Source organism: Bradyrhizobium sp. GW821-FHT13H05 (genome assembly GCF_058804065.1).
In genome coordinates this window covers 1-50,165 of the sequence record NZ_JBXAPO010000026.1, presented here as the reverse complement: position 1 = coordinate 50,165, position 50,165 = coordinate 1, and the positions used below count along the sequence as shown (strand labels likewise).

The 50,165-nt window shown below is 64.3% G+C and carries 51 protein-coding genes and 1 tRNA gene; 29 read left to right on the top strand and 23 right to left on the bottom strand.

Features of this window, described 5'->3' with window-relative positions:
* Positions 1–97 precede the first annotated feature (97 nt).
* Together AC1RR3_RS38260 and AC1RR3_RS38255 are read right to left on the bottom strand one after the other, a co-directional pair.
* Complete coding sequence (locus tag AC1RR3_RS38260) at positions 98–1,099, bottom strand: Bug family tripartite tricarboxylate transporter substrate binding protein (protein ID WP_492830445.1); 1,002 nt, start codon at positions 1,097–1,099, stop codon at positions 98–100.
* A 117-nt stretch (positions 1,100–1,216) separates the two neighbouring features.
* Positions 1,217–1,702 carry an outer membrane protein assembly factor BamE gene (locus tag AC1RR3_RS38255; protein WP_492830444.1) on the bottom strand — a complete coding sequence of 162 codons (486 nt, stop codon included), beginning with the start codon at positions 1,700–1,702 and terminating at the stop codon, positions 1,217–1,219.
* Between the two features lie 98 nt (positions 1,703–1,800).
* Between AC1RR3_RS38255 and AC1RR3_RS38250 the strand changes: the two genes are divergently transcribed.
* From AC1RR3_RS38250 to AC1RR3_RS38220, 7 genes are all read left to right on the top strand, one after another.
* A complete protein-coding gene (locus tag AC1RR3_RS38250) occupies positions 1,801–2,352 on the top strand; it encodes a ubiquinol-cytochrome C chaperone family protein (protein ID WP_492830443.1) in 552 nt (183 codons plus the stop codon).
* The gene (locus AC1RR3_RS38245) at positions 2,349–2,918 is read left to right on the top strand and encodes a YceD family protein (RefSeq protein ID WP_492830440.1); all 570 of its coding nucleotides are present in this window, start codon (positions 2,349–2,351) and stop codon (positions 2,916–2,918) included. The genes AC1RR3_RS38250 and AC1RR3_RS38245 overlap by 4 nt, the downstream gene beginning before the upstream one ends.
* 298 nt (positions 2,919–3,216) lie before the next feature.
* Positions 3,217–4,278, top strand: a complete 1,062-nt coding sequence (plsX, locus tag AC1RR3_RS38240) for a phosphate acyltransferase PlsX (RefSeq protein WP_492830439.1) — start codon at positions 3,217–3,219, stop codon at positions 4,276–4,278.
* Positions 4,275–5,255, top strand: a complete 981-nt coding sequence (locus AC1RR3_RS38235) for a beta-ketoacyl-ACP synthase III (protein ID WP_492830438.1) — start codon at positions 4,275–4,277, stop codon at positions 5,253–5,255. The genes plsX and AC1RR3_RS38235 overlap by 4 nt, the downstream gene beginning before the upstream one ends.
* Before the next feature lie 134 nt (positions 5,256–5,389).
* On the top strand, positions 5,390–5,731 hold the full coding sequence (locus tag AC1RR3_RS38230) for an integration host factor subunit alpha (protein ID WP_208866994.1): 342 nt from the start codon (positions 5,390–5,392) through the stop codon (positions 5,729–5,731).
* Between the two features lie 27 nt (positions 5,732–5,758).
* Complete coding sequence (locus AC1RR3_RS38225) at positions 5,759–6,337, top strand: MerR family transcriptional regulator (protein WP_492830435.1); 579 nt, start codon at positions 5,759–5,761, stop codon at positions 6,335–6,337.
* A 110-nt stretch (positions 6,338–6,447) separates the two neighbouring features.
* Positions 6,448–6,525 (top strand) — tRNA-Pro (locus AC1RR3_RS38220).
* Positions 6,526–6,859: 334 nt separating this feature from the next.
* On the opposite strand, the gene AC1RR3_RS38215 is transcribed toward AC1RR3_RS38220, so the two are convergent.
* The 3 genes from AC1RR3_RS38215 to AC1RR3_RS38205 are packed head-to-tail and all read right to left on the bottom strand — an operon-like array spanning position 6,860 to position 9,878.
* Positions 6,860–7,387: a hypothetical protein gene (locus AC1RR3_RS38215; RefSeq protein ID WP_492830433.1), complete on the bottom strand. Its 528-nt coding sequence runs from the start codon at positions 7,385–7,387 to the stop codon at positions 6,860–6,862.
* On the bottom strand, positions 7,384–8,493 hold the full coding sequence (locus tag AC1RR3_RS38210) for an FAD-dependent monooxygenase (RefSeq protein WP_492830431.1): 1,110 nt from the start codon (positions 8,491–8,493) through the stop codon (positions 7,384–7,386). Before AC1RR3_RS38210 ends, AC1RR3_RS38215 begins: the two co-directional genes overlap by 4 nt.
* Positions 8,490–9,878, bottom strand: coding sequence for an MFS transporter (locus tag AC1RR3_RS38205; protein ID WP_492830429.1), 1,389 nt, complete (start codon positions 9,876–9,878; stop codon positions 8,490–8,492). The genes AC1RR3_RS38210 and AC1RR3_RS38205 overlap by 4 nt, the downstream gene beginning before the upstream one ends.
* Before the next feature lie 124 nt (positions 9,879–10,002).
* Here AC1RR3_RS38205 and AC1RR3_RS38200 point away from each other — a divergent pair, with 124 nt between their 5' ends.
* Positions 10,003–10,755 carry a GntR family transcriptional regulator gene (locus AC1RR3_RS38200; RefSeq protein WP_492830427.1) on the top strand — a complete coding sequence of 251 codons (753 nt, stop codon included), beginning with the start codon at positions 10,003–10,005 and terminating at the stop codon, positions 10,753–10,755.
* Positions 10,756–11,201: 446 nt separating this feature from the next.
* Positions 11,202–12,278 carry a COG3904 family protein gene (locus AC1RR3_RS38195; RefSeq protein WP_492830426.1) on the top strand — a complete coding sequence of 359 codons (1,077 nt, stop codon included), beginning with the start codon at positions 11,202–11,204 and terminating at the stop codon, positions 12,276–12,278.
* A 25-nt stretch (positions 12,279–12,303) separates the two neighbouring features.
* Here AC1RR3_RS38195 and AC1RR3_RS38190 read toward each other — a convergent pair whose 3' ends face one another.
* Positions 12,304–12,927: a TetR/AcrR family transcriptional regulator gene (locus AC1RR3_RS38190; RefSeq protein WP_492830424.1), complete on the bottom strand. Its 624-nt coding sequence runs from the start codon at positions 12,925–12,927 to the stop codon at positions 12,304–12,306.
* A gap of 126 nt (positions 12,928–13,053) precedes the next feature.
* Between AC1RR3_RS38190 and AC1RR3_RS38185 the strand changes: the two genes are divergently transcribed.
* Positions 13,054–14,028, top strand: a complete 975-nt coding sequence (locus AC1RR3_RS38185) for an alpha/beta hydrolase fold domain-containing protein (protein ID WP_492830422.1) — start codon at positions 13,054–13,056, stop codon at positions 14,026–14,028.
* Positions 14,029–14,075: 47 nt separating this feature from the next.
* Here AC1RR3_RS38185 and AC1RR3_RS38180 read toward each other — a convergent pair whose 3' ends face one another.
* Both AC1RR3_RS38180 and AC1RR3_RS38175 read right to left on the bottom strand, forming a co-directional pair.
* Positions 14,076–14,846 (bottom strand): EAL domain-containing protein, encoded by a 771-nt coding sequence (locus AC1RR3_RS38180; RefSeq protein WP_492830420.1) that lies wholly within the window; start codon positions 14,844–14,846, stop codon positions 14,076–14,078.
* Positions 14,847–15,130: 284 nt separating this feature from the next.
* Entirely contained in the window at positions 15,131–15,370 is a 240-nt protein-coding gene (locus tag AC1RR3_RS38175) for a hypothetical protein (RefSeq protein WP_492830418.1), read from the bottom strand.
* A gap of 328 nt (positions 15,371–15,698) precedes the next feature.
* On the opposite strand from AC1RR3_RS38175, the gene AC1RR3_RS38170 reads away from it, so the two are divergent.
* The 3 genes from AC1RR3_RS38170 (at position 15,699) to AC1RR3_RS38160 (ending at position 19,148) form a co-directional block, all read left to right on the top strand.
* Positions 15,699–16,607, top strand: a complete 909-nt coding sequence (locus AC1RR3_RS38170) for a dihydrodipicolinate synthase family protein (protein WP_492830416.1) — start codon at positions 15,699–15,701, stop codon at positions 16,605–16,607.
* 142 nt (positions 16,608–16,749) lie between these two features.
* Positions 16,750–17,721: an SDR family NAD(P)-dependent oxidoreductase gene (locus AC1RR3_RS38165; RefSeq protein WP_492830414.1), complete on the top strand. Its 972-nt coding sequence runs from the start codon at positions 16,750–16,752 to the stop codon at positions 17,719–17,721.
* 311 nt (positions 17,722–18,032) lie between these two features.
* Positions 18,033–19,148: an alpha/beta hydrolase family protein gene (locus tag AC1RR3_RS38160; RefSeq protein WP_492830412.1), complete on the top strand. Its 1,116-nt coding sequence runs from the start codon at positions 18,033–18,035 to the stop codon at positions 19,146–19,148.
* A gap of 36 nt (positions 19,149–19,184) precedes the next feature.
* Here the strand turns inward: AC1RR3_RS38160 and AC1RR3_RS38155 are convergent, their stop codons facing one another.
* Positions 19,185–19,691, bottom strand: a complete 507-nt coding sequence (locus AC1RR3_RS38155; RefSeq protein ID WP_492830410.1) for a MarR family winged helix-turn-helix transcriptional regulator — start codon at positions 19,689–19,691, stop codon at positions 19,185–19,187.
* A 407-nt stretch (positions 19,692–20,098) separates the two neighbouring features.
* Between AC1RR3_RS38155 and AC1RR3_RS38150 the strand changes: the two genes are divergently transcribed.
* Complete coding sequence (locus tag AC1RR3_RS38150) at positions 20,099–21,655, top strand: porin (RefSeq protein ID WP_492830408.1); 1,557 nt, start codon at positions 20,099–20,101, stop codon at positions 21,653–21,655.
* A 329-nt stretch (positions 21,656–21,984) separates the two neighbouring features.
* Here the strand turns inward: AC1RR3_RS38150 and AC1RR3_RS38145 are convergent, their stop codons facing one another.
* The 3 genes from AC1RR3_RS38145 to AC1RR3_RS38135 all read right to left on the bottom strand — a co-directional run bounded on the left by AC1RR3_RS38145 (position 21,985) and on the right by AC1RR3_RS38135 (position 23,873).
* Positions 21,985–22,461, bottom strand: coding sequence for a GcrA family cell cycle regulator (locus AC1RR3_RS38145; protein WP_492830406.1), 477 nt, complete (start codon positions 22,459–22,461; stop codon positions 21,985–21,987).
* Positions 22,462–22,533: 72 nt separating this feature from the next.
* Positions 22,534–22,731 carry a hypothetical protein gene (locus AC1RR3_RS38140; RefSeq protein WP_007603456.1) on the bottom strand — a complete coding sequence of 66 codons (198 nt, stop codon included), beginning with the start codon at positions 22,729–22,731 and terminating at the stop codon, positions 22,534–22,536.
* A gap of 200 nt (positions 22,732–22,931) precedes the next feature.
* Positions 22,932–23,873: an acetamidase/formamidase family protein gene (locus AC1RR3_RS38135; RefSeq protein WP_492830403.1), complete on the bottom strand. Its 942-nt coding sequence runs from the start codon at positions 23,871–23,873 to the stop codon at positions 22,932–22,934.
* A gap of 154 nt (positions 23,874–24,027) precedes the next feature.
* Between AC1RR3_RS38135 and AC1RR3_RS38130 the strand changes: the two genes are divergently transcribed.
* From AC1RR3_RS38130 to AC1RR3_RS38115, 4 genes are read left to right on the top strand one after another with little or no spacing between them, the layout of a single operon-like run.
* The gene (locus tag AC1RR3_RS38130) at positions 24,028–24,822 is read left to right on the top strand and encodes a YdcF family protein (RefSeq protein ID WP_492830448.1); all 795 of its coding nucleotides are present in this window, start codon (positions 24,028–24,030) and stop codon (positions 24,820–24,822) included.
* A 53-nt stretch (positions 24,823–24,875) separates the two neighbouring features.
* A complete protein-coding gene (locus AC1RR3_RS38125) occupies positions 24,876–25,658 on the top strand; it encodes a DUF169 domain-containing protein (protein WP_492830401.1) in 783 nt (260 codons plus the stop codon).
* 9 nt (positions 25,659–25,667) lie between these two features.
* Positions 25,668–26,846 (top strand): saccharopine dehydrogenase family protein, encoded by a 1,179-nt coding sequence (locus tag AC1RR3_RS38120; protein ID WP_492830399.1) that lies wholly within the window; start codon positions 25,668–25,670, stop codon positions 26,844–26,846.
* A gap of 29 nt (positions 26,847–26,875) precedes the next feature.
* Positions 26,876–28,051: a saccharopine dehydrogenase family protein gene (locus tag AC1RR3_RS38115; RefSeq protein ID WP_492830397.1), complete on the top strand. Its 1,176-nt coding sequence runs from the start codon at positions 26,876–26,878 to the stop codon at positions 28,049–28,051.
* A 140-nt stretch (positions 28,052–28,191) separates the two neighbouring features.
* On the opposite strand, the gene AC1RR3_RS38110 is transcribed toward AC1RR3_RS38115, so the two are convergent.
* On the bottom strand, positions 28,192–29,388 hold the full coding sequence (locus AC1RR3_RS38110) for an FAD-dependent monooxygenase (RefSeq protein WP_492830396.1): 1,197 nt from the start codon (positions 29,386–29,388) through the stop codon (positions 28,192–28,194).
* 147 nt (positions 29,389–29,535) lie between these two features.
* Between AC1RR3_RS38110 and AC1RR3_RS38105 the strand changes: the two genes are divergently transcribed.
* On the top strand, positions 29,536–30,012 hold the full coding sequence (locus tag AC1RR3_RS38105; RefSeq protein WP_492830447.1) for a MarR family transcriptional regulator: 477 nt from the start codon (positions 29,536–29,538) through the stop codon (positions 30,010–30,012).
* Here the strand turns inward: AC1RR3_RS38105 and AC1RR3_RS38100 are convergent.
* From AC1RR3_RS38100 to AC1RR3_RS38090, 3 genes are all read right to left on the bottom strand, one after another.
* Complete coding sequence (locus tag AC1RR3_RS38100) at positions 29,981–31,237, bottom strand: O-antigen ligase family protein (RefSeq protein WP_492830395.1); 1,257 nt, start codon at positions 31,235–31,237, stop codon at positions 29,981–29,983. The two genes, AC1RR3_RS38105 and AC1RR3_RS38100, sit on opposite strands and share 32 nt — an antisense overlap.
* Before the next feature lie 147 nt (positions 31,238–31,384).
* Positions 31,385–32,932, bottom strand: a complete 1,548-nt coding sequence (locus AC1RR3_RS38095) for an undecaprenyl-phosphate glucose phosphotransferase (RefSeq protein WP_492830393.1) — start codon at positions 32,930–32,932, stop codon at positions 31,385–31,387.
* A gap of 121 nt (positions 32,933–33,053) precedes the next feature.
* Entirely contained in the window at positions 33,054–34,187 is a 1,134-nt protein-coding gene (locus AC1RR3_RS38090) for a glycosyltransferase family 4 protein (protein ID WP_492830391.1), read from the bottom strand.
* Between the two features lie 200 nt (positions 34,188–34,387).
* Between AC1RR3_RS38090 and AC1RR3_RS38085 the strand changes: the two genes are divergently transcribed.
* Positions 34,388–36,673, top strand: a complete 2,286-nt coding sequence (locus tag AC1RR3_RS38085; protein ID WP_492830389.1) for a GumC family protein — start codon at positions 34,388–34,390, stop codon at positions 36,671–36,673.
* A 184-nt stretch (positions 36,674–36,857) separates the two neighbouring features.
* On the opposite strand, the gene AC1RR3_RS38080 is transcribed toward AC1RR3_RS38085, so the two are convergent.
* On the bottom strand, positions 36,858–38,039 hold the full coding sequence (locus AC1RR3_RS38080) for a GNAT family N-acetyltransferase (RefSeq protein ID WP_492830387.1): 1,182 nt from the start codon (positions 38,037–38,039) through the stop codon (positions 36,858–36,860).
* Between the two features lie 129 nt (positions 38,040–38,168).
* On the opposite strand from AC1RR3_RS38080, the gene AC1RR3_RS38075 reads away from it, so the two are divergent.
* Positions 38,169–39,212, top strand: a complete 1,044-nt coding sequence (locus AC1RR3_RS38075) for a polysaccharide deacetylase family protein (protein WP_492830385.1) — start codon at positions 38,169–38,171, stop codon at positions 39,210–39,212.
* On the opposite strand, the gene AC1RR3_RS38070 is transcribed toward AC1RR3_RS38075, so the two are convergent.
* Entirely contained in the window at positions 39,202–39,423 is a 222-nt protein-coding gene (locus tag AC1RR3_RS38070; RefSeq protein ID WP_027559537.1) for a DUF2842 domain-containing protein, read from the bottom strand. The genes AC1RR3_RS38075 and AC1RR3_RS38070 overlap by 11 nt on opposite strands.
* Positions 39,424–39,532: 109 nt before the next feature.
* Here AC1RR3_RS38070 and AC1RR3_RS38065 point away from each other — a divergent pair, with 109 nt between their 5' ends.
* A complete protein-coding gene (locus AC1RR3_RS38065) occupies positions 39,533–40,615 on the top strand; it encodes a COX15/CtaA family protein (RefSeq protein ID WP_492830382.1) in 1,083 nt (360 codons plus the stop codon).
* A gap of 20 nt (positions 40,616–40,635) precedes the next feature.
* Here the strand turns inward: AC1RR3_RS38065 and AC1RR3_RS38060 are convergent, their stop codons facing one another.
* From AC1RR3_RS38060 to AC1RR3_RS38045, 4 genes are all read right to left on the bottom strand, one after another.
* Positions 40,636–40,980: a hypothetical protein gene (locus AC1RR3_RS38060; protein WP_492830380.1), complete on the bottom strand. Its 345-nt coding sequence runs from the start codon at positions 40,978–40,980 to the stop codon at positions 40,636–40,638.
* A gap of 121 nt (positions 40,981–41,101) precedes the next feature.
* A complete protein-coding gene (locus AC1RR3_RS38055) occupies positions 41,102–42,382 on the bottom strand; it encodes an O-acetylhomoserine aminocarboxypropyltransferase (RefSeq protein WP_492830378.1) in 1,281 nt (426 codons plus the stop codon).
* A gap of 138 nt (positions 42,383–42,520) precedes the next feature.
* Positions 42,521–43,105: a CoA-binding protein gene (locus AC1RR3_RS38050; protein ID WP_492830376.1), complete on the bottom strand. Its 585-nt coding sequence runs from the start codon at positions 43,103–43,105 to the stop codon at positions 42,521–42,523.
* 99 nt (positions 43,106–43,204) lie between these two features.
* Positions 43,205–44,029, bottom strand: coding sequence for an enoyl-CoA hydratase (locus tag AC1RR3_RS38045; protein ID WP_492830374.1), 825 nt, complete (start codon positions 44,027–44,029; stop codon positions 43,205–43,207).
* An 86-nt stretch (positions 44,030–44,115) separates the two neighbouring features.
* On the opposite strand from AC1RR3_RS38045, the gene AC1RR3_RS38040 reads away from it, so the two are divergent.
* The 6 genes from AC1RR3_RS38040 to AC1RR3_RS38015 all read left to right on the top strand — a co-directional run bounded on the left by AC1RR3_RS38040 (position 44,116) and on the right by AC1RR3_RS38015 (position 47,807).
* A complete protein-coding gene (locus AC1RR3_RS38040; RefSeq protein WP_492830373.1) occupies positions 44,116–44,544 on the top strand; it encodes a PaaI family thioesterase in 429 nt (142 codons plus the stop codon).
* A 158-nt stretch (positions 44,545–44,702) separates the two neighbouring features.
* A complete protein-coding gene (gene rplM / locus AC1RR3_RS38035) occupies positions 44,703–45,167 on the top strand; it encodes a 50S ribosomal protein L13 (protein WP_008137961.1) in 465 nt (154 codons plus the stop codon).
* Between the two features lies 1 nt (position 45,168).
* Positions 45,169–45,648 carry a 30S ribosomal protein S9 gene (rpsI, locus tag AC1RR3_RS38030; RefSeq protein WP_007611021.1) on the top strand — a complete coding sequence of 160 codons (480 nt, stop codon included), beginning with the start codon at positions 45,169–45,171 and terminating at the stop codon, positions 45,646–45,648.
* A 229-nt stretch (positions 45,649–45,877) separates the two neighbouring features.
* Positions 45,878–47,098, top strand: a complete 1,221-nt coding sequence (locus tag AC1RR3_RS38025) for a GGDEF domain-containing protein (protein ID WP_492830370.1) — start codon at positions 45,878–45,880, stop codon at positions 47,096–47,098.
* Positions 47,099–47,157: 59 nt separating this feature from the next.
* Positions 47,158–47,394, top strand: a complete 237-nt coding sequence (locus AC1RR3_RS38020) for a hypothetical protein (protein ID WP_492830368.1) — start codon at positions 47,158–47,160, stop codon at positions 47,392–47,394.
* A 116-nt stretch (positions 47,395–47,510) separates the two neighbouring features.
* Entirely contained in the window at positions 47,511–47,807 is a 297-nt protein-coding gene (locus tag AC1RR3_RS38015) for an antibiotic biosynthesis monooxygenase family protein (RefSeq protein WP_025036647.1), read from the top strand.
* 6 nt (positions 47,808–47,813) lie between these two features.
* Here the strand turns inward: AC1RR3_RS38015 and AC1RR3_RS38010 are convergent, their stop codons facing one another.
* Positions 47,814–48,962 carry an AI-2E family transporter gene (locus tag AC1RR3_RS38010; protein ID WP_492830367.1) on the bottom strand — a complete coding sequence of 383 codons (1,149 nt, stop codon included), beginning with the start codon at positions 48,960–48,962 and terminating at the stop codon, positions 47,814–47,816.
* A gap of 259 nt (positions 48,963–49,221) precedes the next feature.
* Here AC1RR3_RS38010 and AC1RR3_RS38005 point away from each other — a divergent pair, with 259 nt between their 5' ends.
* The gene (locus AC1RR3_RS38005) at positions 49,222–49,995 is read left to right on the top strand and encodes a gamma-glutamyl-gamma-aminobutyrate hydrolase family protein (protein WP_492830365.1); all 774 of its coding nucleotides are present in this window, start codon (positions 49,222–49,224) and stop codon (positions 49,993–49,995) included.
* The last annotated feature ends 170 nt before the right edge of the window (positions 49,996–50,165 follow it).

Below are 50,165 nucleotides of genomic sequence, written 5' to 3'. Positions count from 1 at the left end.
TTGTCTCGCATCGGAATCCTCCCTGAACAGGATGAATTCGATCAGCGAATTAGTGAACATGCACAATTGCGAGGAGCCCTTGCGTCCGCGCGACCGCCTACTGCACGTCCATCTGCAAGCCTTCCTTCTGGATGATGCCGGCGAACTTCTTCGTCTCGGCGTCCACGAAGGCGGAGAACTGCTCTGGCGTGCCGTAGTCGGCGCGGGCGCCCATGGCGGCGATGTTCTTCTTGATGTCGTCGCGCTCCAGCATCGCCTTGACCTGGAGATTGAGCGCTTCGAGCACGCCGGCGGGCACGCCCTTCGGCAGGAATACCGAGAACCAGGACGACACGTCGAAATTGGCCAGCTCCTGCGCGCTCTCGCGCATGGTCGGCAGGTCCTTCGCGAGGTCGCTGCGCTCGGGTGTGGTGACACAGAGGCCGGTGAGGGTGCCGTTCTGCACCTGCGGCAGGCTCGGATAGAGGTTGTCGAACAGGATCTGGATATCGCCGGCGAGCGCAGCCTGGAGCGCGGGGCCGGCGCCGCGGAACGGGATGTGCGTCATCTTCAGCCCGGTGAGCTGGAGAAACCAGGCGCCGGTGAGGTGAGGGCTCTGGCCGACGCCGGAGGAGGCGTAGCTGAGCTTGTCCGGATTGGCCTTCAGATAGGCGATCAGCTCGGCGACCGATTTGATGCCGGTCTTCGGATGCGCCGAGACGATGTTCGGGATCCGGATCATGTTGGTGACAGGCTGGAGCTGGTCCGGCTTGTAGGTGAGGTTCTTGAAGATGCTGTAGGCGATCGCGTTGGGGCCGGGATTGCCGATCAGGATGGTGTGGCCATCGGGCTTGGAGCGCACCACCTCTGCCGTTCCGATCGTGCCGCCGCCGCCGGAGCGATTTTCCACCACGGCTGACTGGCCCCAGGCGGTTTGCAGATGTGCAGCCAGCAGCCGGCCCATGACGTCGGTCGAGCCGCCAGCCGCAGCCGGCACGACGACGCGGACGTTTTCCGTGGGTTTCCAGTCGGCGAGGCTCGATCGCGGCAGGATGGCCGCGGCGGACAGGCCGGCAGCACCGGTGAGCACGCGGCGGCGGGACAACAAAGTTTTTGGCACGAATCCACTCCCTGCTTCTTGTTTTGCAGAGAGCGTATGGAACCCGGCGCGCAACGGCAAGTCGCACGCGCCGGCAAGTGCCGCGCGAAGAGCGGCACGACGCCGCAGGCTGAATGCTCAGTTAAAGCTGAGCAGCTTGAAGATCGGAGCGAGGTAGCTCATCTCCTGGCCCGACGTCGCCGTGGTGCGGCTGATGAAGTCGAAGATCTTGCCGTCCTGGAGACCGTAATTCGCCAGCCGGCGCACGCGCCGGTTCTTGTCGAAATAGACGGCGATGACGCGCTGGTCGACCACCTTCTGGTTCATGAAGGCGACCATGCGCTCCGAGCGCTGCGAGATGTAGTAAAATACCTCACCGTCGAGAGTCGCGACCGTGGAGGGCGTGCCCATCACGATCAGCACCTGGTCCTGGCTTGCGCCGATCGGAATCTGCTCCAGCGCGCCGGGCGGCAGGATGTAGCCCTTCTGGAACTGTTCGCCGGTGCAGCTCGCGAGCGCCACGCCGACCAGGGCCAAGGCCGCGGCAAGGCGCAGGCCGCGCCAGCGTGCATGAAGGCCGCGCTGCTTGTTGGCGCGCAGGCTGGTCTGGTTCGTTATCGTCATAGCGGAACTGATTCCGTCCCCTTGCGTCGCGCGAGGCGCTGAAGTACCGGGCGGAGGCTCTGAATGCAACACGCGCGCGCCCGCTTGCGGAAACCACAATGCTTTGGCCGTTCAATCACTTCAGGAAACCCCGGCTAGCCCCGGCCGGCACCATTGAGGCCATCTATGGCATGATCGTGACGCAGGCGCGAGAACCCATATTTTACCGGGACTTGGGGGTGCCGGATACGGTTAACGGGCGTTTCGACCTGTTGCTGCTGCATCTCTGGATGCTGCTACGCCGCCTGCGCACGGCCCAGAGCGCCACGGAGCTGTCGCAGGCGCTGTTCGACCGCTTCTGCGAGGATATGGACGACAATCTGCGCGAGATGGGCATCGGCGACCAGACCGTGCCGAAGCGGATGCGGGCCTTCGGCGAAGCCTTTTATGGCCGGGTGCAGGCCTACGACCAGGCGACGGACGTAGGCGGCGAGGCACTGGCGGCGGCGATCTGCAAGAATATCTTGAATGGGTCCGGCCTGGACCAGGCACAGCGGCTCGCGGCCTACGCCCGGGCCACCGAGGCCGAACTCGGCCGGACCGAGGAGGCCGCGCTGCTCCGCGCATCCTTCAAATTTCCTCCAGCGCTCACTGAGGACAGCACGCGATGAGCCGACCGAACGCCGAATCCAGCCCCGATCCCTGGCGGTCCCCCGTCATCGTTGCGCAGATTCCCGACACCGGCCTGCATCGCAAGCTCGAGGCATCGGCCGCCGAGCTGCAGGCCATGGCCGAAGTCGGAGGCCTGCGGGAGGTCCTCTCCGCCCAGGCCAGTTTCGACGTCGTGCCGAAAAGCGGTGGCCGATTCGAGGTCACGGGCCATGTACGCGCCCGAATCGGCCAGACCTGCGTGGTCACCCTCGATCCGATCGAGAGCGAGATCGCGGAGGACGTGGACCTTGTGTTCGCCCCCGAAGCCGAGGTTCGGAGGATGGCCGATCTGATCGAGGAGGGCGAGGACAACGCGGAGCCGCCGGAGGTGGTCGATCCGCCAGAGCCCATCACGGGCGGCATCATTGACCTTGGCCGGATCGCCACCGACGCGCTGTTCCTGGCGGTCGATCCCTATCCGCGCAAGGAGGGGGCTGTATTCGAGGCGGAGGTCGTCGCGCCAGATCCGGAGGACCATCCTTTCGCAGCGCTCAAGGCGCTTCAGGACAAGAAGAAGGGCCGCTAGCTCCCGATTCCCGGTAGCACCGCTTTGCCACGGGGCGCGAGGTGTCTGCGGGAGTGGTTTCAATGCCTGAGTTATCCGTTTGATTTCGATGCGTTTCTTGTGAATCAGCGGGCCCGCGGCCGGATCGCCCCGAATGCAAAAGGCTGGGGGCAAGAGGTTGTTTCGGGGTAACAAAACGCTATTGTCGCGCCCCGGTCGGGGTGCGGCGTGGCGCCTGACCGGTCGCCATGTCCATGGCGAAGCCATTCTGCGGCCCCGCTCGTTCAAGACCGCACCAGACCAGGTTTCCAGGACTTTTATGCCAAGCAAGGTTCGCATTGCGCTTGACGCCATGGGGGGCGACTCCGGCGCCGCCGTGGTTATTCCGGGCGCCGCCATCTCGCTCCAGAGGCATCGCGACACCGAGTTTCTGCTGGTCGGGGACCGCGCCAGGATCGAGCCCGAGCTTGATCGACATCCCCAGCTCAAGGCTGCGTCGAAGATCGTCCATACCGATGTTGCCGTCAGCGGCTCGGACAAGCCGAGCCAGGCGCTGCGGCGCGGCCGCAAGACCTCCTCGATGTGGCTTGCCATCGATGCGGTGAAGAAGGGCGAGGCGGATGTCGCGGTCTCCGCCGGCAACACCGGCGCGCTGATGGCAATGTCGCGCTTCCATCTGCGCACGCTGAAGGGGATCGATCGCCCGGCGATCACGGGGATATGGCCGACCAGGCGCGGCGAATCCGTCGTGCTCGATCTCGGCGCCACCATCGGCGGTGACGCGCACCATCTGGTGTCGCTCGCGCTCATGGGCGCGGCCACGGCGAGCGTGCTGTTCGACAAGAAGCGGCCCACGGTCGGGCTCCTCAATATCGGAACCGAGGAGATCAAGGGCCACGAGGAGATCCGCGAGGCCGGGGAAATCCTGCGTGCCAGAAACCTGCCGGAGCTCGACTATATCGGCTTCGTCGAGGGCGACGGCATCGGCAAGGGGCTGGCCGATGTCATCATCACCGAAGGTTTCAGCGGCAACATTGCCCTGAAGGCCGCCGAGGGAACCGCGCGGCAGATGGCGGAATTACTCCGTAACGAGATGCAGAAGAGCTGGCTGTCCAAGCTGGGCTATCTCTTTGCCCGCAGCGCCTTCCAGGCCCTGCGCAACAGGATGGACCCGAACAAGTCCAACGGCGGCGTGTTCCTGGGTTTGAACGGACTGGTGGTCAAGAGCCACGGCGGAACCAGCGCCGAAGGCTTTGCCTATGCGATCGATGTTGGCTATGAGATGGCTCACTACGATCTCCTGAACAAGATCAATCAGATGCTCAACCGTGAGGGTGGGGCACTCAATTCCGTGCAGCCCGCGCCGGAGGATGTTTCGTGACCAAAATTCGTTCGGTCGTGCTGGGCTGCGGCTCTTATTTGCCGGAGCAGGTGGTGACCAACGCCCAATTGGCGGCGCGCATCGACACGTCCGACGAGTGGATCGTGCAGCGCACCGGCATTCGCGAGCGGCACATCGCGGCCGAGGGCGAGTTCACCTCGCATCTGGCGATCAAGGCCGCGCAGGCCGCGCTCACTGATGCCGGCGTGGACGCGCAGTCGATCGAGCTGATCGTGCTGGCGACCTCGACGCCCGACAACACCTTTCCCGCAACCGCAGTTGCCGTGCAGCACGGGCTCGGCATCAACCACGGCGCGGCCTTCGACCTGCAAGCAGTGTGCTCCGGCTTCGTGTTTGCGCTCGCCACCGCCGACAATTTCCTGCGCACCGGCGCCTACAAGCGCGCGCTGGTGATCGGCGCCGAGACCTTCTCGCGCATCCTCGACTGGAACGACCGCGGCACCTGCGTGCTGTTCGGCGACGGCGCCGGCGCGGTCGTGCTGGAGGCGCAGGAGCAGCCGGGCAATGCTGCGACCGATCGCGGCATCGTCACCACGCACTTGCGCTCCGACGGCCGCCACAAGGCAAAGCTGTTCGTCGACGGCGGGCCGTCCTCGACCCAGACCGTCGGCCATCTGCGCATGGAGGGCCGCGAGGTCTTCAAGCACGCGGTCGGCATGATCACCGACGTCATAGTCGATGCCTTCGAGGCCACCGGGCTCAATGCCGACAGCATCAACTGGTTCGTGCCGCACCAGGCCAACAAGCGAATCATCGACGCCTCCGCGCACAAGCTGCATATCGCGCCGGAGAAGGTGGTGTTGACGGTGGACCGTCACGGCAACACCTCGGCCGCATCGATTCCGCTGGCGCTGGCGGTGGCGCGCAAGGACGGCCGCATCAAGCGCGGCGACCTCGTTCTGCTGGAGGCGATGGGCGGTGGCTTCACCTGGGGTTCGGCGCTCGTGCGCTGGTAAGGCCACAGTCGATAAAATTTTGCCGGAATCAGCTGGGATTATCGATGCGTCTGCATTGATGAGCGCTGTTGACCGTCGTATCGTAACCTCATAATTTCAGACAACAATTGTTCGCCGTGATGTGGGGCAGGGCGATGACCGATCAAAGTAAAACCGTAACGCGTGTTGATCTCTGCGAAGCCGTCTACCAGAAGGTGGGCCTGTCGCGGACGGAATCGTCTGCGTTCGTGGAACTCGTGCTGAAGGAGATCACCGACTGCCTCGAGCGGGGCGAGACGGTGAAATTGTCCTCTTTCGGCTCCTTCATGGTCCGCAAGAAGGGCCAGCGAATCGGACGCAATCCGAAGACCGGCACCGAGGTGCCGATCTCGCCGCGCCGGGTCATGGTGTTCAAGCCGTCGGCGATCCTGAAGCAGCGGATCAACACCCAGCACCGCGGCAATGGCGACGCCAGCAAGGCGCAACCCGAGGCGTAATCCGCCTTCCGGATAAGGATTTGGCATTTGGACAAGGCGCCGGATGCGTTCCGAACCATCAGCGAAGTAGCGCAGGAACTCGACATCCCGCAGCACGTGCTGCGGTTCTGGGAGACCCGGTTCTCCCAGATCAAGCCGATGAAGCGCAGCGGCGGCCGCCGCTATTACCGCCCCGACGACGTCGACCTGCTCAAGGGCATCCGCCGTCTCCTCTACGGGGAGGGCTACACCATCCGCGGGGTGCAGCGGATCCTGAAGGAGCACGGCGTCAAATCGGTGCAGGGCCTCGCCGACGGCGCAGCCGCGGTCTCGTTCGGCGCCATCGAGGACGCCATCGGGGCGAGCCTGATGGAGCCCGAGGAGGAGACCGGCGTCCGCGGCACCCGCGACACCGACGATGACGACTACCAGGGCGAGGAGGAGGAAGGCATCGACTTCCGCTTCTCCGAGACCGACGACGAGGAAATTCTCACCACCTTCCGCAAGGGCGGCGCCCCGGCCGCGCCCGCCGGCCCCAGCGCCCTGGACCGGGAGCGCCTCGGGCGAGCACTTGCTGACCTCGTCGCCATCAGGGAGATGCTGGATCTGGCGCTGAAGGACGCCTGAGGGGCTCTTTCGCCGGCTTTGCGGCCAGTTCCGGCGACTTTGGGCGGGACACCAAAATGGTGTGACCTCGCCTTGCGCATCGCGCCGATCCTAGCTAATGGAACGACGTTCGGAGCGTGGCGCAGCCCGGTTAGCGCACTAGTCTGGGAGACTAGGGGTCGGAGGTTCAAATCCTCTCGCTCCGACCATTTTTCTCAAAGCATCTGTCGGGTGGATGGACCGTTGGCGCGGAGCCCGCTGCCGGCGATGACGCATGCGCATCGATCGGTGGCGGGGCGCTGCTTCGGGGTCGGCAACCAAAACGTCGAAAACAACCCCATGCACAGTAGCGATGTCATTGGCGGATAACGTTTTTCCGAATCGGATTTGACGCGTCGGGCAAAACAGGGGCATAATGTCATCGTGCCAGCCTGTGGGATGGGCTGTGCATCGCTCTGCTCTGGACGTCGACTTCCCCAGAAGCACACGTGTCGTCTCCTTGCGGCAGCCATCGCGCACGGCGACGGCTGGCGGTATCCCCCGCTAGCCCAGCTCCGACCCCAGGGCCTGCTCCAGCAATTTCCGGCTCGGCTCGTAGCGATTGACGAATTGATCGATCAGCAGCGGCGTTCGCCCGGTACGGCAGGCTTCGATGGTATCGGTAATGTCAGCAAGTTTCATCTGGATCGCAGCACGGTTGCCGGAGGCGCAGAGCTTGCGGACATAATCGAGATAGATCTCGCATTCGGCGGGGCCGACATCCTGGAAACGACGATAATAGTCCGCATTCGGCGGCGGGGTCGTGATCTCGATGATCTCGCAGGCCTCCTCGCTGATGCCGAGCGAATCGAGCAACTCGCGGCCGCCGCCACGCTCCATCATCGCGTCGTGCAGAAGTGCAGATTCGATATGAGCGCGCGTCGCATCCGGCTTGCGGAAGATCAGGCGGAGCGCGACGCGCTCGAAATGCTGCGCCCAGGGACGACCGAGATGATCCTTGATGCCGGCCTGTTGCTGGTCCACGGCCGCGATGATGTCCGTGTACCAGGATGCGCTTGGAACGAGCGTCATGCGTTAGTCCCTTCCTGTCTGGCGTGTTTGCGATCCGAATCCTCGGAGGAGAGCTCGACGAGCCGCTGCTCGCTCGGGCGATCGGCGCGACTGAGGCTGCGCTGGCTTGCGACGTCCTCGACCCGGCGCTGCCAGCCCTCGACCATCGGGCGCATCGCTGCTTCCCAGTCACCAAGCGCGGCATCGATGTCGTCAGAGTGGGCAACGGCCTGCGCGAGCGCGACGGCGTTGACGATGCTGACGCCGGCACCTTGCCCCAGGCTCGAGGGCATCGCATGGGCGGCATCGCCGACGATCGCCGCGCGTCCGCTCGACCAGGTCGACAGCGTCGTTGTTGCGTAGCGATCGTGGCGGCCTGCGCTGCCGACCCGCCGCAATGTCGGCGCGAGATCGGGAAATCGCGCGGTCCAGAGCGCGCCGGCGATCGGAACGGACGTCGCTTCGAGATCGGTGATGGGCGCCATCAGGCAGAAATAGAAGGTATCCGCACCGCACGGCGTGTAGAGCACCCGCAACGGACGTCCGCGGTAATCATAGAAGTCGTGAATGCTGTTCCATGTGTCGTCGCGCAGTCCGTCGCGATCGAGGAGGATCCGCGTGATGCCGTCCTGGTGCGCAACGCGCGTGATCGGAATGTCCAAGGTTTGGGTGATGGTCGATCTCACGCCGTCGGCGGCAATGACCAGATCGGCTGCGAGCCGGGTGCCGTCCGCGAGGATCAGCGCGCCACGCGGATCCGCCGCAACGGCGCGCGATCCGCCGATGATGCTGACGCCGGCGCGCTTTGCCGCATCGATCAGCGCGACATGAAGCGCCGCCCGGGTCGTGGTGACGATGTTCCCGTCGGTGGATGCATTCGATTGCCGCGCGCCGTCGATATAGACGCAGTGCGCGGCAGGTTTGAATGCTCCACGCATGAAATCGTCGTAGGCACCAGTCTTGCGAAGGGCATCATTGACGAAACCGTGGACATAGAGGCCGGCGCCGACGCTTCTTGGCTGGGGATCGGCCTCATGCACGGAGACGCGCCATCCCGCGCGTGCCAGCACGGCCGCCGCGGCGAGGCCGGCATAGCCGGCCCCGGCAATCATCGCTGTCCGCATCATTCGGCCGGTGCCTCGACGGCGTTTGCCGGCGCTGCAACGTCACGCGCCGATGACGTTGCCTCGAGCGTCTTGCCCTTCGTATTGGGGCCAACCAGCGCCACCACGATGATGCTGGCGATCAGCAGGCCGTCGCTCACCAGGAAGAGCGCGAGCCGCCCGTGCAGCACGGCGAAGATGCCGAACGCCAGCAGCAGGAGGATGCCGCCGACGCGACCCCAGGCCGAGGCCATTCCCATCGCCGTCGTTCGGATCTCGGTCGGATAGAGTTCGGGCGTGTAGGTGTAGATGCAGGTCGACCCGTTGCCGAGGAAGAAGGCGGTGAACCAGGCACAGGCCATGATGGTCGCGGGCGTATTCGCGAGGCCAAACAGCGTGCTCGAGATCCCGATCCCTGCGAAGCAGATCATCAGCCAGTATTTCCGGCCGACCAGATCGAGGAAGTAGCCCGCGCCGATATAGCCGGGGATGAAGCCGGAAAAGATCACGACGGTGAACTCGGTCGATCGCACGATGGAGAAACCGTCCATCGCGAGCAAGGTCGGAAGCACGGACTGGAAGGTGTAGAGCACGCCGTATTCGGTGAACCAGACCATCCAGAGCATGATGGTGACGGGCAGGATCGCGGGGGCGACGATCTCGCGCCGGCTGACCGGACGGGTGACGGGCATCGGGATCGGAACGACAGGCGGAAGCGTGCCGCCGTTCGACCGCGCCACCTGCGCTTCGATCGACGCGACGATCCGCTCGGCTTCCTCGGTGCGGCCCTGGCTCAGCAGCCATCGCGGGCTTTCGGGGAGGAAGGTCCGCATCAGGCCGATCAGCAGCGCGAACGGAAAGGTGAGCGCAAGCGTCCAGCGCCAGCCGACGGTCGGGATCAGCAGAAGCGCCCAAACCGGGGACAGGGCGATGCCGATCGCGAAGAACGCCATCATCCAGCCGTTGAAGCGGCCGCGCAGCCGCGAGGGCCACAGCTCTGCGAGATAAGGCGGCACCACGCAGCTCTCCATGCCGACGAAGATCCATGTGAAGAAGTTCAGCAGGCAGAAGATTTCGATGCCGGGAGAAAGCGCGCGTGAGGCAGAGAACAGCGAGTAGAGGCCGAGGCTCCAGGTCATCACGGCCTTGCGCCCGAACCGGTCGGCGACGAAGCCGACCAGGACGGAGCCGAGCAGATAGCCGCTGAGGCCGATCGCCGAGGTGACGCCGAGCGCGAGCGGGCCGAGGTTCCATTCGGTTCGAAAAGCTGCGAAGGCAAAGCCGGTGACGGCCGTGTCCAGCGTATCGAAGAACAGTGAAAGCCCAGCAATGATAAGAACTTGAATGTGGAAGCGGGAGGGAGGTAGCCGGTCGATTCGGGCAACGAGCCCTTGGGCAGTGATGCTCATGGACGAGATCCTTTGCTTGCGCGAAAACGGCCCGGCAGTCGCCCTCGCTTGGCGCGGCACCTATGATAGGATAGCCGTGCATGCACAGTTTATGCACGGTGTATAAAGCAAGGCAAGATATTTCATGATGGCCAGCAGACCACCTCCGCCGCCGGGTAAAGGGAAGGGCGTCGAGTTCGCCTACGCGTCGCTCCGGCGCGAGATCGTTTCGCTCACCTTGCGACCCGGGACCCCGCTCGATGAGGCGGCCCTCGCCGCACGGCTGGGACTGTCGCGAACGCCCGTGCACGAAGCACTCGTCAGGCTGGCCTCGGAATCGCTGGTGGTGCTGCTGCCGAACCGCGGTGCCAGCGTCGCGAGCCTCAACTGGGATGACCTTCGCGAGATGTTCGAGGCGCTCGACATCACCCAGCGGCTCGTCACCAGATGGGCGGCGCTACGCCGAACCGATGCACAGCTTGCCGAGATCGACGCCGAGCGGGCCGCGTTCGAGCAGCATGAGGCCGCGGGCCGCGCGGAGGAGATGAACGACAGCAATTGGCGGTTTCACGCGCTGATCGCCGCCGCCTGTGGCAACAAGCTGATCGAGCGCAACTATCTCCACCTGCTTACGCTCGCGCTGCGCATCGCCTATCTCGCCTACAACGTGGAGCATTTCGCTTCGCGCGCCGCATATCAGAAGCACATGAATACGATCCTGACGGAGCACATCGCGATGGTCGCGGCGATCAGGGACCGGGATGCGGACAAGGCGGATGCCCTGGGGCGCACGCATGCGGATTTGGGGCGGCAACGGATACAGGATGTGATGACGAGAGGGGTGAGCAGTGAGCTTGATATTGCGCTGGATCATCCGATTGCGATGCTGAAGGGGTGACCGGCGCTCCGCAGAGGACGGGTATCGGCGTCTCTCGAAAGTCGCTACGCCCTCAAGCAGGGCTATCGCATATGACGCATAGCGCGGCGAGCAACTCGTTTGCGGCCATCCTTCGAGACGCCCGCCTTCGGCGGGCCCTCAGGATGAGGACGGAGTGCGTAGTTGCTATTGCAGCAAAGCGGCTGTGTGGCCTCATCCGCAGGAGACCGCGAAGCGGTCGTCTCGAAGGACGAGGCGCGCGCTCAGGTGTCGTCGAGAGCCATATGCGATAGCTCCCCCTCAAGGGAGCTGAGATTGGATCGCAAAAATTGAAATGGCTGTAGACTAATCGCGTCCGCAGGCGGCGGTATGTGTTCCCGCAATACAGCTGATTGCTTCTACCAAAGATATATAGATCGCTTCTTATCTCACGCTAAGTTGTGCCGTTTGATGCAGGAATATAATCGATGAAGAAGCTTGTGAAAGCCATGGTGCGGCGAAAGATTTGCGCGCTCGCCCTTGTACTGGCTTTTCAGTCAGGTTCAGCGGATGCGCAATCGAACATGACCGTTAAAGGAAGTCCGCCCGAGTTACCCAACGAGATAGCAGGCAATCAATGGTTCGTCTTTTTGGACGGAGACATCGATCCCGACGCACCCAGGCGGTTTGAGCAGTATGTCACGCAAAATCGTATTCCCGACCGGTCCGTTGTCTATCTGAACTCACGCGGTGGAAGCCTGGTTGCGGGAATAGAACTGGGCCGCCTGTTCCGAAAGTTTGGGTTTTCTACCGATGTAGGACGGAAATCACCATTCTCTCCAAAACGCTTCGATATTGATGAGGGAAGTTGTTACAGCGCGTGCGCGTACGCCTATTTGGGTGGTCAATTCAGGTATCTGAAGCAGGGGTCCCGATACGGCGTTCATCAATTCAAGTCGCTGCGAGCCGATGAGCACATTGAAGGAACAGCTCAAGTCGTCTCAGCCCTGACAGTGGAATACATACGCTCAATGGATGTCGATCCGGATTTATTCACGTTGAGCGCCGGCGCGAGCCCTGACGGGATGCATGAAATAGACAAGGCGACTTTGGAGCGGATGAATATCGTCAATAACGGGCGAACCCAACCTGTGTGGACAATTGAAAGTACGGACGGCCAACTTTATCTGAAAGGACAGCGAACAACCGAGGAATCTGGAATAAACAAGTTCATCCTGTATTGCGAAAAACGCCGAGCAGTTTTGCTCGCTATCTTCGATACTCTTCGCAGGGATACTGAACTCATGAATATGGCCGCCCATTCTCTTTTGATCGATGGGCAGGTGTATCCACTGAAGCCTGAGTCCAAGCGGATTCAGAACGGGCTGTTCAATGTCGCATTCCGTCTCTCACAAAAGGAAATAGGTGCCCTTCGAAAGGGAGAGAATGTTGGTGTGGCGATCCAGGCAGCGTATGAGGCACCCATATTTCTCGGATTCGAGGGAATGAGCATCGGCAGCGGCAAGCCGAAGCTTGTCGGCGTACTCAATCAGTGCGCTCCCTAGGGTTTTCCCTCAGGCATCGTTCGACCTACCTCAAATATCCAACCACCAACCTTGTCGTTTCTTCCACTAGCGTCCGCACCATCCTCTCAGGCAGCATCTCCGCATGATCCAGCACCGTGTTGTGCGCCACAGCCTCGATCGCGCTGACGCAGATGAAGGTCGCGACATCGACGTCCACCTTGCGCATCTCCTTGCGGCGGCTTTCGAGATAGGCGCGCACCAGTGCGTGGATTTCGCGGTTGAAGGCTTCGACGTCGGCGAGTTGGCCGGTGCGGGGGATCTGCTCGGCGAGCACGCGATGCAGTTTCGGGTTGATGCGGTGGGCGTCGATCGCGACGGTGACGAGTTTGCGCACGGCCTTGTCGACAGGTAAGTCGGCGACCTCGGTGAGGGCGGTGCGGACGAGGCTCATGATCTCCTCGTTGTGGCGGTCGATCACGGCGGCGACGAGGGCCTCCTTGCTCGGAAAATACTGGTAGAGCGAGCCGACGCTGACGCCGGCGATCTCGGCGATGCGGTTGGTGCTGGTCTTCTCGAAGCCGTCGCGGACCAGAATGCGAGCGGTTGCCTCGACCAGCGCGTCGACGGTGGCGCGCGAGCGCGCTTGTCGCGCGTTTTTCCGCGGCTTTGTCGGCGGCGTGCGCGCCATGGGCTTGCGATCCCGAATGCGAGTGGAAAAAGCGAGTGATCGCTCGCATTATAGTCGCAGGCGACGCCCTTCCGGCAAGCCTCTTTGTCGCCATATGGAATGCCGGGCCAGGCGGAGGACCGAGCAATGAGCGTTGCAAGACTGGTGTCGGCTTTGCAGTTTTGCCCCGGCGGCTGCGTGTTCGGTGCGCGGGCGCCGCGCGATCCCGCGCCGAGCCTGCAAAGCCGGGCCCTCAATCTGCTGCTCGGACTGCTCCCTTACAAGCAGCAGCTCGCATCCGCCGAGGCGGTGCATGCGCATGTGCAGAAGCTCGCACTGGCGCCTGTCTCGTTCGAGCCGACGGGACTCGGCCGCGGCGTCGAGGCGGTCCTGACCAAGATGGGGGGATGGCCGGTCTATTACACAGCGCCGTCGTCGGGCCATGAGGGCCGCAACCACGTCATGTTCCTGCATGGTGGCGGCTACATCAACGAGATCATGCCGGCGCATTGGCGTTTTATCGGGCAGATGACGCGCAAGGCTGGCGTCGTGTGCGTGGTGCCGATCTATCCGCTGGCGCCGCGCGCTACCGCGAAGGATGTCGTGCCCAGGACGGCGGAGCTGTTGCGGATGCTGCTCGAAGATGCGGGAGGCGCAAAGGTCACGGTAGCAGGCAATTCCGCCGGAGCTAGCCTCGCGCTCGCCGCCTGCCAATGGCTGCGCGATCGCGGGCATCGGCAGCCGGACCGGTTGATCCTGATCTCGCCCGCGGCCGATGCATCGGTCAGCCGTCCCGAGCAAAAGGAGATCGCGCGCCGCGATCCCATCCAGGACATTCCGGGGATCGTTGAGGCCGGGCACCTCTATGCCGGCGCGCTCGACATCGGCCATCCCTTCGTCAGCCCGCTCAACGGCGCCTTCCGCGCGCTCGCGCCGATGACGATCTTCTCGGGCACGCGCGATCTGCTCTACCCCGATAGCGTCGATCTCGCGGAACGGGCGCGGGCGGTGGGCGTGTCCGTCGAGCTGCATCTGCTGCGCGACCAGCCGCATAATTACGCGCTGATGCCGACGCCGGAGGGACGACAGGCGCGTGCGCTGATCATGCGCGCGATAGCTTAGGGGACGATGGCCGGGGGAGGGCGGCTCATCATCGAGGCAGCCGACCGTCAGCCTGCGCGGGCCGCCGCCGTTGCGGAAAACGGGTGTACATCCGGCAAGCTCATGAAGCCCGGCCTGGCAAAATAGTATCCCTGGAAAAGGTCGATCCCCGCGGCCCGGAGCACCGTCAGCTCGGCTTCGTTTTCCACGCCCTCGGCGAGGAGCTTGATATCGAGTTCGCGTGCCATCGACGCGATGCCGGCGACGATGACCTGCTTCGGGCGGCTGAGATGGATGTTGCGCAAAAGCTCCATGTCGATCTTGATGAGGTCCGGCTGGAGCCTCGCCAGCAGACTGAGCCCGGCATAGCCGGCCCCGAAGTCATCGAGCGCGGTCAGAAAACCGAGCGTCTTGTAGGTCCGCACAATGCGCTCGACATGCGCAGGATCGGCCATGCGCTCGTTTTCGGTGAACTCGAACATGAGGTTCGCGGGCGGGAAGTTCGAACGGCGCGCCGCCGCCAGGGATTGCTGGATGCAGGCCTGCGGCTCGTAGACTGCGTTGGGCATGAAGTTGATGGACAGTCGCGCTCGCGGATCGTCAAACAGCTTTCCCGCGGTCTCGATCGCCATGACTCTGGCGGCCTGGTCGAAGCGGTAAAGTTGGTCTTCGGTCAGTTGGCTCAGCACGCTCTGTGCACCTTCGCCCTGAGGCCCGCGCACCAATGCTTCGTAGCCCCAGACGCGCTGTTCGTTCACGGCGACGATCGGTTGAAACGCCATCCTGAATTCGAACGGCAGTCCATCGCCGCCACCGCATCCCTTGCAGGCCCCCGCCATCGATCTCTCCTCGTTGAGAGTTCACGATAGGGGCGAGGGATTAAGGATCGGTGCGATCTGGTCCGTGGCGTTCCAGCCAACAATTGTGAGTCTGCGAATCGCTGCGCTCACCGATGCCGATGGGCGCGACGCGCGTGCGATGATTTGGCGGGAGGTTGCTTAATCGGAAAGCGTGATCATTGTCACAAAGCGCTGCCGCGATGAGTCTGGCGCTGCTCGAGCCCGTGCGGAGGGGTAAGGCGGCCCCCGGGGCGTTTCCTCGCTATCCGTAATTCTGCGGGGCCTTAGGCGTGGCCCTTGATCTCGTAGTGACCCGGCACGCATTTGTAGCGGTCGAGGCGCCAGTTGGCGTGATAGATCGGATGCTCGCCCATCCATTTCGCAAGCGGTGCCTGTGCGCCGATCGCACACTGCATCATCGAAATCTCGGGCGTCATGTTGCTGTCGGTCACGATTTCCTCGACGCAACTGCCTGAGCTAGCTGCGCTAAGCCGGCAGAGCACGGCTACGACGGTCACGAACATTCCAGTCACCTCATCGGTAGTTTAAGACCACGAAGAGGATGCAAGCGGAGTGCCAGAGCCTGTGACACAAACAACACGCTGGCCTGGCCGACTCGACCCAGCGTCCACCTCCATTTGACGATTCGGATTGTAAAAAAATTGCCCTTAAACCGAAGCCGGGCAAATACGGGGAACCCGCGGGAGAGAAGGGCAGGAATGACCGATTGTGGGGGCTGCGCCGCGTAGGTTGCTCTTCACAGGCCGCCTGCAGCCGATACGCTCGGCTGCGTGCGGATACCCGTCAAAAGAGCGGGGCCGCCCAAGGGTTATGGAAACGCGAGGGCAGACCATGAAGGTGCGACCGACCGGCGTGATTCCGCCGATGACGACGCCGTTCCGGAAAGACGGCGAGATCGACTTTGGGCTGGTGGCGCCCCAGGTCGACTGGATGATCGGTGCCGGCGCCCACGGCGTCGCCGCCGGCGGCTCCACCGGCGAGGGGCACACGCTCGATCACGAGGAATATCGCGACCTGATGGCGGCAACGGTGGCGGCGGTGAAGGGCCGCATTCCTGTCATCGCCGGCATCATCGTGGACTCCACGCGCGATGCGATCCGGCGCGGCAGGCTGGTGCGCGACATGAATGTCGCGGCCGTCCAGGTCACGCCGGTGCATTATCTGTTCAAGCCTGATGACGAGGCGATGGTGGCGCATTTCCGCGCCATGGCCGATGAGACCGGCATGCCCATCATCATCTACAACGTCGTGCCGTGGTCGTATCTGTCGCCGGCGCTGCTGACGCGGATCATGACCGAGGTGCCGCTGGTGGTCGGCGTCAAGCAGAGCGCGGGCGATCTGAAACTGTTCGCGGACCTCATGATGATGGCGCCGGACAAGCTGATCTACAGCGCGGTCGATGCGCTGATGTATCCGTCCTACACGCTCGGCGCCCATGGCTCGATCGCCGCGATCCTGACCGCGGCGCCACATGCCTCCGTCGCGCTGTGGGACGCGGTGAAGGCGGGCGACCATCCGCGCGCGCTCGACCTGCACAAGAAGCTGCTGGCGCTGTGGAACGCTGTCATTGCCGACAATCTGCCGGCCTGCACGCGCTATGCGCAGACGCTCCAGGGCCTGCCGAAGACCTATCCGCGCGCGCCGATGCCGGAGGCCTCGCCTGCGCAGCAGGCTGCGACGCGAAAGGCGCTGGAGGCGCTCGGCGCGTTGAACGGACAGCACATTGAGGCGGCCGAATAATCCGCCGGCCGAAATAACGATGTCGAATGGCAGCGCCGATCCGCTTTTACCTGCGGATGCGGCGCTGCTACATTTTGCGGGCATCCGCGTGAGCGGCGCGGTGACGAAGAAACAGACCGATAAGGGGAGGGACCGAAGTCCCATGAAGGATTTTGCAGGAAAGATCGCTGTCGTCACCGGTGGCGGCACGGGAATGGGACGCGAGCTGGTGCGGCAGCTCGTTGCCGAGGGCTGCAATGTCGCGATGTGCGACGTCTCGGAAGCCGCGATGGCCGAGACCAGGCGGCTGTGCGAGGTCGAGAAGCTGCCGCAGGGCCTGCGCGTCACCACCCATGTCGCCGACGTCGCGATCGAGGATCATCTCAAGCGCTTTCGCGATGAGCTCGCCGAGCAGCAGAAGACGGACAGGATCCATCTGCTGTTCAACAATGCCGGCATCGGTGGCGGCGGCAGCCTGTTCACCAACACGCGCGAGCAGTGGGAGCGCACCTTCAACATCTGCTGGGGCGGGGTCTATCTCGGGGTGCGCACGTTCCTGCCGATGCTGGTCGCGGCGGACGAGGCCCACATCGTCAACACCGCGAGCGTCAACGGCTTCTGGGCCTCGATCGGCATGAACCAGGCGCACACCGCCTACAGCTCGGCCAAGTTCGCGGTGAAGGGATTTACCGAAGCGCTGATCAACGATCTGCGCCTGCACGCGCCGCACGTCAAATGCTCGGTGGTGATGCCCGGCCATATCGGCACCTCGATCGTCTCCAACTCGCGCAAGGTGCAGAGCACGGACGGCTCGGAGCGGCTCAACCCCGACGAGGTCGCGCTGACCCGCAAGCGCATGGTCGCCGCCGGCGTGCCGGATGCCGACAAGATGTCGGACGAGGACATCCAGGCGGTGTTCGCCGAGCGCGCCCGCAGCTTCCTCGAGGATGCGCCGACGACGGCTGCGCAAGCGGCCAAGATCATCCTCGACGGGGTCAAGGCGGAGCGCTGGCGCATTCTTGTGGGCGAAGACGCAAAGCGTCTTGACGAGCGCGTTCGTGCTACGCCGGAGCAGGCCTATGAACGTTCCTTCTACGAAAGCTTCACGCAGGAGGTCGGATGGCGACTCGGTTGAGTCCGACTGGCTGAGACTGTCAACGAACGCGCGCAGATGCAGGTATGATGATCATCATGGCAAGAGGTGCGGACGTCATATTACGTCGGTCATCTTGCATGTTACGCCGGTAGTTTTACGTGCCACCTCTTGCCAGTTTCCCGCCCCGTATGACGAATTGGAATGTCACGCATGCAGCATGGCCTGTCGTTCAAGCATCGTTCAAGCGATGGTGATCTCAAACGCCTGTAATGGCGCGCACGGCAGCTTGGTTAGAGAACCAAAATAGTTTAGTGAATCACGGGTAACGCGACGATAGAGCGTAGCTCCCGATGATTCCCGCATGCCTCTCCGACGACTGGATCCTTTGCCCGGAGCGCGAGGACATCTCCGCTGAATTCACGCGGCTCCTCACTGCGGCCCAGGAAGGCGGGGCCACCATCGCCGAATGCCTGATGATCGCGCGGCAGCTCAAGCAAGGCGGCGAGCAATCCTGGCATCGTGAGTGGAAGAAGCTCGCGCAAGTCAATCGCCATCGCGCCGAGGCGGCGTTCGCGGAGGGCCACATGGCGACCGCGCAGCGCAACTGGCTGCGGGCGCTGAATTACTACGGTGCCGCGGCGATGCCGCTCGACCAGGCCGACGAACGCCGCTGGGTCGCTGTGCTGGCGATGCAGGAATGCGCCCGCCGTTATCTGACGGCGCGCGCGCCGGCCGGCGAGGTCGTGACGATACCCTGGGTCGAGGATCATGCGTTGCAGGGCTACTTCCTGCCCGCATCGTCGGCGGCCGGTCGCGCGCCAACCGTGATCTGCATCGGCGAGCCCGGCCACCGCAAAGAGGAATTCCTGTTCAAGCTCGCGCCGCATGCGCGCGAGCGCGGATTGTCGATGCTCGCGCTGGACCTGCTCGGCGACCAGCGCGACGATTACACCGATACGCTTCTCCAGCGCCGCGATCTCGAGAGCTCGATTGCGAGCGTGATGGACTATCTGGAAACGCGCGGCGACGTCGATTTCGATCGCGTCGCGATCGTGGCCGACGGCTGGGGCTCTTCCTTCGTGGCACGCGCGGTGTTGCAGGAGCCGCGGCTGGCCGCGGCGGTCTGCGACGGCGGGCTGTGGGACCTGCACGAGCGATCCTTCTTCGCCAGCCGTTTTGCGATGAGCGACCTCAGCATCGTGCCGGTGCCGTCGGCGCCGCTGATGGCCTCCAGTGTCGACTGTCCGGTGCTGATCACGCTCGGCGAGGACGGCTGGCTCAAGGCCGACCGTGCGCGCCAGATCGTGCAGAAGTCACGGCTTGGCAGCTCCGATATCGTGCTGAAGGTGTTCACCTCGGCGGAGACCGGTGCGGCGCAGGCCCACGCGGACAATCCGAGCCTTGCCAACGAATACATCTTCGACTGGCTGGAATCGCGTTTGAGCGCCGTCGGCCGGCGGATCTGAGCGCGGCCTCTTACTTTCGGAGAAAGGACCCGCGACTCAGAAGTCGAGGGTGAGCCTGACGCAGGCCTTTTCGAGGCGGTTCTTCAGCGTCGCGAGCTTGGTCGTGAATTCCGTCAGTTCGTTCTCGTCGAACTCCTGGAAGACGAATTCGCGGATCGTCTTGTACTGCTCGTTGAGGCTCGCGATGTGCTTCTGGGTCTTGTCGACCAGCGACAGCCGCACCACGCGGGCATCGGTCGGCGAGGGCCGCCGGCGCAGCAGGCCTTTCTTCTCCAGGAGCTTGGACTGGGTGGTGACGAAGGACGGATCGACGTGGAGCAGCTTGGAGACCACGTTGACCGGCACGCCGTCGTCCTTGTCGAGGTCGGAGATCGCCATCAGGATCAGCCATTGCGGACCGCTGATGCCGAGCGTCCTCGCCCAGAACTGACGCAGCTCCTCCAGATACATGTTGATCGACGATATCTCCCAGGTGAAGCGCCTGATGATATCCAGATTGCCGATGGGGCGGAGGCGCGCCCCTTCTTTCCTCGTCGCTGACACAGCGTCACTCCCGTGAACTGATTCTTCAGGCCGGTGCTCGTGGAAGGCCATAGTCCACGCAAGCCTGCTCTGACGCAAGTGCAGAGCAGGGTAATTTTGTCACTAAAATTACAAACATGAGCGGATCAGCATTTTCGCCCTGCCGCGGTGTTGCCCTGGGAGCACAGGTTTAGCGAAACCAGAAAGCTTACCAAATAAACTATTTTGATTAGTGTAACGGCGCAGGCATATTGCTCCGTGACGGTGGGGGGTACTCGATCGTCCCGTTGCAGGTGGTTCGCTCACGTCCCTCGCGTCGAAAGCGGGTGCGTCCGAAAGCGCGAAGCGGCCGAGCGGATTTGAAGAGACGGGGATCTGGGGGGCCTCACGGTCCGGTCTCCGCAAAATGAGCAACTTGGAGGTTTTAAATGAGAGTGGTGAAGAGCCTTTTGCTCGGCACTGCGGCGGGTCTGATCGCCGTCGGTGGAGCCCAGGCGGCCGATCTTCCGGTCAAGGCCAAGGCGGTCGAGTACGTCAAGATCTGCACGCTGTACGGTGCCGGCTTCTACTACATCCCGGGCAGCGACACCTGCATCAAGCTCGGCGGCTACCTGCGTGCGGAAGTCGCGCTCAATGCCGGCGGCAACTACAGCGCCCAGTACAACGGCGTGTTCGCGGCCAATAATCGCCTGACCAACTACTACTCGGCGCGCGCTCGTGAAGACCTCAACATCGACACGCGCACCGCGACCGAGTACGGCGTGGTCCGCACCTATTTCGATGCGGTCTTCACCTGGACGACCGGCAACTACGGCGGCACCGGCTCCGGCACGGGCGCCACCCAGTACAGCGGCACGATCGGCCTCAACGCGGCCGGCACCGGCCTCACCGGATCGGGCAGCGGCAACGTCAACGGCACCGACGGCAACCTCTCGGGCGGCGCGCTCGGCGTCTACTACGCCTTCATCCAGTTCGCCGGCTTCACCATGGGTAAGGCCGTGTCGCAGTTCGACGCGCCCTGGATCAACTATCCCGGCAACAACTTCGACCAGCTGGTCGGCGGCAGCGGCACCACCAACGGCGTCAACCAGTTCACCTACACGGCCGATTTCGGCCAGGGCATCACGGCGATCTTCTCGGCGCAGGACCAGACGCAGGTCTTCCAGACCAACATCTGGAACACGGCCGGCATGAGCACCGCGGGCGTCCTCGGCGGCGCTTACGGCTCGAACGATCTCGGCGGCAGCCGGGCTCCCGACCTCGTCGGTACGGTTCGTGTCGACCAGGCCTGGGGCTTGTTCCAGGCGTCGGTTGCCGCGCACGACAACCACGTCGGCTATTACGGCGCGACTGAAACCACCGGTCACCCCGAAGACAAGTGGGGCTGGGCCGTTCAGCTCGCCTTGCAGATCAAGAACATCCCGACCGGTGCCGGCGACGTGATCAACCTCTCGGGCGTCTACACCGAGGGCGCGAGCCGCTACAACTTCCAGGAGCTGGCCGCGACCAGCTACTCGATGTTCGGCAGCTCCAGCGGCGCGTATCAGAGCATCGGCTTCGCCGGCGTGTCTGACGCGGTGTTCGGTCCGGGCGGCGGCCTCGAGCTGACCAAGACCTACGGCTTCCGTGGTGCCTACACCCACAACTGGAGCCCGTACTGGAACTCGGCGCTCTACGGCGCGTGGGCTGCGGTCAACTACAGCGGCACGGCGAAGAGCCTGATCTGCGGCAGCGCCGCGTTCGCCACTCTGACCGGCACCTGCAACCCGGACTTCAACATCGGCCAGGTCGGCGTCATCACCCGCTGGACGCCGGTCAAGAACCTGACCTTCTCGGCTGACTTCACCTACAGCCATCTCGACCAGAAGTACTCGGGCGTGATCACGACCGGTGCGCTGACGGGCGTTGCCAAGCCGGCCGCGACCTACGAGCTGAAGGACCAGGACACCTACAGCCTGCTGCTGCGCGCCCAGCGCAACTGGTAAGCTGAAGGGTCTTTCGGACTTGACGAAGCCCCGGCGGGACACCGCCGGGGCTTTTTCAATAGGGGCCTTCGGAAAATCCGGCGGCCCGTGCGGGCCACGAAGACGAGCCATGCGATTCGATCGGCTTCAAACTTATTTACTTACCTGAGTTGATCAGCTATATAGCTTTCAGCCGATTACGAAAGTCACGGCTCTTAGCTTCACGCTAAGCCTCCAGAAACCTCCGGTGATGCCCCGCCGGAGGTTTTTCGTTTTGGGATTGCCGTTTCAAAGCGTTCTCAAGCGAAGTGGATCCCGGTTCGCTTGAAGAAAACGCGCCACACAAGAATCTAGCCGCGCATCATGCGGGCGCGCGAGTTCGGCCGGTAGGCGAGGCGGCTGTGGCCGGCGCAATAGGACTGTCCGTCCGGCGCGCTATTGCCGCAGAAGCAGAAATCCTCAGCGCCCGGTGTCGAGATCGGCCAGCGGCAGCGGTTCTCCGAGAGCTCCAGCAGCGAGCAGCGATTGGCATCGTCGATCGGGCCGGCGACCACGGGCGCGTCGGTCTCGCCGTAGATCGTGGCGAGCATCTCGTATTGCAGCCGCGGCACGGCTCGCGTCCCTCGCGGCGGCGCAAGGCTGCGCTCGATCCTGCGGTCCTCGACCGCGCGGCTGCGCGTCAGATTGAGCCGGGACAGCTTGCCGATCACGGCATTGCGGCTGACGCCGATGTCGGCGGCGATCTCGCGGCAGGAGAGGCCGGCCTCGAAATGTTGCTTCAGAAGTTCAATTCGCTCGTCAGTCCAGGTTGGTGAGAGAACAGGCATTGTAACGGTCCCAGGTTGCAGATGTCGGCCATCCGCTTACCGAGATCCGTCCGCCTCACGTCCGGCGCGCGCTCACGTCCTGCCATTGTCGCGAATCGACAAAAGCCCGTCCTTGATGGCGAGACGGATGCCTTCCTCGATCAAGGTACGTGCGACGCCGGGAACGCTGGTGCCGTGGGTGCCCTGTCTCACCAGTTTCTCCAGATAGGTGATGGTCGAGAGCGCCAAGGTTACGGGAATGCGGTCAGTCTCGGCTTTTTCGGTGGCCATGGTCCGAACGCTAGCCTCATACTCAGGTACATAAAAGTAACGATTAAGACTCTATTTAGGTTCGATGGCAGAAGTCAAATGCAGCCTGATGTCGCGGCTCAGCCCTTTGGAATCGCTTGTGAAATTCGACATGGCGCAGCGCGCCGCGCGGAAGTCCGGGCGGCGGCGTGGCGTCGACAGGTCGGGGAAGGCGGGTCGGCTCAGCCGTGCACGATCGCCTTTTCGATCATGCAATGGATGCCCTTGGAGCCGTTGACGGTCTGCGTCACCCTGAGATCGGCGGCCAGGCTGCACAGCATGTAGGCGTCCTCGCGCGACAGGTTGCGCGTCTCGCCGAGCAGCACGATCATGTCGCGCAGCGCGCGGACCGCGCACTGGTCGAGATCGGGGTCCATCGCCATGGTGATGTAGTGCGTCGCCGTCTCGGCGCGGGGATAGTCGAACCTGAGGTCCTTGCGCAGCGTCAGGCGGAAGCGGCCCTGGAGCGCGGTCTCGATCGCGGTAACGCAGACCTCGCCGTCGCCCTGCACGCCGTGGCCGTCGCCGCAGGAGAACATCGCGCCGGGGACGAACACCGGCAGATACAATGTCGCACCGGCACCGAGCTCCTTGTTGTCGAGATTGCCGCCCATGGCGCGCGGGACCAGCGAGGAGATGCGGCCCCAGGCCGGCGGCGGCGACACGCCCATCACGCCGAAGAACGGTTTGAGCGGCAGATCCAGGCCCCAGGGCATGCGGCCGACCATCCGTGTCCGGTCCAGCGGGATGTTGAGGATGCGCATCTCGTGGAAATCGTCGGGCAGGGTGCCGGACAGCGGCCTGATCATGTTCCAGCCCCAATCCTGCCGAAGCTGGACGTCGAGGATCTCGACCGCGAGCACGTCGCCGGGCTCGGCGCCCTCGACCGCGATCGGTCCGGTGAGGATGTGGCCGGGCAGCATGCGCTCGCTTCTGGCGTGAACCTCGTGCATCTCCGGCGGAATGTGAAATTTGTCGGGGTCGGGCAGCATGTCGGGGCCGCCGCTGATGGTGTCGACCGTCACCTCGTCGCCGCTTTTGACGGTGAGGACAGGCTTGAGCGCGGCTTCGAAGAAGCCCCAGTGGCAGGTCTCGGGGCTTGAATGCAGGTGGTGATGGGTCATGTAGCTCGTCCGGTTAGCCTTGCAATTTGCCATCGAAACTTGCCATGGCCGGGCTTGACCCGGCAATCTATCTCCTCGAAACGTCTGTCGAAGGCGGATGGATCGGCGGGACCAGCCCGCCTGTCGGCAGTCTGCCGCTCCACGAGGCCTCCCCCTGTTCTTCGCTCTCTCCAAGACGATCGGCATCGCGCTTTTGCCGACCAATTTCATGATCGAGCTCGGTGTCGTCGGTGTCCTCCTGCTCGCGACGCGGTTCGCTGGGGTCGGTCGCAGGCTGGTCACGGCTGCGATCGTGCTGCTGGCGCTGTGCGGCTTCTCGCCGCTCGGCAATTTTCTGATGTATCCGCTGGAATCGCGCTTTCCGCCGTGGGACGCCGCGCGCGGCGCACCCGACGGCATCATCGTGCTGGGCGGACCGATCGATCCGGATATGTCGCAGCTTCACGGCGTGCCGGTGGTGCACAACGCCGCCGATCGCATCTTCGCCACCGTCGAGCTCGCGCGGCGCTATCCGAATGCGCGCGTCGTCTTCACCGGTGGGAGCGCCAATCTGATGTCCGGTGACGCGCGGGAAGGCGACTATGCCGCGACGCTGCTGCAAAATCTCGGTGTTCCCAAGGAGCGCCTGATCATCGAGCGCGACTCGCGCAACACGTTCGAGAACGCCGAGTTCACCAAGGCTCTGGTGATGCCCAAGCCCGGCGAACGCTGGCTGCTGGTGACGTCAGGCTATCACATGCCGCGCTCCTACGGCATCTTCCGCAAGGCCGGATTTGCGGTCGAACCTTATCCCGTTGATTGGCGGGTCGGCGGCCTCTTCGGGGTCGACACGTTGTCGTCGAGCGGGCTTTTCCGTACCGATCTTGCGATCCGGGAATGGATCGGTCTGATCGCCTATCGGCTTGCGGGCCGAACCGGCGAGTTGCTTCCGGGACCGGGCAAGGACTAGAACGAAGGCGAACAAGCAACAACGGCGCGCGATCGCCGGGCCGGGAGGACGTCATGCAGCAGCAGGCCGCTGAACCCATCGATCTTGCCGGCCTCGTCGCCGATCTCAACAGCCTGTTGCGGCTGAAGACGACGGTGATCGGCATGAAGCTGTTCGCGCAAGCTGCCCACATGGAAGCGATCCCGAAGATCCGCCGGCCGAACGCGGTCCACACCACCGACCAGATCGTCAGCATGGCCGCGCGTCTCGGATGGACGGTCGGCATCACCGGCGAGGATCTCGTCGGCGCCCAGTGCCGCGCGGTGATCGGCCTTGCGCCACAGGATGAAAAATGGCTCGCCGGCGAAAACTATGTCGGCGTCTGGCACGGCACTGCGGAAGACGCGCGCAAGCGTCAGGAGGCGCTCGATGTGGTTCCGTTCGGCCACTATCAGGCGCTGGCCGTCAGTCCGCTCGCCAGCGGCCGGCTCGATCCGCCCGACATCTGCCTCGTCTATGCGACGCCGGGGCAGATGATCATCCTGATCAACGGGCTGCAATATACCGGCTACAAGAAGTTCGAATGGGGCGTGGTCGGTGAGACCGCCTGTGCGGATTCCTGGGGGCGGGCACTCAAGAGCGGGGAGCCCAGCCTGTCCTTGCCATGCTATGCCGAACGGCGCTATGGCGGCGTGCCGGACGAGGAGATGCTGATGGCCTTGAAGCCGGAACATCTCGCCAAGGCGATCGAGGGCATGAAGGCGCTGGCCAGGAACGGGCTGCGCTATCCGATCCCGCCCTATGGTATCCAAAGCGACGTCCGTGCCGGCATGGGCGTGAGTTACGCGAAGAAGTAAGGGACGACCATGAGCTCTGCGAAATTCGACATCGTCGTCTACGGCGCGACCGGTTTCACCGGCCAGCTCGTCGCCGAATATCTGACTCAGCATTACAAGAGCGACAATTCGCTCAAATGGGCGATGGCCGGCCGCAGCCTCGGCAAGCTGAAATCGGTGCGTGATGCGGTCGGCGCGCCCGGGAATACGCCGCTGATTGTCGCGGATGCGTCGGACGCGGCCTCGCTGAAGGCGATGGCGGAGCAGACGATGTCGGTGATCACGACGGTCGGTCCGTATCAGCTCTACGGCGAGGAATTGCTAGCTGCCTGCGTCGCCACCGGCACGGATTATTTCGATCTCTGCGGCGAGCCGATCTGGATGCGGCAGATGATCGACAAGTACGAGGCGGCTGCCAAAGAGAGCGGCGCGCGCATCGTGTTCTCCTGCGGCTTTGATTCCGTGCCGTTCGAGCTCGGTGCCTTCTTCGTGCAGGAAGAGGCCAAACGCGTGTTCGGCGCACCTGCCGCACGCGTCAAGGGCCGCGTGCGCGACATGCGCGGTACGCTGTCGGGCGGCACCGCAGCGAGCGCGAAGGCGACCTTCGATGCGGTCGCCAAGGACATCAGCCTCATCACGATCCTGAATGATCCGTTCGCGCTGACGCCGGGATTTTCCGGGCCGAAGCAGCCGAGGGGCAACAAGCCGCTGCTCGAGGAGGATCTGCAATCCTGGGCCGCGCCGTTCATGATGGCGCTGATCAACACCCGCAACGTCCATCGTTCCAACATGCTGATGGGCTTTCCCTACGGTCAGGACTTCGTCTACGACGAGATGGTTCTGACGGGTCCCGGCGAGAAGGGCGAGGCCAACGCGAAGCGCGTGATGGCGGCGAACGCCGAGAAGACCGGCCCGAGCGCACCGAAGCCGGGCGAAGGACCCTCGAAGGAAGAGCGCGAGAACGGCCTCTTCGATCTGCTCTATGTCGCGATCGCACCCGACGGCCGCACGGTCCGCGCCGGCGTCACCGGCGACCGCGATCCCGGCTACGGCTCGACCTCGAAGATGATCTCGGAATGCGCGATCTGCATGCTGCGCGATGTGACGGACGTGCCGGCCGGCTTCTGGACGCCGGGTGCAGCGATGCAGCACAAGCTGATCAAGCGGCTGCAGGAGCATGCTGGGCTGACGTTCAAGGTGGAAGCGTAAGCTCCACAGACTTGCAGGAAGCGTGATCCGTGCCCGCGAAGTTCGACATCGTCGTCTATGGCGCAACCGGATATACCGGCCAGCTCGTCGCCGAGTATCTCGCGGCTCACTATGTCGGTGACGGCGCACCGACATGGGCGATGGCCGGGCGCAGCAGCGACAAACTCGCCTCCGTTCGCGACGCGATCGGCGCGCCCAAGGACACGCCGCTCATCGTTGCCGATGCGGCCGATCCCGCGTCGTTGCGGGCGATGGTCGATCAGGCGAAGCTGGTCATCACCACTGTCGGTCCATACCAACTCTATGGCTCCGATCTGCTCGCCGCCTGCGTCGCCTCCGGCACCGACTACATGGACCTCTGCGGCGAGCCGATCTGGCTGAAGCGGATGATCGACAAGCATGAGGCGGCAGCCAAGGCGAGCGGCGCGCGCATCATGTTCTCCTGTGGCTTCGATTCCATCCCGTTCGAGCTCGGTGCGTTCTTCGTGCAGGCGGAAGCCAGGCGCGTATTCGGGGCGCCAGCGCCGCGCGTAAAAGGGCGCGTCCGCGACATCAGCTGGAAGTTCTCCGGCGGCACCTCGGCGAGTGCAAGGATCACCTTCGAAGCGGTCGCACAGGATCTCAGCCTGGTGTCGATCCTCAAGAATCCGTTCGCCTTCACGCCGGGCTTCGAGGGCCCGAAACAGCCGCGCGGCAACAAGCCTGTGTTCGAGGATGATCTGCAATCCTGGTCGGCCCCGTTCGCGATGGCGATCCTCAATACGCGCAACGTTCACCGCTCCAACATGCTGATGGGATTTCCGTATGGCAGGGATTTCGTCTACGACGAGATGGTGCTGACGGGGGCTGGGGAGGAAGGGCAAGCCAACGCAAAGCTGGTCATGGCCGCCAACAGCGAAAAGACTGGCCCTGAAGCGCTCAAGCCCGGCGAGGGGCCCTCGAAGGAGGAGCGCGACAACGGTCACTACGACCTGCTCTATGTCGCGATCGCGCCCGATGGCCGTCAGGTTCGCGCGGCGGTAAAGGGCGACCTCGATCCCGGCTATGCGTCAACGGCCAAGATGATCTCCGAATGTGCGATCTGCCTGCTGCGCGACACCCCCGATGTGGCAGCCGGTCTCTGGACGCCGGGCGCGGCGATGCAGCACAAGCTGGTCAAGCGGCTGGTCGATCACGCCGGGCTCAGGTTTGAGGTGGAGGGGTAGGCGAGGTTGCGCGCCCGAATGACGGTGTCGTCGCCCGGCTTGACCGGGCGATCCAGTATTCCAGAGACAGTCGTTGTTGAATCGAGAGGCCGCGGCGTACTGGATGCCCCGGTCAAGCCGGGGCATGACAGCGTTAGCCGCTACACCGCCCGCGCGTCATACGCGTACATGAACTCCATGCTCTTCGAGCCCAGCGGCAGCAGCCATTTCAGCATCTGATTGCGCATCCACGCGCCGGTGGCGCTGAACTCGCGCTTGTTGTTGCCGTTGCGGCGGGCGATGGCGACGATCTTTTCCGCGCGCGGGCGGCGCTCGGCCTCGAAGGCGTGGAAGGTGGCGCTGAGCTCGTGGCCTTCCTGCATCAGGCGGGCGAGCCGCATCGCATCCTCGAGCGCGAGCGAGGCGCCCTGGCCGGCATGGGGGCTGGTCGCGTGCGCAGCGTCGCCGATCAGCAGCGAGCGCTTGCGCGACCAGATCGGCAGGGTCGCGACGTCGAGCGTGTCGGTGACCACGATGTTCTCGGCCGCGTCGATGATGTCGGGGATCGGATCGTGCCAGCCGCGATGGAAGCCGCGCAGATGCTGCTTCAGCGTCGCCTGGTCGAGCGCGCGAAACATCGCCGCGTCCATGCCACGCGCGGGCTGCGTGCTCCACCACATCACGCCGTCGTTCGGATCCGGGCTGCAATAGCCGTAGCCGAAGAAGCCGCTCTGCCCGAAAGTGGTCTCGACGTGCCGGCCGATTGATCTGCCCTCGAGCACGGCGCGCGGCACGAAGCCGCCGAAGCCGATCAGGCCGGTGTCGAAGGGCGTTGGTCCGTCCGGTACCACTTGGCGTCGCGTGATCGAATGGACGCCGTCGGCGCCGATCAGGAAGTCGCCTTCGGCGGTGGTGCCGTCGGAGAAGTAGGCGATGACCGGCTGGTCGCCGCGATCCTCGATCTTGATCAGGCGTTTCTCGAAATAGAGCGAGACGCAGGCGCACCAGGCCTTGTCGATCAGGATTTCGTTCAGCGTGGCGCGGCAGACATTGACAGCCGGCTGGCCGAAGCGCCGCGCCATGTCGCGGTTGATCGAGCCGAGCCGCTCGCCGTTTTGCGAAAAGAAGTCGAAGGCCTCTGCGACCGAGCCGCGGCTGATCAATTCGTTAGCAAGGCCGATCTCGTCCAGCACATGCATGCCGTTCGGCGCGATCTGCAGACCGCCGCCGATGCCTTTGGAATAGGGCCGGGCCTCGTAGATCGCGGATTCGATCCCGGCGCGGCGCAGCAGGATCGCGGTGACGGGCCCGGCGATGCCGGCGCCGATGATCAGGGCCTTGCGGGGACGGGTGGACATGGCTTGCTCCCGACGTTTCCGTGGTGCTAGGAGAAATTACGGTCGCTAAATCTCTTAGCGGCTAAGATATATATCGACTAAGATATGAGGCCGACCTTGTCAAGGACGAAGGCGCGCACAGCGCTGTTGGGCGAGCTCGAGGAGGCGATGCGACGGTCGTCCGCGCAGGGCGTGCTCTATGGCCAAACCGTTGCGAACGTTGCCGGAATTGCCAATTCCGACCTCGAATGCATGGACATCCTCTATCTGGAAGGACGCGTCACGGCGGGCCGGCTCGCCGAGGTGACGGGCCTCACGACGGGCGCCATCACGGGCGTGGTCGACCGGCTCGAGAAGGCCGGGCTCGTGCGCCGCGAGCGGGACGAGAAGGACCGCCGCAAGGTTTTCATCGCGGTCGTGCCGGAGCAGGCGATGAAGATCGGCCAGCTCTATGTGCCGATGCAGCAGGCGATGGAGAAGGTGTTTGGCAGCTATTCCGACGAGGAGCTGCGCCTGCTGCTGCGCTTCGCGACCGAGGGCTACAAGGGTGTGCTCGCGGCAACCGAAGCGCTGAAGAGCCTGCTCGACACGCCGCCGGAGAAGCGTCCTGATCTCAAGCTGAAGAAGCTTCGTCGCGAGATTTGATCGCGTAGATCTGCGCGGCCGCGATCATGCCCCACATCGCGCCCAGCATCATCCAGAAGTGCCGCCAGTGGTCGGTGTCGATCACGAAGCTCTCGCCGACAGTGCCGACGAAGGCTGCAAACACCGCGAGATAAGCGCGTTGCCAGGGCACGGGGACGAAGATGTGCCTGAAGCCCATGATGACCGTCGTGAACACCAGCGCGGGATAGCACACGCCGGAGAGCCAGCCGCCGGACATGAAGGCGTTGAGGTAGGAGTTGTGGGTGTCTTCCGGGAAGAAGCGGTGGAATTGCAGCGGGCCGATACCGAACGGCAGGTCAAGCGCCATCTCCGCACCGAGGATGTGCCGGCCGAACCGGCCGAAGCGGCCTTCGTCATAGCTCTGATCGAAGCTTGCGCGCTGCTTGAACATCTCCGCGGTGGAATCGAATGACAGCAGCACCGCGATCAGCGCGAGGCCCAGCACCGCGGCGACAATCGCCATGACGACGATGCGCGAGCGCTGCGCGTTGGTGCGGCTGGTCAGCACCATCAGCACCAGCATGAAGGCGGAGGTCAGCACCAGCCCGCCCCAGGCGGCGCGGGAGAAGGCAAGCAGGATCGCCAGCGACATGATGCCGAAGGCGATGACGTTGCGGAACGACTTGCCCAGCTTGTCGGAGACCACGCTCTGGAGCGCGAACAGCGCCGGCAGGATCAGGAAGGCGCCGAGAACGTTCGGGTCCTTGAACGTGCCGCGCGCGCGTCCGTAAAGCGTGAGCAGGTCGTCACCGCCGGGAACCAGGTGGAAGTAGCCCGCGACCGCCGACAGCGAGGCGACCATCGCGCCGACCACGAGCCCGCGGCGCAGCATGTCGAGCCGGGCCGCGGTGTCCTCGGACGTGATCAAGGCGAAGAACGCCACGGTTACCGCCATGTACCAGGAAGTCGCGATCCAGCTCACCACCTCGGGCTGGTCGAACAGCGGGATCGCGCTGATGGTGTAGCCGACATTGAGCAGCACCAGCATCAGGATCAGCGGCATCAGAACCAGCCGCAGGCGCAGGCCGGTCGCGAAGAAGGTGACGGTGGCCAGCAGGGTCACGATCTCGTAGGGGCTGGGCTCGATGAAGACGATCGCGCCGGAGGCGCCGACCAGCCACACCATCGCGCGCTGGAGCGCCAGCACGCCGGGCGCAGCGCGAACCGCTGCATTCATGTCCCCGGCTGTTGCCGCATACGCCATTATACGCTCACGCTATTCATACGCTACACACACCGCTGTCATCGCCCGGCTTGACCGGGCCAACCAGTACCCGCGGCGCGCGTTGGAGAAAACGGCTGGCGCTGCGGCGTACTGGATGCCTCGGTCAAGCCGGGGCATGACGGAAACTCAATACGCGTTCTCGTTCTTGGTCATCAGCGCGACCGGCGTCTTCAGGAGAATGACGAGGTCGAACAGCACCGACCAGTTCTCGATGTAATAGAGGTCGAACTCGACGCGCTTCTGGATCTTCTCTTCGTTGTCGATCTCGCCGCGCCAGCCGTTGATCTGGGCCCAGCCGGTGATGCCGGGCTTGACGCGGTGGCGGGCGAAATAGCCGTCGACGGCTTCGTCGAACAGGCGGCTCTGGAGCTTGCCTTGCACCGCATGCGGGCGCGGGCCGACCAGAGAGAGGTTGCCGGAGAACACCACATTGAACAGCTGCGGCAGCTCGTCGAGGCTGGTCTTGCGGATGAAGCGGCCGACGCGGGTGACGCGCGGATCGTTCTTGGTCACGACCTTCGACGCCGTCGGGTCGGCCTGGTGATGGTACATCGAGCGGAACTTGTAGACGTCGATGCGCTCATTGTTGAAGCCGAAGCGTTTCTGGCGGAATAGCACCGGTCCGGAACTGTCGAGCTTGATGGCCAGCGCGACCAGCCCCATGACCGGGAGCGCCGCGAGCAGCGCGAGGCTGCCGACGACGCGGTCGAACAGCCATTTCATCACCAGATCCCAGTCGGTGATCGGCGCCTCGAACACGTCGAGCGTCGGCACCTCGCCGAGATAGGAATAGGAGCGGGGACGGAAGCGCAGCTTGTTGGTGTGCGCGGAGAGGCGGATGTCGACCGGCAGCACCCAGAGCTTCTTGAGCATCTCCAGGATGCGCGTCTCCGCCGAGATCGGCAGCGCGAACAGCACGAGATCGACGCGGGTGCGGCGGGCGAACTCGACGATGTCGTCGACCTTGCCGAGCTTGCGGGCGCCGGCGCAGGTGTCGAGCGCGCGGCTGTCGTTGCGGTCGTCGAACACACCGAGCACGTGGATGTCGGAATCCTCCTGCGCTTTCAGCGCCTCGACCAGCTGCTCGCCGTTGCTGTCGGAGCCGACGATGATGGTGCGGCGGTCGAGCCGGCCCTCGCGCCCCCAGGCACGCACCAGCGAGCGCAGGATCAGGCGCTCGGCAATGAGCGCGGCGAGACCGAGGAAGTAGAAGGCGGCAAGCCACAGCCGCGACATTTCGCTGCCGAATTTGGCGAAGAAGGAAATGCCGATGAACAGCAGGAAGACGAACGACCAGGACGAGATCATCCGCGTCATCTGCCGGAGCTGTCCGCGGAACAGCTGCACCTGGTAGATGTCGGCAGCCTGGAAGCAGACCACGGCGGCGACCGCAACGGCGACGATCTCGGCCGGGTAGACCCAGCTGAAGCCGGCAAGCGGCATCACATAGCCGACATAGACCACAATGCCGACGAGGCTCAGCAGCGCGAAGTCGGTCAAACGGACGAAGCCGGTGATCACGATCGGCGAGTAGGCGCGGGCGACCTTCTGGTTGACGACGTCGAGCGCCGCGGGCGTGAGCCGGCGGCGGCGTTCCACAAAGGGCTGGTCAGCCGGATTCGCCGCGGCGCTGGTCGCGGCATCGAGCATCGAGCGTGCGTTGAGCGGTTCCACGGGCGTCCACGTCCATTCCAACAAGCCTGGGGCCACGACTTTGCCGCCCCGGGTGAGCATCCCCTGGCACATGGATTACCGAACAAATCGGAAGATTCTCTAAAGCGGGTCTTAAGAATGGTTAGTGATTGATAAACGCGTCGCGATATCCCGCGAGCACGCCGTCGACCATCGCCTGCTGGGAGAAATGCGCGGAGATCCGCTCGCGCAGGGACGACGCGCGCTGCGCGGTCGCCTGCGGATCATCGAGTGCGGCCGCAATCGCTTGCGCCATGGCCTCGGCATTGCTCGCCGCGAACAGGGCCGGGCTCTCGGGGCCAAAGATCTCGGGGATGCCGCCGACGCGGGCGGCGATCATGGGAATGCCGGCAGCTCCGGCTTCGATCACGACATAGGGCATGGAATCGCCGCGGGAGGGAACGACCAGCAGCCGCCCTTTGGAGAAGCCGTAGCGCGCCTTGACGTGGCCGATGAAGCGGATGGCGCTCGCGAGGCCGAGCTTCTCGACCTGTGCCTTCAGCGCCGCGGTTTCCTCGCCGTCGCCGCCGAGCGTCAGCGTGACCTTCTTGCCGCCCTCGTGCAGGCGCGCCACGGCATCGACCAGCAGGTCCGCGCCCTTGATGTGCCTGAACTCGCCGACATAGCAGAGGTCGGTGGCATCATCGGCGATGGTGACAGGCTCGAATTCCTCCGGTGTCACGCCGTTGAAGACGCAATGCACCACGCCCTTGGGCGTGCCGACGATGCGTTGATAGGTGTCGCGGGCAAAGGCGCTCTCGAACAGGAACAGGTCCGTCGCGTCCATCAGCGTGCGCTCGAGCCGCGCGTAAAACTCGCCCTTGAGGGTGTTGAGCGGGTAATGCAGCGAGCCGCCATGCGGGGTGTAGATGCGGATGGTGTCGTCCGAGCGCCGCCGCATCCGGACGAAAGCGCCGGCCTTGGCGCCATGGCCGTGCAGGACGTCGGGCTTGAGCGTGGCGATCAGGCGCCGCATCCGCAGCCACACCAGAAAATCATCCGGCGACGGTTCGCGGCGGATCGCGAGCCGGTGCACCCCGAGCGTCAGCCGCGGCGCGAGCTCGGCCAGCGCCTTGTCCGCGCGCTCACCGCCGGTGAGGCTGTCAGCGAGAATTCCGACGTGATGGCCGCGATCGACCTGGCCGTTGGCGAGATCCAGGATGTGGCGGAAGATGCCGCCGACCGGAGCGCGTACGGCGTGCAGGATGCGGAGCGGCTGGTCGGGAGAGGGGGGCATGATCAAAACCAGCGCTCGACGGCGAATGCCGAACAATTTTCGAAATATCGAGATGGATTAAGAGCCCTCGTGGTTAACAAACGGTGACGAGTGCGCGAGCGTGGAACGCGGCATGGCGCGATTAACCCAGCAGCAACCTTAATGGAGTGTAATCGCCTCGGTTGAGGTAGAGTCGCAGCGTTTCCCTGCGGGAGTGTTCGATGCGTTTAGCGTTCTGGCGTGCCGGCAAGGACAAGGCTGTGGTCGAACGGGCTGTTTCAAAGTCCAAAGCCGAACCCGCGCCCAAGATCGAAGCCAAGATCGAAGCCAAGATCGAAGCAAAGGCTCCGCCCGCTGTTGCGAAGCAGGGGCCAGTCGAATCCGGTGACATTGACCTGCACGCGCTCGGTGGCGCGCTCGCCCGCAAGCGCGGCTGGATCATCGTGCCGACGGTGCTCGCGCTGGTCGCGTCCGTCGCCATCGTCAATCTCGTCACGCCGCGCTACAAGTCTGAATCCCGCATCCTGATCGACGGCCGCGAGAATGTGTTCCTGCGTCCGAGCAGCGACCGCAGCACCGAGGAGCGGCAGGCGCTTGACCCCGAGGCTGTGACCAGCCAGGTGCAGCTCGTGCTGTCGCGCGATCTCGCGCGCGAGATCATCAAGAAGAACAAGCTCGCGGAACGCCCCGAATTCGATCCGGTGTTGCAGGGCATTTCGCCGCTGAAGTCGCTGGCGGCGCTGGTCGGCATCGGCCGCGATCCGTTCTCGATGACGCCGGAAGAGCGGGTGCTGGACGCCTATTACGATCGCCTCCAGGCCTATGCCGTCGACAAGTCGCGCGTGATCGTGATCGAATTCCAGTCGGCTGATCCCGATCTTGCGGTGCGCGTCGCCAATTCGATCGCCGACGGCTATCTCGTGCTGCAGCAGAATGCGCGCCAGGACCAGGCGCGCAATGCCAGCCAATGGCTCGCGGGCGAGATCGAGAATCTGCGCAAGAAGGTTTCCGACGCCGAAGCCAAGGTCGAGGACTTCCGCTCCAAATCGTCACTGTTCGTCGGCACCAACAATACGACGCTGTCGAACCAGCAGATGGGCGAGGTCAACACCCAGCTCAACAACGCGCGCTCGATGAGGGCGGATGCGGAATCCAAGGCTCGGTTGATCAAGGAGATGCTCCAGAGCGGCAAGCCGATCGAGGCGTCCGAGGTGGTGAACTCCGAGCTGATGCGGCGACTGTCCGAGCAGCGGGTCACGCTGCGGGCGCAGCTCGCCGAACAATCGTCCACGCTGCTCGGCAATCACCCGCGGATCAAGGAGCTGAAGGCGCAGCTCGGCGACCTCGACAATCAAATCCGCGACGAGGCGGCCAAGATCTCCCGTTCGCTCGAAAGCGACGCACGCATTGCCAGTGGCCGGGTCGACGGCCTGACAGCGAGCCTCGAGCAACTCAAGAAGCAGGCGACCTCGACCAACGGCCAGGATGTCCTGCTCCGCGCGCTCGAGCGTGAGGCCAAGGCGCAGCGCGACCTGCTGGAGACGTATCTTGGCAAGTACCGCGAGGCCAGCACCCGCGAGTCCATCGACACCGCCCCGGCGGAAGGTCGCATCATCTCGCGCGCCATCGTCTCGAACATGCCGGCCTATCCGAAGAAGCTGCCGATCGTGCTGATCGCGACGATCGCGACGCTGCTGCTCTCGTCCGGCGTCGTCGTCACCGGCGAGCTGTTGCGCCAGACCGCGCCGCGCGCCGTGGCCGTCTTTGCACCGGCGCAGGCTCAAACGCGGGCGGCGGCTCGCCAGGAATCATTTGTCGAGCCAGCCGTTGAACCGGCCGTCGAACCGTTCATGGACGAGCCCGCACCGCTTGCGCCGGAGATGACGGCCGATGCCGACGTCACCGAATTCGCCGAGATCGAGCATCTGGCCGACAGCCTGCGCGCCGCAGGCGCGGCAGCCAAGAAAGTCACGGTGCTCGGCACCGCATCGGGCGAGGCCATCACGCTGTCGGCGCTGACGCTGGCCCGGCATCTGGCGCGTGATGCGCGTGTCGTCGTGGTCGATCTTGCTGCGTCTTCGCCGACGATGGCCGCCGTGTCCGTCGATGCCGCGGCCCCCGGCCTTGCCGAGCTGATGCAGGGCGAAGCCTCGTTCGCGCAAGTGATCACAAGGGACAAGCTGTCGCGGCTGCACCTGGTCATGGCCGGCCGTCCCGGTTTTGACCGCAGCCTGCTGCAATCGCCCCGCGTGACGCTCGCCATCGACGCGCTGCTTCGCGCCTACGACCATGTGCTCCTCGATGCCGGCAGCGCCTCCGACCTTCCGGCCGAGCTGCTGACGGCAAATGCCCGCGCCGTCGTGGTGCCCGACGCCGCGATGGCCCAGGATGCGCGTATGGTGATGTGCGAGCAGCTCAGGGCTGTCGGCTTCAGCGAGGTGACGATGCTGAGCAAGCCGGTGCAGCCGTCGAATGCGATGGAGGCCCCGCGCGTGGTCGCGGCATAGGCTTCTTACCCTCTCCCCTTGTGGGAGAGGGTGGCTCGCCGCGCAGCGGCGAGACGGGTGAGGGGTATCTCTCCGCGAATCCCACTGACCCTTGCGCCCGCGGATAAATACCCCTCATCCGGCGCTTCGCGCCACCTTCTCCCACAAGAGGAGTAGGGAAAGGCAGCCGTGCAGGTGGAGGGATTTACCCGAACGCCTGCCGCAGGCGCCGGGCCAGATCGAACAGCATCTGGTTCTGCTTCACCAGGCGCTTGCCGTGGCTCAGCGAGGACATCGCCATTGCCGCGAGCCTGCCGCGTGAGGTCAGCGGCACGAAGCTGTCAAAGATATCCTCGTCGTTCTTGCAGAACATCCGCTTGTATTCGTCCGAGCCGATGCCGAGGTCGAGCGAGCGATAGCCGCGCTCGGCGTAGCGGTCGATGATGTAGCGCATCAGGATCAGGCCGGGGCTGTAGCGCGCGTGTTCCGACATCGTGTAGGTGTTGAACATCATCGAGAAGCGCTGGCCGTCGGCGACGCCGGCGAAGATAGCGATCACTTCCTCGTCGCATTCGAGTGCGTGGATGTCGATGACGCGGCCCTCGCCGCGCGGCGCCAGGCAGGCGCTGCGGATGAACTGCTCGACGCCGGGCTCGGCGAAGACGTTCGGCAGCTTCTGTTCGGCCATCCGCGCCGGCTTGACCCGGAAGAACCAGTCGAGCAGGCGGCTGATGTCCGCCTCGGTGGTGGCGAGATGATAGCGGTAGCCGGCAAGCGCCTGGAGCTTCTTCTCCTTGCTCTTGAGGCGGCGGCGGAAGGAATTGCTGATCCGCGATGCGGGCGGGCCGCCGGGCTCCATCACCAGCAGCGGGCAGCCGTTGATCGCGCTCTGCCGCGGCAGCAATGCAAACGGGTTCTGCTGGTCGTGCCAGCGTAACGGCTGCTGCGTCAGCGCGAGCACGTCGACATGCTCGCGCAGCGATGCAAGCAGCGCGTCGAGATCGGCGGCGCCGATTTGGGCTGCGAACTCGGCATTCCACAGGCCCATGTTGAAGGTCGTGTGTTTGCCGCCCATGAAGCAGGCTGTGCGGACCCCGTGGCTTTGGCGCAGCGAGAGCGGCAGCAGCATGAGCGGTTGGCGTTCGGCGTCGCGCGCAATGACGATGAAGGGGCGTGAGCCTTCGCAGCCGCCAACCAGCCGTTGCCAGGGGCTGAGCAGGTCGAAGCGCTGGTAGGGAGTGAAGAGGTGGCCGCCTTCCTCGAACGCGCGCCAGGCCGCCTCGGCTTCGGCGAGACCACTCAGGATATCGACAGACGCGATACGGCTCGCTTTCGACCGCGCTGGCGCTTCTGCCGTCCGGCTTTGCATCGCCGCAGCCATGGTCATTCGCGAAACCTGTCGAGAAAACGAAAAATACGTATTTCGGCCTGTGGCCGACCTTTGCAAAGAAATGTCAACAAAGGGTAATGACTATAGGAGAGGGAAGAGACCGCCGGCGAGCGTGAAGGTGGGATATTGGCATCCGACGACAGATGGCTGGAACGGCTGCGGCTCGAGCTGACCTGGTTCACCGGTCAGGCGGCGCTGCGCAGTCGTGGCGCCGGCGCCATCCTGAGCTTTGTGCATGTGCGGCCGCGGCAGCGCGGCGCGTTTCAGCCGCTGCGCGAGCACGAGGTCACGCCGCAATTCCTCGACCGCGCCATTCGCGCGCTGAAGCGCTGGAAGTACGACATCATCGGTATGGACGAGGTCTGCCGGCGTGCGGTGACGTTGTCGGAGACGCGGCGCTTCGTGGCGCTCACCTTCGACGGCGCCAACAAGGACCTTATCAACTTCGCCTATCCGGTGCTGGCCCGCCACGCCGTGCCCTTCACGATCTACGTGCCCACCGCGTTTCCTGATGGCGTCGGCGAAGCCTGGTGGCTCGGGCTCGCGCAGGTGATCGCACGCGAGAGCCGCATCAGCCTGATGATGGGCGAGAAGGAACAGCGCTTCACCGTCACTGACAATGCCGAGAAGCAGGCGCTGTTCTCGTTCATCGAGGGCTGGCTGCGCTCGCTGCCGCCGGCGGATCTGTCGGCTGCGATCGCCGATCTCTGCACGCGCTACCGCATCGATCTCGCGGCGCTCTCGCGCGAGGCGTCGCTGAATTGGGAGGATCTGGCGAGGCTTGCCGCCGATCCACTCGTCACGATCGGCAGTGCGACCGTGAACTATCCGGTTCTCGCCAACATGAAGGACACGGCCGCGCTGCGCGAGATGACGATGGGCAAGGCGGTCGCGGAATCCGCCTTCCACCGCGAGATCAGCCATCTCGCCTTTCCGTTCGGCGATCGCTCGTCCTTCCGCCGCAGCCACGTCGTGATGGCGGAGGAGGCCGGCTTTGCCAGCGCGGTGTCGACGATATCAGGCATCGTGGACGCGGAAGGGCGCACCAATCTGCGCGCGCTGCCGCGGATTTCCTGGGACGGGCGCGTGCGCTCGCTGCGCATGTTGCGCGTGCTGGTGTCGGGTACAGCCTTTGCGCCGGTGAAACCGACCGGCAGCGCTACGAGCTAGATTTGACGCGATCGGGCCGCTGCATCCAGCTCACGATCGGCATCGCCGGCAAAACCCAGCCCATGCCGACCACCACGTAATAGATCGCCTGCCGCCAGCCGGACTCGGCGATCCACGGCATCTGCGCCGCCGCCATTCCGAGCAGGGCCCAGACGGTGGCCAGCACCAGGAGCAGGATGGCGCCGAGGAACTTGCGGGTGCGGATCGTCATGACGGAATGCTGCGGCTTTCGCGTAACTTGCACTGCGGAAGCGGGGGACTATAAGGGCCATGCAGTCCGGTTCAAGCATCTTTAGTTCAAGGCTTGGGTTTCGCTCCTGATGACGCCGATTTCCGCCCCGTCCGAGCCGTACCGCGCTGTGCGCTGGTGGCTGATTTCCGTGGCCGCGCTGATCGCGCTGATGGTGCTGGTGGGCGGTGCGACACGGCTGACGGAATCCGGCCTGTCCATTGTCGAATGGAAGCCGGTCACGGGCAGCCTGCCGCCGCTCTCGGAGGCGCAGTGGACCGACGCGTTTGAGGCCTACAAGAAGATCCCGCAATATCGCGAGCTCAACGCGGGCATGAGCCTGTCCGAGTTCAAGGAGATCTTTTGGTGGGAGTGGAGTCACCGGCTGCTCGGCCGCTTCATCGGCGTCGCCTACTTGCTGCCGTTCCTGTTCTTCCTGTGGCGCGGCGGCCTGCCCGGTGAGTTGAAGCGGCGGCTGTGGCTGCTGTTCGCGCTTGGCGGGCTCCAGGGCGCCGTCGGCTGGTGGATGGTGGCCTCGGGCCTGACCGAACGCGTCGAGGTGTCGCAATATCGGCTGGCGACGCATCTGGTGCTCGCGCTGCTGATCTTCGCCGGCATCGTCTGGACGGTGCGGCGGCTCAAGGAGCGGCCGCAGATCGCGGCGCCTGCGCGGCTGCGCTGCACCAGCGCGCTGCTGCTCGTCGTGACCTTCGTGCAGATCTATTTCGGTGCGCTGGTCGCGGGCCTGCGCGCCGGGCGTGCCTACAACACCTGGCCGCAGATCGACGGCGCGTTCATTCCGTCTGCGGACCGGCTGTGGTTCGAGGCGCCTTGGTGGCGCAACATGTTCGACAATGTGCTGACGGTGCAGTTCGAGCACCGCATGACGGCCTATGCGCTGTTCGCGCTGGCGGCCTTGCATGCGATCGACGCGGTGCGCTCACGTGCAGGAGCCGCTGCGAGCGGTGCGCTCTGGCTGTTTGCCGCGGTGAGCCTGCAGGCGCTGCTCGGCATCCTCACGCTGCTCAACCAGGTACCGATTGATCTTGCGCTCTCGCACCAAGCCGTTGCGATCGCAGTGCTCACGCTTGCGGTGATGCAGGTGGAGCGGCTCGCGTCACGGCAGACGGCCGAAGCGCAACCGCGCGCGGTTCCTGTCGGTCAGCCCGGCTGATCACCATCAGCCCGGGCTGATCAGCAATAGCCGTAGATGCCGCACGAGTAGGGCAGGCGCCAGAAATAGTCGACCTGCTTCCCGCCGTAGTAGGAGCCCTGATAATCGTAGTCCCAGGGACGGCCGTAATAGCCCGGCAGCGTGTGCGAGCCGGGCAGCAGCGGCGTGCCGGGCAGGTTGCGAATGTAGCTGCCGACGCCATAGGCCGGCGAGATCAGCGCATCCGGATCGGTCTCGACATAAACCTTGGGTAGCTCCTGCGGCGGCGCAGCGGCCCGCCGCCTCGGCGTCGCCGGAAGATCGGCAGCGATCGCGCTCGAGACCGTCAGCATCGCCGCAAGGGCAGGCACCATCCAGCGCAGCATCGTCGGCTCCGAATCAAAAAGGGCGATCCAAAGACGATGTATGCGGCAGACATGGTTAATGATTGTTAACCGGAGGGCATTTCGGGGCGCGCTTGCGCACGCCCCGGAACGATTTCGAACACTACGCGCTCAGCGCCTGCTCCAGGTCCGCGATCAAATCTTCCTTGTCCTCGATGCCGATCGAGAGCCGGACCACGTCGGGGCCGGCACCGGACTTCACCTTGGCGGCGTCGTCGAGCTGGCTGTGTGTGGTCGAGGCCGGGTGGATCACCAGCGAGCGGGTGTCGCCGACATTGGCGAGGTGCGAGAACAGCTGCAGTTTCGACACCAGGTTGACGCCGGCGTCATAGCCGCCCTTGAGGCTGAAGGTGAACACGGCGCCTGCGCCCTTCGGCGCATATTTGCGCGCGAGCTGGTTGTACTTGTCGCTTGCCAGGCCCGCATAGCTCACCGAGGCCACGGCCGGATGTCCCGCGAGGAATTCGGCGACCGCCTTGGCGTTGTCGCAGTGCTTCTGCATGCGCAGCGGCAGCGTCTCGATGCCGGTGAGGATCATGAAGGCGTTGAACGGCGACAGGGCAGGGCCGAGGTCGCGCAAGCCGAGCACCCGGCAGGCGATCGCGAAGGCGAAATTGCCAAAGGTCTCCTGGAGCTTGATGCCGTGATATTCCGGCCGCGGCTCCGACAGCATCGGATATTTGCCGCCCGTTGACCAGTCGAACGTGCCGGCATCGACGATGATGCCGCCGAGCGAATTGCCGTGGCCGCCCAGAAATTTCGTCAGCGAGTGCACGACGATGTCGGCGCCGTGGTCGATCGGGCGGATCAGGTAGGGCGAGGCCAGCGTGTTGTCGACGATCAGCGGAACGCCCGCCTTGCGCGCCACCGTCGAGATCGCCTCGATGTCGGTGATGCTGCCGCCGGGATTGGCGATGGACTCGATGAAGATCGCCTTGGTGCGCGGCGTGACCGCGCGCTCGAAGCTGGCGATGTCATCAGAATCGGCCCACACCACGTTCCAGCCGAAACTCTTGAACGCGTGCGTGAACTGGTTGATCGAGCCGCCATAAAGCTTTCGCGCGGCGATGAACTCGTCGCCGGGCTGGAGCAATTGCTGCAGCACCACGACCTGCGCGGCGTGGCCCGAGGCGACCGCAAGTGCGGCCGTGCCGCCTTCGAGCGCGGCGACGCGCTCTTCCAGCACCGCGTTGGTGGGGTTGCCGATGCGGGTATAGATGTTGCCGAATGCCTGCAAGCCAAACAGCGAGGCGGCGTGGTCGGCATCGTTGAAGACGAAAGAGGTCGTTTGATAAATCGGAGTCGCGCGCGCACCGGTCGTGGGGTCGGGCTGTGCACCGGCATGCACGGCGAGGGTTGAAAATCCCGGAAGGCGATCGCTCATTGAGGGCGTCCTGTTCTTGTGGTCTGAAATCGCGCGGCATGCTGATCGGCGCCGCGGCTGCCGTCAAGGCGCGGCTTCACATCGAAACGATCGTGCTGCGTATTGTCGCGTTCGCGAAAGGAATCCTTCGCAATTGCGTCAGCTTTGCTCGCTCTTGTTCTTGGCGGCCCGATCGGATGCCGCGGTATCGCCACCGCCGACGCTCATCCGATTGAGGGATAGACGCATGCCCTGCGTCGGCGCGGGTGCGCGCTTGGAACTCAGCGTGCGCGAATTGACGCCCATCCAGGAGATCTCGGATGACAAACGGCCATATTCGATCTTGGGACAGCGGTTCATCACGACCTTGACACCAACCGCTTCCGCCTTCGCCGCCGCCACATCATCACGTGCGCCAAGCTGCATCCAGATCACCTTCGGCAGCGGATCGAGCGTGAGCGCCTCTTCGACGACCGGCATGATGTGGCTGGAGTTGCGAAAAATGTCGATCATGTCGACGGGACGGCCGATGTCGGACAGCGAGGCGACGAAGGGCTTTCCGAGCAGCTCCTTGCCGACATGGCCGGGATTGACCGGGATCATGTCATAGCCGCGCTGCGCCAGATATTTGAACGCGAAATAGCTGGGACGCACATTGACCGGCGAGGCGCCCACCATCGCGATCGACTTCACGCTGTTGAGGATGGCGCGGATGTAATTGTCGGGATAGGCGTCGTGGTTCATTGGCTCTTCTTTTTGCTGTCATTGCGAGGAGCGAAGCAATCCAGTCTGTTTCCGCGGTGGGATTTCTGGATTGCTTCGCTTCGCTCGCAATGACGAGGGTCACTCATCCCGCCATGTCGGCGTGCGCTTCTCGATGAAGGCGCCGATGCCTTCCTCGGCGTCGCGCGCCATCATGTTCTCGGTCATCACCTCTGCCGCATAGCGATAGGCGTCGGCAAGGCTCATCTCGGCCTGGCGGTAAAATGCCTCCTTGCCGAGCTTGACGGTATAGGCGGATTTCAGCGCGACCTGTTCGGCCAGCGCGATCGCGGCGTCGCGCTCGGAGCCGGCGGCGACCACGCGATTGATCAGCCCGATCTCGCGGGCGCGCGCGGCCGTGACAGGTTCGCCCGTGAGCAGCATCTCCATCGCCTGCTTGCGCGGCACGTTGCGTGACAGCGCGACCATCGGCGTCGAGCAGAACAGGCCGATGTCGACGCCGGGCGTGGCGAAGTGTGCGGCTTCGGAGGCGATCGCAAGATCGCAGCTCGCGACGAGCTGGCAGCCGGCCGCGGTCGCGATGCCCTGGACGGACGCGACCACGGGCTTCGGCAGATGCACGATCGCCTGCATCATCGCGCTACAGGCGTTCATCATGTCCGCGAAGAAGGCGCGGCCGCGATCCGGGTCCGAGCGGCGTGCGGTCAGCTCCTTCATGTCGTGACCGGCGGAGAAGGCGGGACCATTGGCTGCGATCACGACGCCGCGGACGGCCTTGTCGTCCCGAATAGCATTAAGCTCTGCATGCAGGCCGGCGATCATCGCTTCAGACAGGCTGTTGCGCGCGGCCGGGCGGTTGAGCGTCAGGACCGCGATGCTGCCGATGGTTTCGCGGAGCAAAATCGGCGGTTGCGGGGAGGGGGCACGGGCGGCCTGGACGGACATTGACGCGATTTCCGCTGGATCATTGCAATTGGATGACGCAGATAACCTAATGTAACAGGCGAAGTGAAGCGAGGGCGGGGAACAGCATGGCGTCAGCGAAAATGAGCGTGGCGGAAGTCGAGCAGTTTCTCCGCAACGAGTTTCCCCAGGCCTTCAGTGGCGACGACATCATGATCGAGAGCGCGGACGGCCAGACCTGCCTTTTGCGCCAGCGCTACAGCGAAAAGATGCTACGGCCGGGCGGAACCGTGTCGGGACCGACGCTGATGGCACTGGCCGATTTCGCGATGTACGTGGTGCTCCTCTCGGCGATCGGGCCGATCGGGCTCGCCGTGACCACCAATCTCAACATTAATTTCCTGCGCAAGGGCCAGCCCGGGCAGGACGTGCTCGCGGAGGCGCGGCTGCTCAAGCTCGGCAAGCGCCTGGCGGTCGGGGAGGTGAACCTGCTGTCCGGCACCTCGCCCGATCCCATCGCCCACGTCACATCGACCTATTCCATTCCAAATGTTTGATCTTTTTGCAGGTATTATCGCACCATATTTTTAAGCTATTGATTTTACTTACCGAATTTACTGCTTCGGGCATTGACCGTTGCGCGTCTCTTCTCTAGAAAACCGCGCAGTCCGGTGCGGTGTTCGCGCCGATATCTCCCGTCCACGGAAACTCCGATATGAAAACCTTTTCGGCAAAGCCGGCTGAGGTGACGAAGAAGTGGGTGCTGATCGACGCCAAGGGTCTGGTCGTCGGCCGCCTCGCCACCATCGTCGCCATGCGCCTGCGCGGCAAGCACCTCCCGACCTACACCCCGCACGTTGATTGCGGCGACAACGTCATCATCATCAATGCGCAGCATGCGGTCCTCACCGGTCGCAAGCGCGAGCAGAAGACCTATTACAAGCACACCGGCTATGTCGGCCACGTCAAGGAGCGCACCGCGCGCCAGATCCTCGAGGGCAAGCATCCCGAGCGCGTGCTCGAGAAGGCCGTCGAGCGCATGATCCCGCGTGGTCCGCTCGGTCGCGTCCAGATGGGCAACCTCCGTGTCTACGGCGGCGCCGATCATCCGCACGAGGCCCAGACGCCCGAGAAGATCGACATCGCCAAGTTGAACCGCAAGAACACGAGGGCCGCATAACATGGCCGAATCCATTCAGTCGCTCGACCAGCTCTCGCAGCTCAAGACGGCGGCCGCGCCCGACGCGCCCAAGCACGAGAAGAAGGTCGACAAGTTCAACCGCGCCTACGCCACCGGCAAGCGCAAGGACGCGGTCGCCCGCGTCTGGATCAAGCCGGGTGCCGGCAAGGTCACCGTCAATTCGCGCGAGGTCGAGGTGTATTTCGCCCGTCCCGTGCTGCGCATGATGATCGAGCAGCCGTTCTCGGTGGCTGCGCGTTCCGGCCAGTACGACGTGATCTGCACCGTCGCCGGCGGCGGTCTGTCCGGCCAGGCCGGTGCCGTCCGTCACGGCATCTCCAAGGCGCTCACCTATTTCGAGCCGGAGCTGCGCACGGTCCTCAAGAAGGGCGGCTTCCTCACCCGCGACTCGCGCGTGGTCGAGCGCAAGAAGTACGGCAAGGCCAAGGCACGCCGGTCCTTCCAGTTCTCGAAGCGTTAATCGCTTCGATCACATTCGCCGCGAAAGCGGCTTCAATGAGATGCAAAAGGGCGCTGATTTCAGCGCCCTTTTTGCTGTTCGTTTGTGTGCAAATTGAAGACGAGTTTCCCGAAAACTTGGTCGTCCGTGAAAACCTGAATGGAACTCGCGGGACATAGCGTCGCATCTGGAAGGGCGCGCAAGTCGGCTGGGCCGATCGCGTAACTGCTATGTCTAAGAGGGGGCCGACATGATGTCGCTCGATAGCATCACGCTCTATTTGGTCGCCACCATGGTTGCCGCACTGCTCGGCGCCATGATGGTGTTTTTTGGCAGGCAGGAGAACAGTCCTGCGCTGAAATGGTGGGGCACCGCCTATCTGCTCGGTGCCGCCTCCGTCGCGCTATGGACTGCGGCCGGCGACAAGCTCGGCCCGCATCTCTATCTGGCGTTAAATGCCGTCGGCTTTGTTGCCTGCGGCATGGTGTGGAATGCGGCGCGCGTCTTCCACGGCCGCAAGCCGAACTGGCCCGGCCTCGTGCTCGGTGCGCTCGCCTGGGTCGCCGCCGTGACGCTGCTCGATCCCGCTGCATCCGTGCTGCGCATGATCGCCGGCGCCGGCATCGTCTCGGTCTATGCGGCACTGACCGCAAGCGAGCTCTGGGTCGAGCGGCGCAAGAGCCTGCAACGGCGCTGGCCGGCCTTCGTGGTGCCGGTGATGCACGGCTGCGTGCTGATGCTGCCGATCCTGCTGGGCAGCTTCCTGGGTCCCGACGATGCCGGCTTCTCCCGCAGCATCTGGGTCACGGTATTCGCGGTCGAGCTGATCCTCTATGCCGTCGGCACCGTGTTCGTGATCTTTATGCTGGTGTCCGAGCGCACGGTGACGGCACACCGGACCGCCGCGTCCACCGATCCCCTGACCGGCATGCTCAACCGCCGCGGCTTCTCGGAAGCCTGCGGACGCGTGATCGAGCGCGAGGCCAAGGCCGGACGCCCCGTGACCGTGATGATCTTCGACATCGACCACTTCAAGTCGATCAACGATCGCTTCGGCCATCCCGCCGGTGACGAGATGCTGAAACTGTTCTCGACCGTCGTCGTCAGCAATCTGCGTATGACCGATATGTCTGGTCGCATCGGCGGCGAGGAGTTCGCGGCGTTGCTGCCGTGTTCGCTGGAGGAGGGCGTGCTGGTTGCCGAGCGCGTGCGCGAAGCGTTCGAGACCTCCGGCGTCGTGGTCGATGAAGGCCCGGTCGACACCACCGTCAGCATCGGCGTCGCCGGTGGCCCAGCCGGTACCGAGCTCGAGGTGCTGCTGGCCTCGGCCGACACCGCGCTCTACCAGGCCAAGCGCGGCGGCCGTAACCGCGTCGAGGCGGCAGAGGAGCTGCCGTTGTCGCTGGAGAACTGGCGCCGCCAGAGCGCGGCGCGGGTCAGTGCGCCGCGGCCCCAGCCCGCCACGGCATGAGGCAAAGGGCGGCCTCGCGGTAATCCCCTGTTTACCATTCGATCCCTACCATTCCGATCATGGAATCGATCCGTCGACAGAATCCGCAGGCCGCCCTGATGTCGCTTGAAGCCCACGCCGCTTCGGCGCGCGGCGGCTTCGCCTGTCTGTTCTCGACCGCCGAGGAGTACGAGACGGCGCTGATCACCGAGCGCCGCGCGCAGGGACGCTACACGCAAAGCCGCAGCTACTGGCCATACGCGCTGTTCGCCGGTTGTGCGTTGATGGTGGCCGGAGCAGTGCTGCTGTTCGCCTGAGAGACCTGCATTTTAGCGGCCTGCATTTTTGGGCCAGCCAGGGCGCCGTTTCGGCGCCTTTTTCTTTGCCTCCGCCTGCGGTAGACACGCCGATCAAACAACAAGGGTGGAAGCCGATGATCACCGAGATCGCGCAAATCGACGTCAAGCCGGGTAGCGAGAAGGATTTCGAGGCCGCCGTCGCCAAGGCCAAGGCCGCCTTCGGCCGCTCCAAGGGCTTTCATGGCTTCGAGCTGCACAAGTCGATCGAGAAGCCGCAGCGCTACCGGCTGATGGTGAAGTGGGCGACGCTGGAGAACCACACCGTCGATTTTCGTGGCTCGGAGAACTTCACCGAATGGCGCGGCCTGGTTGGCCAGTATTTTGCTGCGCCGCCCGAGGTCGAGCACACCGAGACCGTGCTGACGACCTGAGCCGTCTCACGCCGCCTCAGCCAGGGGCGGCGCCTCATACGTCTTGAAATGGTCGATCATGACCTTGGCGATGGCGACCAATGGGAGCGCCAGCGCCAGGCCCCAGATTCCGAACACGACGCCGAGCAGGATCTGGAACGCGAACAGCGTGGCCGGCGGAATGTCCAGCGCCTGGCGCTGGAGGATCGGCGTCAGCACGTAGCTTTCCATGGCGTGGACGCCCATGAAGAGCAGAAACGCCGACAGTGCCGGAATCCAGCCCGAGGCGAGGCTCGCCAGCACCACGACGACGCCTGCGATGATGGCGCCGACGGTCGGAATGAAGGCGAGCAGGCCGGCCTGAATCCCCAGGATGAACGAGCCGGGGATGCCGATGAGGGCGAGCCCGATCCAGGTCACGACGCCGACCGCGATCATCACGACGATCTGCGCGACCAGCCAACGCTCCAGTGTCTCGCTGATGCGGTCGATGATGAGGGCTACGCGGGTGCGATGCCTCGCTGGTGCCAGGAACAGCAGGCCATCGTGATAGACACTTGGCTGGGCGGCGAAGGCGAGCCCGAGAAACAGCACGATGAAGATGTTGCCGACGGCGCTGATTGCGCCGAACAGCAGCTTGAAGGTCTGGCTCACGATCGCCCCGCCGCTCGATGCGAGTGCGCCTGCGCCGCCCGGTAATCCGCCGTGCGAGGCCGGGCTCGGGGCGGGCGTCGAGCCAGCGTCGGCGGAGGCCGCGGGCGCGGCGTTGCCGAGATCGAACACGCTGGTGTCGATGCCGTGGTTCTCGAGGAAGGAGCGGACGTTGGTGATCTGCGACTTGATGGTCTTGCTGAGCAGCGAAGCCTGTTCGGCAATGGTGGCGCCGCCGAGATAGGCGACGCCCGCGAGCATCAGGGCGAGCGCGATGCAGACGATCGCGAGCCGGACCGGATGGGGCAGGTGCACGCGGCGGCCGAGCGCGTTGGTCATGGCGTTGAGGCCGACGCCGAGCAGCATGCCGGTGAAGATCAGGAGCAGGGTGGTGGCAAAATACCAGGTGAAGGCGAGGAACGCCGTGAACAGCACGACGCTGATGCCGCCGACGGAAATCGCCCAGGCCTGATCCCGAGCGAGATCGGTGCGGGTCCGGGGCCGTTCATTTGCGGGAATGGTCACGTCGGATCCTTTCGGAGGCGGCAGGGCGGGCCACTCTTTCGCGAAATCCCACGCGGGATCAAGCGGCCCCCAAGCGCCGATGTGACGCGTCCGTGGCCTCGAAGGCCAACGCTGCCGGGGCGAAAGGGTGCCAGACCCGCCCCCCGGGCCGGGCATTTGCGCGAAAATAGCATTGCCGTCCCGCGATCCCTTCTGTTGAAATTGTTCCATCCCAGGGGCATGTTTGGAGAATCTTCTTGCGGGGAGGTCGGAACGACAGATGAGAAAGCCGGTCGTCGGCGTGATCGGGAACGCCCATCGCGTTGAAAATCGATTTCAGGTCCAGATGGTCGGTGAGCGCAACCTGCGCGCCGTGGCCGAGGTCTCCGGCGGCCTGCCGGTGATGTTCGCGGGAGCGCCAGATATCACCGACATCGGCGCGCTGCTCGACACCGTCGACGGTATCGTGCTGACCGGCGCCCGCGCCAACGTCCACCCGACCCGTTTCAACGTCGATCCGTGTGAGGCGCACGAGCCCTACGACATCCACCGCGACGAGGTCGCGCTGACGCTCTCGGTTGCCTGCGTCGCCCGCGGGATTCCGCTGTTCGGCATCTGCCGGGGCCTCCAGGAGATGAACGTCGCTTTCGGCGGCTCGCTGCATCCCGAGATCCGCGAAATCCCTGGCCGCATGAACCATCGCATGCCCCGGCTCGAGAACGGCGAGATTCATCCCGATCCGACCGTGGTGTTTGCCGACCGCCACGATGTCGACCTCACGCCGGGCGGTGCGTTCGCGACGCTGCTCGGCTGCGAGAAGATCAGGGTCAATTCTCTGCACGGCCAGGGCATCCTCGATCCCGGCAAGCGGGTGCTGATCGAGGGCGTTGCCGAAGACGGCACCATCGAAGCGATCCGCATCGCGGAAGCTCCGACCTTCGCACTCGGTGTGCAATGGCACGCCGAATACGACCCGCAGCGAAACCCAATCAACCGGAAGCTGTTTGAAGCGTTCGGTGAGGCGATGGTGGCGAAGCAGCGCGCGGCGGCGTAGGGCGGTTGGCGCCGACAGGCGTTTCAGGCACGCTCTTGCCCCATCGTCAATGCGAGCGCAGCGAAGCAATCCAGAGTCTCTCCGCGGCGGCAGTCTGGATTGCTTCGCTGCGCTCGCAATTGTGCATGTTCACTAATTCGCTGATCGAATTCATCCTGTTCAGGGAGGAT

Coding starts and splice junctions, on each gene's coding strand:
- AC1RR3_RS38255 (WP_492830444.1), bottom strand. CDS start 1,702: ATGACGATAACGAACCAGACCAGCCTGCGCGCCAACAAGCAGCGCGGC.
- AC1RR3_RS38250 (WP_492830443.1), top strand. CDS start 1,801: ATGCTTTGGCCGTTCAATCACTTCAGGAAACCCCGGCTAGCCCCGGCC.
- AC1RR3_RS38245 (WP_492830440.1), top strand. CDS start 2,349: ATGAGCCGACCGAACGCCGAATCCAGCCCCGATCCCTGGCGGTCCCCC.
- plsX (WP_492830439.1), top strand. CDS start 3,217: ATGCCAAGCAAGGTTCGCATTGCGCTTGACGCCATGGGGGGCGACTCC.
- AC1RR3_RS38230 (WP_208866994.1), top strand. CDS start 5,390: ATGACCGATCAAAGTAAAACCGTAACGCGTGTTGATCTCTGCGAAGCC.
- AC1RR3_RS38215 (WP_492830433.1), bottom strand. CDS start 7,387: ATGACGCTCGTTCCAAGCGCATCCTGGTACACGGACATCATCGCGGCC.
- AC1RR3_RS38210 (WP_492830431.1), bottom strand. CDS start 8,493: ATGATGCGGACAGCGATGATTGCCGGGGCCGGCTATGCCGGCCTCGCC.
- AC1RR3_RS38205 (WP_492830429.1), bottom strand. CDS start 9,878: ATGAGCATCACTGCCCAAGGGCTCGTTGCCCGAATCGACCGGCTACCT.
- AC1RR3_RS38200 (WP_492830427.1), top strand. CDS start 10,003: ATGATGGCCAGCAGACCACCTCCGCCGCCGGGTAAAGGGAAGGGCGTC.
- AC1RR3_RS38195 (WP_492830426.1), top strand. CDS start 11,202: ATGAAGAAGCTTGTGAAAGCCATGGTGCGGCGAAAGATTTGCGCGCTC.
- AC1RR3_RS38190 (WP_492830424.1), bottom strand. CDS start 12,927: ATGGCGCGCACGCCGCCGACAAAGCCGCGGAAAAACGCGCGACAAGCG.
- AC1RR3_RS38185 (WP_492830422.1), top strand. CDS start 13,054: ATGAGCGTTGCAAGACTGGTGTCGGCTTTGCAGTTTTGCCCCGGCGGC.
- AC1RR3_RS38180 (WP_492830420.1), bottom strand. CDS start 14,846: ATGGCGGGGGCCTGCAAGGGATGCGGTGGCGGCGATGGACTGCCGTTC.
- AC1RR3_RS38175 (WP_492830418.1), bottom strand. CDS start 15,370: ATGTTCGTGACCGTCGTAGCCGTGCTCTGCCGGCTTAGCGCAGCTAGC.
- AC1RR3_RS38170 (WP_492830416.1), top strand. CDS start 15,699: ATGAAGGTGCGACCGACCGGCGTGATTCCGCCGATGACGACGCCGTTC.
- AC1RR3_RS38165 (WP_492830414.1), top strand. CDS start 16,750: ATGAAGGATTTTGCAGGAAAGATCGCTGTCGTCACCGGTGGCGGCACG.
- AC1RR3_RS38160 (WP_492830412.1), top strand. CDS start 18,033: ATGATTCCCGCATGCCTCTCCGACGACTGGATCCTTTGCCCGGAGCGC.
- AC1RR3_RS38150 (WP_492830408.1), top strand. CDS start 20,099: ATGAGAGTGGTGAAGAGCCTTTTGCTCGGCACTGCGGCGGGTCTGATC.
- AC1RR3_RS38145 (WP_492830406.1), bottom strand. CDS start 22,461: ATGCCTGTTCTCTCACCAACCTGGACTGACGAGCGAATTGAACTTCTG.
- AC1RR3_RS38140 (WP_007603456.1), bottom strand. CDS start 22,731: ATGGCCACCGAAAAAGCCGAGACTGACCGCATTCCCGTAACCTTGGCG.
- AC1RR3_RS38135 (WP_492830403.1), bottom strand. CDS start 23,873: ATGACCCATCACCACCTGCATTCAAGCCCCGAGACCTGCCACTGGGGC.
- AC1RR3_RS38125 (WP_492830401.1), top strand. CDS start 24,876: ATGCAGCAGCAGGCCGCTGAACCCATCGATCTTGCCGGCCTCGTCGCC.
- AC1RR3_RS38120 (WP_492830399.1), top strand. CDS start 25,668: ATGAGCTCTGCGAAATTCGACATCGTCGTCTACGGCGCGACCGGTTTC.
- AC1RR3_RS38110 (WP_492830396.1), bottom strand. CDS start 29,388: ATGTCCACCCGTCCCCGCAAGGCCCTGATCATCGGCGCCGGCATCGCC.
- AC1RR3_RS38105 (WP_492830447.1), top strand. CDS start 29,536: ATGCGACGGTCGTCCGCGCAGGGCGTGCTCTATGGCCAAACCGTTGCG.
- AC1RR3_RS38100 (WP_492830395.1), bottom strand. CDS start 31,237: ATGGCGTATGCGGCAACAGCCGGGGACATGAATGCAGCGGTTCGCGCT.
- AC1RR3_RS38090 (WP_492830391.1), bottom strand. CDS start 34,187: ATGCCCCCCTCTCCCGACCAGCCGCTCCGCATCCTGCACGCCGTACGC.
- AC1RR3_RS38085 (WP_492830389.1), top strand. CDS start 34,388: ATGCGTTTAGCGTTCTGGCGTGCCGGCAAGGACAAGGCTGTGGTCGAA.
- AC1RR3_RS38080 (WP_492830387.1), bottom strand. CDS start 38,039: ATGACCATGGCTGCGGCGATGCAAAGCCGGACGGCAGAAGCGCCAGCG.
- AC1RR3_RS38070 (WP_027559537.1), bottom strand. CDS start 39,423: ATGACGATCCGCACCCGCAAGTTCCTCGGCGCCATCCTGCTCCTGGTG.
- AC1RR3_RS38065 (WP_492830382.1), top strand. CDS start 39,533: ATGACGCCGATTTCCGCCCCGTCCGAGCCGTACCGCGCTGTGCGCTGG.
- AC1RR3_RS38060 (WP_492830380.1), bottom strand. CDS start 40,980: ATGCTGCGCTGGATGGTGCCTGCCCTTGCGGCGATGCTGACGGTCTCG.
- AC1RR3_RS38055 (WP_492830378.1), bottom strand. CDS start 42,382: ATGAGCGATCGCCTTCCGGGATTTTCAACCCTCGCCGTGCATGCCGGT.
- AC1RR3_RS38050 (WP_492830376.1), bottom strand. CDS start 43,105: ATGAACCACGACGCCTATCCCGACAATTACATCCGCGCCATCCTCAAC.
- AC1RR3_RS38045 (WP_492830374.1), bottom strand. CDS start 44,029: ATGTCCGTCCAGGCCGCCCGTGCCCCCTCCCCGCAACCGCCGATTTTG.
- AC1RR3_RS38040 (WP_492830373.1), top strand. CDS start 44,116: ATGGCGTCAGCGAAAATGAGCGTGGCGGAAGTCGAGCAGTTTCTCCGC.
- rplM (WP_008137961.1), top strand. CDS start 44,703: ATGAAAACCTTTTCGGCAAAGCCGGCTGAGGTGACGAAGAAGTGGGTG.
- rpsI (WP_007611021.1), top strand. CDS start 45,169: ATGGCCGAATCCATTCAGTCGCTCGACCAGCTCTCGCAGCTCAAGACG.
- AC1RR3_RS38025 (WP_492830370.1), top strand. CDS start 45,878: ATGATGTCGCTCGATAGCATCACGCTCTATTTGGTCGCCACCATGGTT.
- AC1RR3_RS38020 (WP_492830368.1), top strand. CDS start 47,158: ATGGAATCGATCCGTCGACAGAATCCGCAGGCCGCCCTGATGTCGCTT.
- AC1RR3_RS38015 (WP_025036647.1), top strand. CDS start 47,511: ATGATCACCGAGATCGCGCAAATCGACGTCAAGCCGGGTAGCGAGAAG.
- AC1RR3_RS38005 (WP_492830365.1), top strand. CDS start 49,222: ATGAGAAAGCCGGTCGTCGGCGTGATCGGGAACGCCCATCGCGTTGAA.